Origin of the sequence: Streptomyces sp. NPDC032198 (assembly GCF_040636975.1) — a bacterium.
Classification (GTDB): Bacteria; Actinomycetota; Actinomycetes; order Streptomycetales; family Streptomycetaceae; genus Streptomyces.
In genome coordinates this window covers 127,115-169,238 of record NZ_JBEZVL010000019.1, presented here as the reverse complement: position 1 = coordinate 169,238, position 42,124 = coordinate 127,115, and the positions used below count along the sequence as shown (strand labels likewise).

The 42,124-nt window shown below is 70.0% G+C and carries 35 protein-coding genes and 1 pseudogene (1 of these 36 only partly in view); 22 read left to right on the top strand and 14 right to left on the bottom strand.

The window, feature by feature from the left end; all coding sequences use genetic code 11:
- From AB0E78_RS38265 to AB0E78_RS38250, 4 genes and pseudogenes are all read left to right on the top strand, one after another.
- A pseudogene (locus AB0E78_RS38265) lies at positions 1 to 269 on the top strand (DNA recombination/repair protein RecA); the annotation flags it as partial.
- 3 nt (positions 270 to 272) lie between these two features.
- Positions 273 to 1,022, top strand: a complete 750-nt coding sequence (recX, locus tag AB0E78_RS38260; protein ID WP_361843184.1) for a recombination regulator RecX — start codon at positions 273 to 275, stop codon at positions 1,020 to 1,022.
- Positions 1,023 to 1,368: 346 nt separating this feature from the next.
- Positions 1,369 to 2,043, top strand: a complete 675-nt coding sequence (locus AB0E78_RS38255; RefSeq protein ID WP_361843181.1) for a helix-turn-helix domain-containing protein — start codon at positions 1,369 to 1,371, stop codon at positions 2,041 to 2,043.
- Positions 2,040 to 4,583: an FtsX-like permease family protein gene (locus AB0E78_RS38250; RefSeq protein ID WP_361843179.1), complete on the top strand. Its 2,544-nt coding sequence runs from the start codon at positions 2,040 to 2,042 to the stop codon at positions 4,581 to 4,583. Before AB0E78_RS38255 ends, AB0E78_RS38250 begins: the two co-directional genes overlap by 4 nt.
- A 63-nt stretch (positions 4,584 to 4,646) precedes the next feature.
- Here AB0E78_RS38250 and AB0E78_RS38245 read toward each other — a convergent pair whose 3' ends face one another.
- The 8 genes from AB0E78_RS38245 to AB0E78_RS38210 form a co-directional block, all read right to left on the bottom strand.
- Complete coding sequence (locus AB0E78_RS38245; RefSeq protein WP_361843177.1) at positions 4,647 to 5,099, bottom strand: rhodanese-like domain-containing protein; 453 nt, start codon at positions 5,097 to 5,099, stop codon at positions 4,647 to 4,649.
- Positions 5,096 to 5,632 carry a cysteine dioxygenase gene (locus AB0E78_RS38240; RefSeq protein WP_361843175.1) on the bottom strand — a complete coding sequence of 179 codons (537 nt, stop codon included), beginning with the start codon at positions 5,630 to 5,632 and terminating at the stop codon, positions 5,096 to 5,098. The genes AB0E78_RS38245 and AB0E78_RS38240 overlap by 4 nt, the downstream gene beginning before the upstream one ends.
- 72 nt (positions 5,633 to 5,704) lie before the next feature.
- Complete coding sequence (locus AB0E78_RS38235) at positions 5,705 to 5,899, bottom strand: putative leader peptide (RefSeq protein ID WP_361843172.1); 195 nt, start codon at positions 5,897 to 5,899, stop codon at positions 5,705 to 5,707.
- Positions 5,835 to 7,478, bottom strand: coding sequence for an FAD-dependent monooxygenase (locus tag AB0E78_RS38230; protein ID WP_361843170.1), 1,644 nt, complete (start codon positions 7,476 to 7,478; stop codon positions 5,835 to 5,837). The genes AB0E78_RS38235 and AB0E78_RS38230 overlap by 65 nt, the downstream gene beginning before the upstream one ends.
- Before the next feature lie 223 nt (positions 7,479 to 7,701).
- Positions 7,702 to 8,637 (bottom strand): amino acid ABC transporter permease, encoded by a 936-nt coding sequence (locus tag AB0E78_RS38225; RefSeq protein WP_361843167.1) that lies wholly within the window; start codon positions 8,635 to 8,637, stop codon positions 7,702 to 7,704.
- Positions 8,634 to 9,302 carry an amino acid ABC transporter permease gene (locus AB0E78_RS38220; protein WP_361843164.1) on the bottom strand — a complete coding sequence of 223 codons (669 nt, stop codon included), beginning with the start codon at positions 9,300 to 9,302 and terminating at the stop codon, positions 8,634 to 8,636. The genes AB0E78_RS38225 and AB0E78_RS38220 overlap by 4 nt, the downstream gene beginning before the upstream one ends.
- A gap of 113 nt (positions 9,303 to 9,415) precedes the next feature.
- Positions 9,416 to 10,249: a glutamate ABC transporter substrate-binding protein gene (locus tag AB0E78_RS38215; RefSeq protein ID WP_361843162.1), complete on the bottom strand. Its 834-nt coding sequence runs from the start codon at positions 10,247 to 10,249 to the stop codon at positions 9,416 to 9,418.
- A gap of 56 nt (positions 10,250 to 10,305) precedes the next feature.
- Complete coding sequence (locus tag AB0E78_RS38210; protein ID WP_361843160.1) at positions 10,306 to 11,085, bottom strand: amino acid ABC transporter ATP-binding protein; 780 nt, start codon at positions 11,083 to 11,085, stop codon at positions 10,306 to 10,308.
- A gap of 288 nt (positions 11,086 to 11,373) precedes the next feature.
- Between AB0E78_RS38210 and AB0E78_RS38205 the strand changes: the two genes are divergently transcribed.
- The gene (locus AB0E78_RS38205) at positions 11,374 to 12,063 is read left to right on the top strand and encodes a response regulator transcription factor (RefSeq protein WP_361843158.1); all 690 of its coding nucleotides are present in this window, start codon (positions 11,374 to 11,376) and stop codon (positions 12,061 to 12,063) included.
- A 16-nt stretch (positions 12,064 to 12,079) separates the two neighbouring features.
- A complete protein-coding gene (locus tag AB0E78_RS38200) occupies positions 12,080 to 13,495 on the top strand; it encodes a HAMP domain-containing sensor histidine kinase (RefSeq protein WP_361843155.1) in 1,416 nt (471 codons plus the stop codon).
- 25 nt (positions 13,496 to 13,520) lie between these two features.
- On the opposite strand, the gene AB0E78_RS38195 is transcribed toward AB0E78_RS38200, so the two are convergent.
- Positions 13,521 to 14,516: a TAXI family TRAP transporter solute-binding subunit gene (locus AB0E78_RS38195; RefSeq protein ID WP_361843153.1), complete on the bottom strand. Its 996-nt coding sequence runs from the start codon at positions 14,514 to 14,516 to the stop codon at positions 13,521 to 13,523.
- Between the two features lie 86 nt (positions 14,517 to 14,602).
- Here AB0E78_RS38195 and miaB point away from each other — a divergent pair, with 86 nt between their 5' ends.
- The 3 genes from miaB to AB0E78_RS38180 are packed head-to-tail and all read left to right on the top strand — an operon-like array spanning position 14,603 to position 17,213.
- Complete coding sequence (miaB, locus tag AB0E78_RS38190; RefSeq protein ID WP_361843151.1) at positions 14,603 to 16,123, top strand: tRNA (N6-isopentenyl adenosine(37)-C2)-methylthiotransferase MiaB; 1,521 nt, start codon at positions 14,603 to 14,605, stop codon at positions 16,121 to 16,123.
- A gap of 47 nt (positions 16,124 to 16,170) precedes the next feature.
- Complete coding sequence (locus tag AB0E78_RS38185) at positions 16,171 to 16,455, top strand: hypothetical protein (protein ID WP_361843148.1); 285 nt, start codon at positions 16,171 to 16,173, stop codon at positions 16,453 to 16,455.
- A gap of 20 nt (positions 16,456 to 16,475) precedes the next feature.
- Entirely contained in the window at positions 16,476 to 17,213 is a 738-nt protein-coding gene (locus AB0E78_RS38180) for a class III extradiol dioxygenase subunit B-like domain-containing protein (RefSeq protein ID WP_361843146.1), read from the top strand.
- Positions 17,214 to 17,403: 190 nt separating this feature from the next.
- On the opposite strand, the gene AB0E78_RS38175 is transcribed toward AB0E78_RS38180, so the two are convergent.
- Positions 17,404 to 17,685 carry an antitoxin gene (locus tag AB0E78_RS38175; protein WP_361843143.1) on the bottom strand — a complete coding sequence of 94 codons (282 nt, stop codon included), beginning with the start codon at positions 17,683 to 17,685 and terminating at the stop codon, positions 17,404 to 17,406.
- A 25-nt stretch (positions 17,686 to 17,710) separates the two neighbouring features.
- Positions 17,711 to 18,136, bottom strand: a complete 426-nt coding sequence (locus AB0E78_RS38170; RefSeq protein WP_361843141.1) for a hypothetical protein — start codon at positions 18,134 to 18,136, stop codon at positions 17,711 to 17,713.
- A gap of 182 nt (positions 18,137 to 18,318) precedes the next feature.
- On the opposite strand from AB0E78_RS38170, the gene miaA reads away from it, so the two are divergent.
- The 6 genes from miaA (at position 18,319) to hflX (ending at position 26,345) form a co-directional block, all read left to right on the top strand.
- Positions 18,319 to 19,257, top strand: a complete 939-nt coding sequence (miaA, locus tag AB0E78_RS38165) for a tRNA (adenosine(37)-N6)-dimethylallyltransferase MiaA (RefSeq protein WP_361843139.1) — start codon at positions 18,319 to 18,321, stop codon at positions 19,255 to 19,257.
- Positions 19,258 to 19,358: 101 nt separating this feature from the next.
- A complete protein-coding gene (locus AB0E78_RS38160) occupies positions 19,359 to 19,820 on the top strand; it encodes a hypothetical protein (protein WP_361843137.1) in 462 nt (153 codons plus the stop codon).
- A gap of 75 nt (positions 19,821 to 19,895) precedes the next feature.
- A complete protein-coding gene (gene dapF, locus AB0E78_RS38155) occupies positions 19,896 to 20,774 on the top strand; it encodes a diaminopimelate epimerase (protein ID WP_361843134.1) in 879 nt (292 codons plus the stop codon).
- Between the two features lie 142 nt (positions 20,775 to 20,916).
- Entirely contained in the window at positions 20,917 to 23,076 is a 2,160-nt protein-coding gene (locus AB0E78_RS38150; RefSeq protein ID WP_361843130.1) for an HD domain-containing protein, read from the top strand.
- 111 nt (positions 23,077 to 23,187) lie between these two features.
- A complete protein-coding gene (locus tag AB0E78_RS38145; RefSeq protein ID WP_361843128.1) occupies positions 23,188 to 24,675 on the top strand; it encodes a M1 family metallopeptidase in 1,488 nt (495 codons plus the stop codon).
- 170 nt (positions 24,676 to 24,845) lie between these two features.
- Positions 24,846 to 26,345, top strand: coding sequence for a GTPase HflX (gene hflX / locus AB0E78_RS38140; protein WP_361843125.1), 1,500 nt, complete (start codon positions 24,846 to 24,848; stop codon positions 26,343 to 26,345).
- A gap of 117 nt (positions 26,346 to 26,462) precedes the next feature.
- Here hflX and AB0E78_RS38135 read toward each other — a convergent pair whose 3' ends face one another.
- Complete coding sequence (locus tag AB0E78_RS38135) at positions 26,463 to 27,677, bottom strand: hypothetical protein (RefSeq protein ID WP_361843123.1); 1,215 nt, start codon at positions 27,675 to 27,677, stop codon at positions 26,463 to 26,465.
- A gap of 207 nt (positions 27,678 to 27,884) precedes the next feature.
- Positions 27,885 to 29,120 (bottom strand): hypothetical protein, encoded by a 1,236-nt coding sequence (locus tag AB0E78_RS38130; protein WP_361843120.1) that lies wholly within the window; start codon positions 29,118 to 29,120, stop codon positions 27,885 to 27,887.
- Between the two features lie 327 nt (positions 29,121 to 29,447).
- Between AB0E78_RS38130 and AB0E78_RS38125 the strand changes: the two genes are divergently transcribed.
- From AB0E78_RS38125 to AB0E78_RS38105, 5 genes are all read left to right on the top strand, one after another.
- Positions 29,448 to 30,869, top strand: a complete 1,422-nt coding sequence (locus AB0E78_RS38125) for a diaminobutyrate--2-oxoglutarate transaminase family protein (RefSeq protein ID WP_361843118.1) — start codon at positions 29,448 to 29,450, stop codon at positions 30,867 to 30,869.
- Between the two features lie 178 nt (positions 30,870 to 31,047).
- Positions 31,048 to 32,970, top strand: coding sequence for an IucA/IucC family protein (locus AB0E78_RS38120; protein ID WP_361843196.1), 1,923 nt, complete (start codon positions 31,048 to 31,050; stop codon positions 32,968 to 32,970).
- A 36-nt stretch (positions 32,971 to 33,006) separates the two neighbouring features.
- Positions 33,007 to 33,861: a GNAT family N-acetyltransferase gene (locus AB0E78_RS38115; RefSeq protein WP_361843116.1), complete on the top strand. Its 855-nt coding sequence runs from the start codon at positions 33,007 to 33,009 to the stop codon at positions 33,859 to 33,861.
- Positions 33,862 to 34,030: 169 nt separating this feature from the next.
- Positions 34,031 to 35,854 carry an IucA/IucC family siderophore biosynthesis protein gene (locus tag AB0E78_RS38110; protein ID WP_361843113.1) on the top strand — a complete coding sequence of 608 codons (1,824 nt, stop codon included), beginning with the start codon at positions 34,031 to 34,033 and terminating at the stop codon, positions 35,852 to 35,854.
- Between the two features lie 40 nt (positions 35,855 to 35,894).
- A complete protein-coding gene (locus AB0E78_RS38105; protein ID WP_361843112.1) occupies positions 35,895 to 37,937 on the top strand; it encodes an ATP-dependent DNA helicase in 2,043 nt (680 codons plus the stop codon).
- Positions 37,938 to 38,071: 134 nt separating this feature from the next.
- Here AB0E78_RS38105 and lexA read toward each other — a convergent pair whose 3' ends face one another.
- Positions 38,072 to 38,851, bottom strand: a complete 780-nt coding sequence (gene lexA, locus AB0E78_RS38100; protein ID WP_361843110.1) for a transcriptional repressor LexA — start codon at positions 38,849 to 38,851, stop codon at positions 38,072 to 38,074.
- Positions 38,852 to 39,345: 494 nt separating this feature from the next.
- On the opposite strand from lexA, the gene nrdR reads away from it, so the two are divergent.
- Positions 39,346 to 39,900: a transcriptional regulator NrdR gene (nrdR, locus tag AB0E78_RS38095; RefSeq protein ID WP_361843107.1), complete on the top strand. Its 555-nt coding sequence runs from the start codon at positions 39,346 to 39,348 to the stop codon at positions 39,898 to 39,900.
- A 137-nt stretch (positions 39,901 to 40,037) separates the two neighbouring features.
- Positions 40,038 to 42,124, top strand: the 5' portion of a protein-coding gene (locus AB0E78_RS38090) for a vitamin B12-dependent ribonucleotide reductase (RefSeq protein WP_361843104.1). Its footprint extends 823 nt past the window's final position; only the first 2,087 of its 2,910 coding nucleotides appear in the window; its start codon is at positions 40,038 to 40,040; its stop codon lies off the right edge, out of view.

The following is a 42,124-nucleotide window of genomic DNA, read 5'->3' as shown; positions in this document are numbered from 1 at the left end:
CCTGGTACACGTACGAGGGCGACCAGCTCGGCCAGGGCAAGGAGAACGCCCGCAACTTCCTCAAGGACAACCCCGACCTCGCCAACGAGATCGAGCGGAAGATCAAGGAGAAGCTGGGCGTCGGCGTGAAGCCGAAGACGGAGGAGCCGGCCGCCGAGCCGGGCAAGGACACGGCGGGTGTGACGGGCACGGCCGAGGACGCCGCCAAGACGGTGCCCGCACCGGTGACCAAGGCCACCAAGCCCAAGGCCGCCGCGGCCAAGAGCTGATCCATGACGCGGCGCACGGACTGGGCGGACCAGATCGTTCCCGAGCACCACACCGATCCCGCGGGCAGAGGCCCCGCGGACGGTGCGGATCAGGGTGGCGCCGACCAGGAGGGTGACGGCACCGGCTTCCGCGGGGGCGGCGGCCGGAGGGGTCGCCGACGGCGTGGCGGCTTCGGTGAAGGCCGGGGCGGCGGTTCACAGGACAGCGGCCCCCCTTCCTCGTCGAGGGCCGAGAAGGGGGAGCCGCCGACAGCGGATCCGGGTGAGAAGGCGCGCGCGATCTGTCTGCGGCTGCTCACCGGGACCCCGCGCACGCGCAAACAGCTGGCCGACGCGCTGCGCAAGCGGGACATCCCGGAGGACGTGGCGGATGAGGTGCTGACCCGCTTCGAAGAGGTCGGCCTGATCAACGACGGTGCCTTCGCGGGCGCGTGGGTGGAGTCCCGGCACCACGGCCGGGGTCTGGCCCGACGGGCGCTCGCGCAGGAGCTGCGTACGAAGGGCGTGGACGCCGTGCTGATCGAGGAGGCCGTCGGCCAGCTCGACTCGGAGCAGGAGGAGGCGACGGCACGCGAGCTCGTCGCCCGCAAGCTCCGTGCCACGCGGGGCCTCGACCGCGACAAGCGACTGCGCCGCCTCGCGGGCATGCTCGCCCGCAAGGGCTACTCGGAAGGGCTGGCGCTCCGGATCGTCCGGCAGGCCATCGAGGAAGAGGGCGAGGACGCGGGGGACTTGGGGTACGACGGGGACTGAGCCGACCAGGGCCCTCGCGGGGGTGGGGCCCAGGTCAGGGCCGGGCAGCGCGGTGCGAACCGCGGCCCGGCCCTTTCGCGTTCCATGGGGGCTCACTTCGCAGGTGCGCCTCGCGCGGCAGGGCTTCGTTCCGTAGGGCCGCCGGCCGCCTTTGCTCCGCAGGCTTTCGTTCCGCCGGGCATCACCTCACCGTGGGGCCTCGCCCCGCCGCACGGACTCGCTCCACAGCCCTCCCAACTCGCCTTGTACGCCCCGCCTGTCCGCCTGCGGGGTGGGGATAACCCCCTGCTGAAGACGCCGGTCCACCGCACTGCAAAGGAACCTGTGCACAGGCGACTGTGTACGCATGGCAAAGGAACCCGGTTCGACCGACGGCGCCCCGGAGGAGCTGAGCGACCTTCGCGTCCTCAAGGCGCTCGCACAGCCCCGGCGTCAGCAGATGCTGCAGCACCTCACCGTGCACGGCCCGGCCACCTCCGCGACGCTCGCCAGGGCTCTCGGCCTCAACACCGGCGCCACCAGCTACCACCTGCGCGAGCTCTCCCGCTACGGCTTCGTCGAGGAGACCGCGGGCACCGGCCACGGCCGCGAACGCTGGTGGCGCGCGGTCCCCGGCGACCGGCGCTTCCCGCCACGCAGCAAGCAGAACGCCGAGACGCGGCTCGTGATGGACGAGTTGAACCGCCTCTCGTACGCCGCCGACCTGGAGCTCTTCGAGCAGTTGCAGCGAGAAGCGGGGGACGCCGGCGCCGGACTCGGAGAGTGGGCCGACGCGTTCCCGTACTCGCGCGGCACCATCCGGCTGACGCTCCCCGAACTCCGCGAGTTCTTCGAGGAGTACATCGCCCTGCTCAACCGGTACAAGCGCCCCGACGCCGAGACCCCGGCCGACGCCCGCACCGTACTCACCCGGCTTCTGGCCTTCCCGGCGCCCGCGGCAGCCGATACCCCCGCGCCCATGCCCGCGCCCCACCCTGCCCCTCTCCCCTCCCACTCCTCCGAGCCCGAGGCCACATCATGATGCTGCGCTATGCACTGCAGACCGTCCGAGACCGCAAGGGCGGATTCCTCGGCGCCTTCCTGGCACTGATGTGCGCCGCCGCGCTCATCACGGCCTGCGGCACCCTCCTCGAAACCGGCCTGCGCGGCACCATCCGGACCGAGCGCTATGCCGCCGCCCCCGTGGTCGTCTCCGCCGACCAGAACGTCCACCGGACCACGGTCAAGCACAAGAAGGGCAAGACCAAGGTCAAGCACAAGGCCAAACCGATCGCCGAGCGGGCCTGGCTGTCGGACGACATCGCGCGGAAGCTCAAGGGCGTGCCGGGCGTCGGGAAAGTCGTTCCCGAACTCACGTTCCTGGCCCAGCCATTGACGCCCGCGGCCGGTGACCTCGCCGACAAGCCCGCGTACGGCCACGCCTGGGAGTCGGCCGCGCTGACCCCCTTCCGCCTCGTCGAGGGCAAGGCCCCGCGCGCCACCGGCGACCTCGTCATCGACCGCGGCCTCGCCGAGCGTGCCCACCTCAAGACCGGCGACCACCTCACCGTCCAGTCGACACAGGCCCCGCGCTCCTACCGCATCACCGGAGTAGCCGCCCCCTCCGAAGGCGCCCTCGCCCACCAGACGTCCCTCTTCTTCTCCGCCGGAGAGGCCGAGCGGCTCGCCGCGCACCCCGGCAAGATCACCGCCCTCGGCGTCGTGCCGGCCGAGGGCACCGGGACGGGAGAGCTCAAGAATGCGGTCACCGATGCCCTCGCCGGTACGAAGGCGCAGGTCAGCACAGGCGACGACCGTGGCCCGGTGGAGTTCCTCGACGCGGCGGGCGCCCGCATCAAGCTGGTCAGCATGGGCGGCGCGATGGGCGGCACGTCTCTCCTCGTCGCCATCCTCGTGGTTGTCGGCACCTTCGCCCTCTCCGTGCAGCAGCGCCACCGCGAACTCGCCCTGCTCCGCGCCATCGCCGCCACCCCGAAGCAGATCCGGGGGCTGCTCGGCCGCGAGGCCCTGATCGTCGGAGCGGCCGCGGGCGTCATCGGCTCGCTCGCCGGAATTCCGCTCGGCGGCTGGCTGCACGGCAGGTTCGTGGACATGGGCGCCGTCCCCGCCACCCTGGAGCGGACCGTGAGCGTCTTCCCGTCCCTCGTCGCCGTGGCCGCGACGCTGCTCGGGGCCTGGGCCGCGGCTCGCCTCTCGGCACGCCGCATCGCCCGCATCCGCCCGGCCGAGGCTCTCGCCGAAGCGCGCGTCGAGCGCACCCGACCGCCGTGGAGCCGCGTCATCGCGGGCCTCGTCCTCCTCGCCGGAGGCGCCGTGCTCGTCGCCGTGCTCAGTGTGCTGCGCACCGAGCCCGCGTCGACCCCCGTGACTTTCCTGGCCGTGGTCGTCCTTTCCTCCGCCATCGCGCTCCTCGGTCCGCTCGTGGTCAGGGCGGCGGCTGCCGTGCTGCGCGGCCCGCTGCGGCTCTCCGGCCCCGGTGGCCGCCTCGCGCACGCCAACCTCCGCGGCAACGCGGCCCGGATGGCGGCGGCCGTCACCCCGCTCGCCCTCCTCATCGGCATGACCTGCACCGTCCTGTTCGTCCAGCCCACCCTCGGTGACGCGGCCCGCGCCCAGGCCCGCGAGGGCATCCGGGCCGATTGGGTGCTGGCGGCCCAGGGCCCGGGCGTCCCGGCCGAGGCCGCGCGGAAGCTGCGTACGACCGAAGGTGTCGAGGCCGCCACCGAGGTCGTCCGCACCACCGTGCGCGTAGGGCTCGACAAGTACCCGGCGCAGGGCGTCAGCACGGCAGGGCTCACCCGCACCTGGAACCCGGACGTCACCGCCGGATCCCTGGACGGCTTCGGGAAGGGAAGCGTCGCCGTCAGTGAACTGGCCGCCGACCAGCTCGGCTTGAAGCCCGGCAGCACTCTGAAACTCACGCTCGGCGACGGCACGAAGACCACGCTCGAGGTCAGCGCCGTGTACGCCCGCGGGCTCGGGTTCGGGGACCTGACCATGGCGCACGACCTGGTCGCCCGCCACGTCGACAACCCGCTCGCCGCCACGGTCCTGATCAAGAGCGACCGTACACAGGAACAACTCGCGGCAGGCGTCGCGCAGTTCCCGGGCGTCCGTGTTCTCGCTCCGGCCGCAGTCGACAACCTCCAGGCCGAGCGCCAGCAGGCGAACGCCGAGGTGAACCACCTCGCCATGGGCCTCATCCTGGCCTTCACCGCGATCGCCGTCGTCAACACCCTCGCCATGTCGGTCTCCGAGCGCATCCGCGAGTTCGCGATGCTGCGCCTCGCGGGCGCGAGCCGCCGCCAGGTCCTCGGCATGCTGCGCACCGAGGCACTGTCCGTCCTGCTCATCGGCGCGGCCCTCGGCAGCGGTATCGCGCTCGCCGTCCTGACCGCCTTCAGCATCGGCATGACCGGCGGCGCCGCACCCTCGATCACTCCCTTGGTGTACGTCTCCGTGGTGGCCGTCGCGGCTCTGCTCGCCCTCACCGCGACCGCGCTCCCGGGGCGCGCCGCCCTGAAGCCGCGCCCCGTCACGGTGGCAACGGCCAAGGAGTAAGCGGCAGTACGCAATGGTGGGCGCCCCTTACCGAATCCGGTAGGGGCGCCCACGCGCGCGTGCTCAGTCCGCGATGTCCGCGACATCCGCGACAGGAAGCCCGGCGGCCTTCCACGCCTGGAACCCGCCGATGAGGTCGGTCGCGTGCCGCAGTCCCAACTGCCGCAAAGAGACGGCCGCGAGGCTCGACGCGTAACCCTCGTTGCAGATGACCACGATCCACAGGTCGTGGCTGACGGCCTCCGCCGCACGGTGACTGCCCTGCGGGTCCAGGCGCCACTCCAGTTCATTGCGCTCGACGACGAGGGCGCCAGGGATCAGACCGTCCCGCTCGCGCAGGGCCGCGTAACGGATGTCGACCAGGAGTCCTCCCGCGGCCGCGGTGTCACGCGCCTCCTCCGGAGTGACCCGGGGGAGGTCGAGCCGCACGCGCTCCAGCAACTCGTCGATGCCGACGGGACGTTCGGCCGCGGGGTGCACGCCTATGGGGTGTACGCCTTCGGGGTGCGCACTCACTGCCAGTCCTCCGGGCGCTCCACGGACCCCAGGCGCAGGACCGCGCCCGTACGGCTGTAGCGGCGGATGCGGGGCAGCGGCGGATAGTAGGCGTGCACGGAGATCGCGTGCTCGCTCGTGGACTCGTTCAGAACTTCATGCACGTGGTTCTGGCCGAACGCCCTGCCCTTGCCGGCCGTCAACTCCCGCTCACGGTCCACCCCTTCGGACAGCTCCAAGGTCTTCCATCCGTCGGTGGGCAGCCGGGCGGCGAGCGAGTTCTCCTTGAGCGTGCCCGCAGCGGTGAGGAAGGCACCGACCGACTCCGCGTGGTCATGCCATCCGGTGCCGGTACCCGGCGGCCAGCCGATCAGCCAGGCTTCACTGCCGCCGGGCCCTTCGAGGCGCACCCAGGTGCGGCCCTCGGGGTCGAGCGGCAGTGAGGCGACGAGCTCGGGGTCGGCGGCGCTACGACGCACGAATTCGAGGAGCTCGGCGGCGGTGGGCGCGGACGCTGCCGTGGAAGCAGGCAGGGTGGAGAGAGAAACAGACACGGGGACCGTCCTGGAAGTTCGCGGAAGCGCGCACCGAGGAGCAGGCGGCGCGCTGGGGAAACGAGGGCGAATTCAGCAGGACGGACGACACACGCAGCCCGCATAGCGGACGAGGTCCATATGGACCCTCCGCCACAGGCGCACATCGGTGTCGGTCACATTTCGGAGTAGACCATGACGCTGCGTGCCGGTCAACTCCTTCTCACTGTGTGGTCGGACGGCTCCCGGCGGCGGTGGTCTGCGCCTTCTCCGGGGTGTCCGCGCCATCCGCGCGCCGCTTCGGAGCAGGTCCACCCAGGGCTGCCTCGGCCGCCGTATACAACTCGGCGGGGCGCACTCCGCCGAGCGCGGTGACCAGGTGACCGTCGGGGCGGATGAGCAGCACCGAGTGCGCGGGGGCCCCTGGGTAACTCTCCGCGACGAGCAATTCCGCCGGGTACGGCAGTGCCGTGACGGCGGCGGCGAGCCGGGGCATGACCCCGGCCGACACCCAGTGCCGTCGCTCCCACACCACCGTGCCGGGTGCGACAAGGACGACGAGCAGCCGACCCACGCCGAGCCGGTCGCGCAGCTGTACGAAGGAGCCGTCGGGTGCTGTCACCGGTACATCGGTCACGGGCGCCCCCGGCTCCGTGTCCACGACAACCTCGGACTCGGAGGGCGGGGGTGCCAGCGGTGAGTCCGCGTACGATGCGGGCGCGCCGAGGGGCCCGCGCCCCACGTGTCCGTCGGTGAGGAGGGTGTCATGGCCTCGCGCCGACCCCGGCACGTAGGAGCGCAGGCCCTTGCCGCCCCGCAGTATCGGCAGCGACTGGTCGGCGGCGCGCAGGCGTGCGGCGACGCTGGCCCGCCGCTCGGTCTGATAGCTGTCGAGCAGGGCGTCCCGCGCGCCGTGGTGCCAGGCCAGCGCCAGCTTCCAGGCGAGGTTGTCCGCGTCCCGCAGCCCTTCGTCGAGCCCTTGCGTCCCGAGCGCGCCGAGCAGATGCGCGGCGTCGCCCGCGAGGAAGGCACGGCCGACCCGCCACCGGCGGGCCAGCCGGTGGTGGACGGTGTGCACACCGGTGTCGAGCAGTTCGTACGGCGGTGTGGAGCCGCCGCACCAGCCCGCGAGGGTCTCGCGGATGCGCACCACGAGGGCGTCCGGCGTCACGAGCTCGCCGCGTGGCGGCAGCAGCCAGTCGAGCCGCCACACCCCGTCGGCGAGCGGACGGCCCGTCACCTCCGCGCCTCCGTGGCGCCACGGAGGCATCCGATGCAACAACGCCTCTCCGGGCCCGGGAAGTTCCGTGCGCAGCGCGGCCACGGCGTGTCGCTCGACGGCCGTACGCCCCGGGAAGCGGACGTCGAGGAGCTTGCGCACGGTCGACCGGGGCCCGTCGCAGCCCACCAGATAACTGCCCCGCCACCAGGTGTCCTTGGGGCCGCGAGTATGGGCGGTCAGGCCGCCCGCGTCCTGCTCCAGGGAGTCGAGCTTGCTCTCCACCGCGACCTTGACCAACCGCTCCTCGGCGATGGCCGCGCGCAGGGCTCCCGTCAGCACATGCTGGGGCACGTGCAGCGGGGCCGGCATCTCGTCACTGAACGTGAGCTCCCGCATCAGCTGCTTGCGCCGCAGGGACCGCCAGCCGCCCCACCGCGCTCCCGAGTCCTGATCACCGAACGAGTGACCGGCGAGCCGCTCCATGAGGGCCGCGGTGTCATCCCGCAGGATGACGGTCCGCGCGGGCCGCTGCTCGTCCTTGCCGGGCCCTTCGTCGAGTACCACGGTGGGTACGGAGTGACGCGCGAGAGCCAGGGCGAGCGTGAGCCCCACGGGGCCCGCGCCGACGACGATCACCGGGTCCACGGTGCGCACCCTCCCGCCGCAAGGGCCCGGGAGCGCTGGACGTACGTACAGGAACTGGCAGTTGGAGCCCGGTGCACGATCACAGAACGTATGCAACCCACCGCTGGTGCCCGCGTCAAGTTGCCGACCGGCTGCTGTGGCGCTTGGGCGAACGTGTAACGACGGAGGCAGTGGCGATATGCCACTGCCTCCGTGTTCTCACCGAGCGATCGAGGTGTCGGCGCTAGCCGGTGCCGCCCCCAAAGCCTCCACCAGTGTTCTCACCGTGATCCATGCGGATCGTCTTGGGGCCGATCGTCTCCAGGTTCTCGAGCGCTTCAGGGCCCACCACGGCACCCGTGCTCTTCTTGGAGCGCCGCATGCGGCGCTCCAGCCAGGAGGCCAGGCCGGTGATCAGCAGGTTCAGCACGATGAAGATCACCGCGACGATGATGAAACTGGGGATGACGCTCGCGTAGTACGACGCCGCCGTCTTACGGGAGCTGAGCAGTTCGGCGAAGCTGAGCATCGCGCCGCCGAGCGCGGTGTCCTTGACGATGACGACGAGCTGGCTGACCAACGCCGGCAGCATCGCCGTCACGGACTGCGGCAGCAGCACGCTGGTCATCGTCTGGCCCTTGCGCAGGCCGATCGCCTTGGCGGCTTCCGTCTGGCCCTTGGGCAGCGACAAGATGCCCGCCCGCACGATCTCGGCGAGGACCGAGGCGTTGTAGAGCACCAGGCCCGTGACCACGGCGTACATCGGGCGGTCGTCGACGCTGATGTCGGTGGAGTCCGAGTAGAACTGGTTGGCGAAGACCATCAGGAGCAGCACCGGGATCGCCCGGAAGAACTCGACGACCACAGCGGCGGGAATCCTCACCCACCGGTGATCGGAGAGCCGCGCGATACCGAAGAGTGCTCCCAGCGGAAGGGCGATCACCATGGCGAGGCCCGCGGCCTTCAGCGTGTTCGCGAGGCCCGGCAGCAGATATGTCGTCCAGGACTCGGAATCGGCCAGCCAGGGCTCCCACTTGGCCCAGTCCAGCTGCCCCTTGTCGGACATGGCGGACCAGGCCCACCAGAATCCCAGGAGCAGGAGAGCAAGGAAGAACACGGAGAGAAGGACGTTGCGCCGCTTGGCGCGTGGCCCGGGAGCGTCGTAGAGGACGGAGGTCATCGCTTCACCGCCAGGCGCTTGCCGAGCCACCCGAGTATGAGGCCCGTCGGCAGGGTCAGCACCACGAACCCGAAGGCGAATATCGCGGCGATGAGGAACAACTGTGCCTCATTCTCGAGCATTTCCCTCATCAGTAGAGCCGCTTCCGCCACGCCGATGGCCGCCGCGACCGTGGTGTTCTTGGTCAGGGCGATCAGCACGTTGGTGAGGGGGCCGATCACGGACCGGAAGGCCTGCGGCAGCACGATGAGACCGAGGACCTGGCTGAAGCTCAGCCCGAGGGCGCGTGCGGCTTCCGCCTGGCCCACCGGCACGGTGTTGATGCCGGACCGCACCGCCTCGCAGACGAACGCCGCCGTGTAGGCCCCGAGGCCGAGCACCGAGAGACGGAAGGTCATGGTGTCGACGTCGTCAGCTGCGCCCATGGTCATGCCGAAGACGTCGGCGAGCCCGAGCGAGCTGAACACGATGATGACGGTCAGCGGGATGTTCCGCACGATGTTGACGTAAGCGGTGCCGAACCAACGCATGACCGGAACCGGGCTGACCCGCATGGCGGCCAGCAGAGTGCCCCAGACCAAGGAGCCGATGCCTGCGAAGACGGTGAGCTTCACCGTCATCCAGAAGGCCTCGAGCAAGTCGTAGTCTTCAAGAAAGTCGAACACGATCTCCCGCGCTCTCGCATGTGGTGATGGCGAGGTACGCCGCCGCGCTCGGGCGGCGGCGTACCGGCGTGTGCCTTGTCAGCGGACCGGCTTCAGGAGCCGGTCCCACGAGGTCACTTGACGATGTCGCCGATCTTCGGGGCGGGCTCGTTCTTGTAACCGGCCGGACCGAAGTTCTCCTTGACGGCCTTGTCCCAGGACTTGTCCGAGACCATCTTCTCGAGGGCCTTGTTGATCTTGTCCTTGAGCTTCGTGTCGCCCTTCTTGACGCCGATGCCGTAGTTCTCGTTCGTCAGCTTCAGGCCGGCGAGCTTGAACTTGCCCTTGTACTGCTCCTGCGCCGCGTAGCCCGCGAGGATCGAGTCGTCGGTGGTCAGCGCGTCGATGGTGCCGCTGCCCAGTCCGTCGATGCACTCGGAGTAGGTGCTGTTCTGGCGCAGCTGGGCCTTCGGCGCGATCTCCTTCTTGACGTTCTGCGCCGAGGTGGAGCCGGTGACCGAGCAGAGCTTCTTGCCGTTGAGGTCCGTGCCCTTGGTGATCTTGTCGTCGGACCGGACCAGGAGGTCCTGGTGCGCGAGGAGGTACGGTCCCGCGAAGTCGACCTTCTTCTCGCGCTCGTCGTTGATGGAGTACGACGCCGCGATGAACTTCACGTCACCACGCTCGAGGGCGGTCTCGCGGTCAGCGCTGGGAGTTTCTTTCCACTCGATGTCGTCGGCCTTGTAGCCGAGCTCCTTGGCGACGTAGGTCGCGACATCGACGTCGAAGCCCGTGTAGCCGTCCGGCGTCTTCAGGCCGATGCCCGGCTGGTCGAACTTGATGCCGATGGTGATCTTCTTGCCACCACCGGAACCCTTGTCGTCCTTGTCGTCCGAACCACAGGCGGTGGCGGAGACGGAGAGCGCGAGTACGACGGCGGCTGCCGCGGTGACCTTGCGAGCCTTCATGGTGAACATCCTTTGTTTCGGCAGACGAGGGTTGAGACGCAGGGGAGAACCACGCGTCAGTGGTGAAGGATCTTCGACAGGAAGTCCTTGGCCCGGTCGCTGCGCGGGTTGCTGAAGAACTGGTCCGGCACGGCCTCTTCGACGATCCGACCGTCCGCCATGAAGACGACGCGGTTGGCCGCCGAGCGGGCGAAGCCCATCTCGTGGGTGACCACGACCATGGTCATGCCGTCCCGTGCGAGCTGCTGCATGACCTCCAGGACCTCGTTGATCATCTCCGGGTCGAGCGCCGACGTGGGCTCGTCGAAGAGCATCACCTTGGGGTCCATGGCCAACGCGCGGGCGATCGCGACGCGTTGCTGCTGGCCACCGGAGAGCTGCGCGGGGTACTTGTCGGCCTGCGTGGCGACGCCTACGCGGTCCAGGAGGCCGCGCGCCTTCGTCTCTGCTTCCGCCTTGGACGTCTTGCGCACCTTGATCTGGCCCAGCATCACGTTCTCGAGCACGGTCTTGTGCGCGAAAAGGTTGAAGGACTGGAAGACCATGCCCACGTCCGCACGGAGACGGGCGAGCTCCTTGCCCTCCTGGGGCAGTGGCTTGCCGTCGATCGAGATGTCTCCCGATTCGACCGTCTCCAGGCGGTTGATGGCGCGGCACAGTGTCGACTTGCCCGACCCGGAGGGGCCGATCACGACGACGACCTCACCGCGGGTGATGGTCAGGTCGATGTCCTGGAGGACGTGCAGAGCGCCGAAGTGCTTGTTGACGTTCTTCAGCACGACCAGGTCGTCCGCCCCGGGCGGTATGGCGTCCTTGGTCACCGATACTTCGGTCACGGCTTGTTGCTCCATCCTCCTCGGTTGGGAGGACAGTAGTAACCCGGTGCGACCAGCGTCATTACATCTGAGGGGAAATTGAGCATAACGATCCGGCCGCAACCGGACACTCCGTGTGAAGGGGATGCCCCACGCGCGTACCGGCTACATAACGGAACGTGCCCGTGACCCGAACCCTCTTGACGCGGTCCTTATCTATCGGCGTGGATGCCTTGGTGCCTGTGCACGCGCGCGTACCGGCCGTCGGCGAGCGCGAACGGAACGACCGATGAACCGGAGGGGGCCCGTATGAGACTGCTCCTCGTCGAGGACGACGATCATGTGGCCGTCGCCCTGTCCGCGGTCCTGGCCAGGCACGGCTTCGACGTCGTGCACGCCCGCAGCGGCGAAGAGGCGCTGCAGGCCCTGCTGCCCGGCGCGACGACACCCTTCGGAGTCGTGCTCCTCGATCTGGGGCTGCCGGATCAGGACGGCTACGAAGTGTGCGGAAAGATCCGCAAGCGGGGATCGACGCCCGTGATCATGGTGACGGCGCGTGCCGACGTGCGCTCGCGGATCCATGGTCTGAATCTCGGGGCCGATGACTACGTAGTGAAGCCGTACGACACCGGGGAGCTGATCGCGCGTATCCACGCGGTCATCCGGCGGCCCCCGTCGGGCGCTGCGGCCGGCCCCGCCGACAGCGAACTTCACCTCGGCTCCGTGTGCATCGAACTGTCCACCCGGCAGGTCAGCGTGGACGGTTCGACCGTGCAGCTGACCCGCAAGGAGTTCGACCTGCTCGCACTTCTCGCGCAGCGGCCCGGCGTGGTGTTCCGCCGGGAGCAGATCATCAGCGAGGTGTGGCGCACCAGCTGGGAGGGAACGGGGCGCACGCTCGAGGTGCATGTCGCTTCCCTGCGCTCCAAGTTGCACATGCCGGCCCTGATCGAGACCGTACGGGGCGTGGGCTACCGGCTCGTCGCCCCGGCCGCGTAGCGAGTAGCGAGGTCAGGTGCGCTCTCGCCTCCTCCCGCTGCTCATCGTCCTCATGGCGGGTGTGCTGCTCGCGCTCGGCTTCCCGCTCGCGGTGAGCGTGGCGGCGGCGCAGCAGCAGAAGGTGGTCGTCGACCGGATCGACGACACGGCGCGGTTCGCGGCACTCGCGCAGTTCGTCACGAAACGCCCCACGGGTTCACGCCTGCGGGACAAGGACGAACGACGCGAAACCCTCCAGACCGAACTCGACTACTACCACCAGGTCTACGGGATCAAGGCGGGCGTCTTCTTCCGGGACCGTGAGCCCATGGCTCTCGCCCCCGGGGACTGGTTCCTGCCCCCGAGGGGCGCCGAGGTGCGGGAGGCCTTCGAAGAGGCCCTCAGGTCCCGTGGAAGCCACGATCCGCGGCAGGTCTGGCCCTGGCAGCGCGGCCGGCTCGTCGTCGCGTCGCCGGTCATCAGGGACGGGGACGTCATCGCCGTCGTCGTCACCGACTCGCCCACGGGACACATGCGATCGAAGACACTGCAGGGATGGCTGCTCATCGGCGCCGGTGAGTCGGCGGCGATGCTCCTCGCCGTCGGCGCCGCACTGCGCCTCACCGGCTGGGTGCTGCGCCCGGTGCGGGTCCTGGACGCGACCACGCACGACATCGCGACAGGGCGCCTGAAGTCACGGGTGGCGGCCGCCGGTGGGCCGCCGGAACTGAGGCGCCTGGCCCGGTCGTTCAACGAGATGGCTGACAACGTCGAGGACGTACTGGAGCAGCAGCGGGCCTTCGTCGCCGACGCATCGCACCAACTGCGCAACCCGCTCTCCGCTTTGCTGCTCCGCATCGAGCTGCTCGCCCTCGAACTGCCCGAGGGGAACGAGGAGATCGCCTCCGTGCGCACCGAGGGCAAACGCCTCGCCCAGGTGCTCGACGACCTGCTGGGCCTCGCGCTCGCCGAGCACGCCGCGGCCGACCTGCGGCTCACCGACATCGGTGAGCTCGCGGCCGAACGCGTCGGAGCCTGGCGGCCGCTCGCCGAGGAGCACGGAGTACGGCTGACGGGCCTCTGCCCGGCGACCACTGGCTGGGCCGACCCGGTCGCCCTGTCCAGCGCCCTGGACGCGGTGATCGACAACGCCCTCAAGTTCACGCCCGAGGGCGAGGAGGTGCGGGTGGAGGTCTCCTGGACCGGTGAGCTGACGACCGTAGTGATCACGGACGGCGGACCCGGCCTCACTGAGGACGAACTCGCCCGCATCGGCGACCGCTTCTGGCGCAGCAACCGCCATCAGAACGTGAAGGGATCGGGCCTCGGCCTGTCCATCTCGCGCGCCCTGCTCACCGCGGGCGGCGGTTCCATCGCGTACGAGCAGAACGAGCCGCACGGCCTGCGGGTGACCGTAGGCGTGCCGCGCGGCGAACCCGGGCGCGCGGCCTGACGGCTACGGGCACGCCGCTCAAGGGCTACGGCTTGACCGACTGGTAGTAGCGGCGCGCACCCTCGTGCAGGTCGAGCGGGTCCGTGTAGAGCGCGGTCCGCAGGTCCACCAACTGGGCCGCGTGCACCTCGCCGCCGATGTGATCACGGCTGTCGATGACCGTGCGGGTCAGCCCCTCGGTCAGCTTCGGGTCCGCCCGGTCCGTGGTGACCAGGAGGTTCGCCACGGCCAGGGTCGGTACGGCGTCGTGCTGCTGGACGGCGGGATAGGCATCGGCGGGCATCACCGCCGCCCGGTAGTAGCGGGAGGCCCCGCCCTGCTCGTGCAGCGCGTCCACGAGGTCGCCGAGCGGGACGAGACGGATGTCGAACTCGTCGGACAGCTTGGCCACGGTGCTGGTCGGCAGCCCACCCGACCAGAAGAAGGCGTCGATGTCGCCCTTCTTAAGAAGATCGGGCGCCGTGTCGATACCGGCGTTCACCGACGTGAGGTCCTTCTCGGGGTCGAGGTCGGCGGCCTTGAGTACCCGTTCCGCTATCAGCCGCACGCCAGAGCGCGGCTGCCCCACGGCCACCTTCTTGCCCCGCAGGTCCTTCGCCCTGTCGATGGGAGACGTGCGCCGGACGACGAGCTGGACGTAGTCGTCATAGAGCCGCGCACAGCCCCGCAGCCGCTCCGCGCCCGCCCGCCCCTCCAGGCGGTACTTCTCGACGGCGTCGGCGGCGGCGATGGTGAAATCGGCCTTCCCCGTGGCCACCCGCTCGACGTTCTGCTGCGACCCCTCGCTGTTGAGCAGCTCCACGTCCACCTTGGGCATGTCATGGGAGATCGCGGTCCGCAGCAGCTTGCCGTACCGCTCGTACACCGCGTTCTTCACGCCCGTACTGAACGTCATCCGGCCCCCCGGAGAGTCGTCGCCCACCGGGACGAGCCACCACATCAGGAGCCCGAAGACCACAAGGGCGGCCGCCGCACCCTGGAGTGCGCGGCGCCTGCTGAGGCGGGGGAGTGCCGTGAACATGCGCGCGATCCTGCCAGGCCACTCGCAGTGATGGCCAGGGCCGAGCTCCCGGCAGGGACACTCCCGTGACCGCCTACCCTTGTCCCATGAGCAGCGGCGACCGGGGACAGGCAGTGGGCGTTAAAGGAACGTACGAGGTACGCACTTACGGGTGCCAGATGAACGTCCACGATTCGGAGCGCCTCTCCGGACTCCTGGAGGGCGCCGGCTACGAACGTGCGCCCGAGGGCTCGGACGGCGACGCCGATGTGGTCGTCTTCAACACGTGCGCCGTGCGGGAGAACGCCGACAACCGTCTGTACGGCAATCTCGGCCGCCTGGCGCCGATGAAGACCAAGCGGCCCGGCATGCAGATCGCCGTCGGCGGCTGCCTGGCCCAGAAGGACCGCGACACCATCGTCCAGAAGGCCCCCTGGGTCGACGTCGTCTTCGGCACCCACAACATCGGCAAGCTGCCGGTGCTCCTGGAGAGGGCCCGCGTCCAGGAAGAGGCGCAGGTCGAGATCGCCGAGTCCCTGGAGGCGTTTCCCTCGACGCTGCCCACGCGCCGCGAGAGCGCGTACGCGGCCTGGGTCTCCATCTCCGTGGGCTGCAACAACACCTGCACGTTCTGCATCGTGCCCGCCCTGCGCGGCAAGGAGAAGGACCGCAGGACCGGCGACATCCTCGCCGAGATCGAGGCGCTCGTCGCCGAGGGCGTCTCCGAGATCACCCTGCTCGGCCAGAACGTGAACGCGTACGGCTCGGACATCGGTGACCGTGAGGCCTTCAGCAAGCTTCTGCGGGCCTGCGGGAAGATCGAGGGCCTGGAGCGCGTGCGCTTCACGTCCCCGCACCCGCGCGACTTCACGGACGACGTGATCGCCGCCATGGCCGAGACGCCGAACGTGATGCCGCAGCTCCATATGCCGCTCCAGTCGGGTTCGGACCCGATCCTGAAGGCGATGCGCCGCTCGTACCGCCAGGACCGTTTCCTCGGCATCATCGAGAAGGTCCGCGCCGCGATGCCCGAGGCCGCGATCACCACCGACATCATCGTCGGCTTCCCCGGGGAGACCGAGGAGGACTTCGAGCAGACGATGCACGTGGTGCGTGAGGCCCGCTTCGCCAACGCCTTCACCTTCCAGTACTCCAAGCGCCCCGGTACGCCCGCGGCGACCATGGAGGGGCAGATCCCCAAGGAGGTCGTCCAGGCGCGTTACATGCGGCTGTCCGCCCTCCAGGAGGAGATCGCCTGGGACGAGAACAAGAAGCAGGTCGGCAGGACGCTCGACCTGATGGTGGCCGAGGGCGAGGGCCGCAAGGACGGCGCCACCCACCGCCTCTCGGGACGCGCCCCCGACAACCGTCTGGTCCACTTCACCAAGCCCGAGACCGAGGTCCGCCCTGGTGACGTGGTGACGGTGGAGATCACGTACGCGGCACCGCACCACCTGCTCGCCGAGGGCGCCGTCCTGAACGTGCGCCCCACGCGCGCGGGTGACGCCTGGGAGAAGCGCAACGCCGAGGCGGCCGCCAAGCCCGCGGGCGTGATGCTCGGGCTGCCGAAGGTGGGCGCCCCCGAGCCGCTCCCGGTGGCCTCCGGAAGCGGCTGCGGCTGCGACTGACGGGGCAGGCGGACGACGGGCGCGGTGGAACGACGGGGGATGGGCCGATGGCGCGCTGGGCGCTGATGATGGAGAACCCGCCGGGGCCGGGGGCATGGCATCTGTTCGAGCTGATGGCCACGGTGGACGGCACGCATGACGAAGCGGTGGAGCGGTTCGCGGAGTTCGTCCGCCTGTACCGCCCGAAGCACCCGCGCTATCCCGTACGGATGCGGCGCTACCGCACGGCCGACGGTTGGATGGTGATCGGCGACGGCTCGTCCGGGGGCTCCTTCCCGTACCGCTTCTCGATCTCAGAGCTGGAGTGGGACTCCGGCCCGATCGCCTACTAGCGCGCGTTACGCTGCGGATCATGCTTGTCGCCGCAGCCGTCTGCCCCTGCCCGCCCCTGCTCGTCCCCCAGGTCGCCGCGGGTGCCGCCCCCGAACTGGACGCCGCGCGCGCCGCGTGCACGGACGCCATCGGGGTGCTCGCCGCCGCACGGGCCGACCGGCTCATCGTGGTCGGCCCCGCCGAGCAGAACGGCCGCGGCCCGCATCCGCAGGGCGCACGGGGGTCCTTCCGCGGCTTCGGCGTGGACCTGGACGTACGGCTGGGACGTTCGGACGGCACGGACGGTGTGGCAGGCGGTACGGACCGGGCGGAGCGTGAGCTTCCGCCCTCGCTCGCCGTCGCCGCCTGGCTCCTCGACCGCACGGAGTGGTCGGCGGCACCGCTGGAAGGGCTCGGTGTGGGGGAACCTCTGGCGGCCGAGCGGTGTATCCAAGTCGGAGGGGAGATCGCGGCTCGGGCCGACCGCGTGGCTCTGCTGGTGATGGGCGACGCCAGCGCGTGCCGCACGCTGAAGGCGCCGGGGTATCTCGACGAGCGGGCGGCCGGGTTCGACGCGGAGGTCGCCCGTGCGCTGGGCGCCGCGGACGTCGAGGCGCTCAAGACGCTGGACGAGGAGCTGGCGTACGAACTGAAGGCGGCGGGCCGGGCACCGTGGCAGGTGCTTGCGGGCGCGGCCGGGGGAGCGGGCCTGAGCGGCGAGCTGCTCTACGAGGACGCTCCGTACGGCGTGGGGTACCTGGTCGCGGCCTGGTCGTAGCCCCACCGAGGGGCCGGCGCCGCCCGCGGCCGATGGCGGTCGACGCACGGCGACGGCCGCGGAGCTGGTGGCGCTCCACGGCCGTCCGCCGGAGTCGTTCAGCCGGTGACGGTGGTCCGGCCGACGTACTCAGCCGGCGCTCCGGCGCCGTGACACGGCCGGTGTGCCGACGAGTGAGGCAGCCGGTGGTTCAGGGAGCCGGAGGAGGCGTCGGAGGGGTGGTGCCGCCACTGGGGCCGCCACCCGTGCCCTTGCCCTCGTCGGGCGTCCCGGCGAGGCGGTCCATGGCGTCCTTCGCCTTGCCCGTCCCCGTCCGGATCTTGTCGCTGTACTTGCCCTTGGTCTTGTCGTCGACCACCTTCGCGGCCTTGTCGAGACCTTGGTCGATCTTGTCCCCGTGCTGCTGCGCGAGGCCCGCGACCTTGTCCTTCGCCGGGGCGAGCTTGTCCTTCAGGTTCTGCAGGAAGCCCATCGGTTACCTTCCCTCGCTGGGAGAGTCACTTGCGGGCGCCTTCGTCGGCTTCGTCGTTGTCGGCGGCCTTCTCCGCGGACTGCTGCTTGGGGATGTCCACGTTCTCCGCGGCAGCCGCTTCGTCGTCGTCCGACGTGTCCTCGGACTTGACCTTGACCTTGGCCGTGGTCTTGGCCTTGGACTCCGTCTCGGGCTCAGATCCGGACTCGGTCGTGGTCTCGGTGTCGGCCTTCGCCTCAGCCTTCTTCTCGGAGTTTCCCTCGGCCTCGGTCGCGGCCTTGGGCTCGTCCTCGACGGCGGCTTCGGCCTTGGCCGCTTCCTTGCCGGTCCCGGGCTCGGAGGACTCCTCGGCCGCTTCCGGCTCGGCTGTCAGGGTGCTGCCGGCAGCCTCGGCCGTTGACGCCTCTTCCGTGTCCTTGGACTTCCTGCGAAACCGTGCAAAAACGCCCATATCTACTCCATACGGTACTCGTGTGGGCGAAATCCCGCGCCGCCCGGTGCGCCCTGTTGCGCCGCCCGGGTCGCCGATCCTCGAAACCGGCGGCCGGAACCTCGCAACAGGCAACGACCCCGGACGTGTGGCGTCACGTAGCTCGTTCGGGAAGTCGTCGCGGGATTTGCGAGACTGGGGCGGTGAGTAGAGCAGCTCCCGCACCGCGGGTCATCGCCGTCGTCGGGCCCACCGCGGCAGGAAAGTCCGATCTAGGCGTTTTTCTGGCCCAGCGCCTCGGCGGTGAAGTCGTCAACGCCGACTCCATGCAGCTCTACAGAGGGATGGACATCGGCACCGCCAAGCTGACGCTCGAAGAGCGCGACGGCGTGCCGCACCACCTCCTCGACATCTGGGATGTCACGGAAGCGGCGAGCGTCGCCGAGTACCAGAAGCTGGCGCGGGCCGAGATCGACCGCCTCCTTGCCGACGGACGCTGGCCGGTCCTGGTCGGCGGTTCAGGCCTCTACGTCAGGGGCGCCGTCGACCACCTGGAGTTCCCCGGCACCGATCCCGCGGTCCGGGCCCGCCTGGAGGAAGAGCTCGCGCTCCACGGCTCCGGCGCGCTCCACGCCCGCCTCGCCGCCGCCGACCCCGGAGCGGGCCAGGCCATCCTCCCCAGCAACGGCCGCCGGATCGTCCGCGCCCTTGAGGTCATCGAGATCACCGGCAAGCCCTTCACCGCCAACCTCCCCGGCCACGACTCCGTCTACGACACCATCCAGATCGGCGTCGACGTCGGCCGCCCCGAACTCGACGAACGCATCGCCACGCGCGTGGACCGCATGTGGGACGCGGGCCTCGTCGACGAGGTGCGTGCACTGGAGGATGTGGGCCTGCGTAAGGGGCGTACGGCGTCGCGTGCGCTCGGGTACCAGCAGGTGCTCGCGGCGCTCGCGGGGGAGTGCACCGACGACGAGGCGCGCACGGAGACCGTGCGCGCGACCAAGCGTTTCGCCCGCCGTCAGGACTCGTGGTTCCGCCGCGATCCCCGGGTGCACTGGCTCAGTGGCGCCATGGCCGATCGAGGGGAACTCCCAGGACGGGCAATGGCGTTGGTCGAACGAGCGGTCACAGCCTGATCACGTGATGGCATCGGGACGCTCCGGCGGTCATCCCGGCCCCTGGCGCCGTGCCATCATCGACCATCGATCGACCAGTGGAGTCCGAAGTAGGAGGGCGGATGGCGATGGAGGCCGGCCCTCGAGACACCGCGCATGACGGCGGCGAGCTGACCCCGGACGGACCTGACGTGGTGCCGGACGGCGTGACCGACGACGGTCCCGTCCCGGACGCCATGGTCGCGGCGGAAGTCGAGGTCGAACTGCGCCCGCAGCGCCGTCTGCGCATCTGGCAGCTCGCGCCGATCGTCATCCTCGCCGCCGCCGGATCGCTGATGTTCGCCTTCCCGCTGGCCTTCGAGTTCGGGGACGGCGGCGCCGTCGTCGCCATGCTCGGACTCCTGATCAGCAGCTGTGCCGCGGGCTGGGGCATGATGGCCGCGCGCCGCGTGGGGCACACCTGGCCGGGGCTGCCGGAGCGCGGTTCCGGACGCCGCCCGGACTGGCGGATCGTCTCGGCGTACGCCCTGGCGTTCCTCGCCGTCGCCGTCCTCGCCGTGTGGCGGGTGGCGCGCCTTCGCTGACGGCGTCGTACGAGGTCAGGGCCCTGATGGGCACCTTGACGACGGACTGTCGTCGGCACCCCGTACGATCGAGGAATGAGCACGCGGATCGCCTTCCTCAAGGGGCACGGGACCGAGAACGACTTCGTGATCATCCCTGATCCCGAGAACGCCATCGAGCTGTCCCCGGCCGCTGTCGCCGCCCTGTGCGACCGCCGTGCGGGCATCGGGGGCGACGGTCTGCTGCACGTCGTGCGTACCGCGGCCCACCCCGAGGTGCGCCAGCTGGCCGCCGAGGCCGAATGGTTCATGGACTACCGCAACGGCGACGGCTCGATCGCCGAGATGTGCGGTAACGGCGTGCGCGTCTTCGCCCGCTATCTGCAGCGCGCCGGACTGGTGGGCGAGGGCGATCTGGCCGTCGCCACCCGAGGCGGCGTGAAGACCGTGCACATCGCCAAGGCGGCGGCCGGCGGCGACGTCACCGTCGGCATGGGCAGGGCGTCCTTCCCCGAAGGGGACGTCAGCGTCTCCGTGGCCGACCACCAGTGGCCGGCGCGCAACGTGAACATGGGCAACCCGCACGCGGTCGCCTTCGTGGACGACCTGAGCCACGCGGGCAACCTGTACGACCCGCCGCCATTCAGCCCCGCCTCGGCCTACCCGGACGGCGTGAACGTCGAGTTCGTCGTCGACCGTGGCCCTCGTCACGTCGCCATGCGGGTGCACGAGCGCGGCGCGGGCGAGACCCGCTCGTGCGGCACGGGAGCGTGCGCCGTGGCCGTCGCGGCGGCGCGCAGGGACGGGGCGGACCCCGCGGCGACCGGTTCGCCGGTCACGTACACCGTCGATCTGCCTGGTGGGAGCCTGGTGATCACCGAGCGGCCCGACGGCGAGATCGAGATGACGGGCCCCGCGGTGATCGTCGCCGAAGGCGAGATCGACGCGGAATGGCTCGAAACTGTAAACCCGTGAACTGTCGCTCGAATGGGTGATCCGTTTCACGCTCGGCGAGAGGCGGTCAGCGGCGCGTGATGGGCTCGGTAGCATCAAGCACCGGCCCGGACGGAGTACGCCGTCGTCCGCTCACCGCCGGTCGGAGCAGCCGGAGGTGCCCATGAGTGCGGAGGCCACAAACCCCGCGATGTCTGGCCCCGCGACGCCCGCAGCGCAGCGCAGGCGCGGTCGTCCTCGGCTTGACCTGCGCAGGCTCGGCCGGGCGGCCCTGATGGGGCCCGCCACCCGGGACCGCTTGCCGGACGCGATCGGCCATGTGGCGGAAGCCCATCGCGCCCACTACCCGGACGCGGATCTGGAGCCCTTGCGGCGCGCGTGGGTCCTGGCGGAGTCCTCCCACCGCGGCCAGATGCGCAAGAGCGGTGAGCCGTACATCACACATCCGCTCGCGGTGACCCTGATCCTCGCCCAACTGGGCGCCGAGACCACGACCTTGACCGCGTCCCTGCTCCACGACACCGTCGAGGACACGGACGTGACGCTCGAGCAGGTGCGCACGGAGTTCGGCGACGACGTCTGCTATCTGGTCGACGGCGTCACGAAGCTGGAAAAGGTCGACTACGGAGCGGCCGCCGAGCCCGAGACCTTCCGCAAGATGCTCGTGGCCACCGGCAACGACGTGCGCGTCATGTCGATCAAGCTCGCCGACCGCCTGCACAACATGCGCACGCTCGGCGTCATGCGCCCCGAGAAACAGGCGCGGATCGCCAAGGTGACGCGGGACGTCCTCATCCCGCTCGCCGAACGTCTCGGCGTGCAGGCGCTCAAGACCGAGCTCGAGGACCTCGTCTTCGCGATTCTCCTCCCGGAGGAGTACTCCCGGGTCCAGGAGTTGATCGAGGCCAACGCCGAGCACGGGGGAGACCCGCTGGAAGGGACGGCGGACGACGTCCGCGCGGTGCTGCGCGAGGCGGGCATCGCCGCCGAAGTCCTCATCAGGCCACGGCATTACTTCTCGGTCCACCGGGTGCACCGCAAACGCGGCGAGATGCGCGCGGCCGACTTCGGACGGCTCCTGGTCCTGGTGAACGAGGACGCGGACTGTTACGGCGTGCTCGGCGAGCTGCACACATGCTTCACGCCGGTGGTATCGGAGTTCAAGGACTTCATCGCCGTACCGAAGTTCAACCTCTACCAATCGCTGCACACGGCCGTGGCCCGCCCGGACGGCGAGGTCGCCGAAGTCCTCATCCGTACGCACCAGATGCACAAAGTGGCCGAGGCCGGCGTCGTCGCCCTGCGCAATCCGTACGCTCCTCCTTCGGAGGAGCAGTCCAACGCCGGAACCGACGCCCCCTCCGACGACGCCGTCGAGGGCGAGCGCGCCGACCCGACGCGGCCCGGCTGGCTCTCCCGGCTCCTCGACTGGCAGGAAGCGGCCCCCGACCCGGACACGTTCTGGTCCACGCTCCGCGAAGACCTCGCCCAGGACCACGAGATCGCCGTCTTCCGCCCCGACGGCGGCACCCTGGGGCTGCCCGCGGGCGCGAGCTGTGTCGACGCCGCCTACGCCCAGTACGGCGAGGACGCCCACGCCTGCATCGGAGCACGTGTCAACGGACGCCTGGCGACGCTGAGCACGGTTCTGCGGGACGGCGACACGGTCCAGTTGCTCATGGGGCAGGACGCGGCGTCCGGGCCTTCGCGCGAGTGGCTCGACCACGCGCGCACGCCCGCCGCGAGGATCGCCATCCGGCGCTGGCTCACGACCCACCCCACGCCCGCGTCCGCGCCCGCGGCGTCAGCTCCGGAGAAGACAGCGCCCGCGCCCCCGCCGCAGGCCTCGGACTTCCCGCGCCCCGCCGCGGCGAACGCCGTGGTGGACAGGGAAGGCGCGAGCGTACGGCTCGCGGGCTGCTGTACGCCCGTCCCGCCCGACGAGGTGACCGCCTTCGCCGTGCGCGGCGGCGTCGTCACCGTGCACCGCGTCGAGTGTCCCGCCGTCGCGCGCATGAAGGAGGTGGGGCGTGCCGAGGTCGGCGTGCGCTGGGGAGACAGCGCGGAGTGCCGGGTGACACTGATCGCCGAATCGTTCGGGCGTGCGCACCTCCTGGCGGACCTCACCGAAGCCATCGCCCTGGAGGGCGTCGAGGTCATGTCGGCGACCGTCGAGCCGCCGACTCAGCAGCGCGTGCGTCACACGTACACGCTGCAACTGCCGGACGCGGCGCACCTTCCGGGGCTGATGCGCGCCATGCGGGCGGTGCCCGGGGTGTACGACGTCAGCCGTGCCCAGCACCCCACGGCGGCGACTTCGTAGGTGTCGGCCACGGCGGGTCGCCGTCGCCCCAGCCGCCTACTGGCAACTCGTTCGAGTGGCACGTCGCGCGCCGATACCGGTCCGGAAGGTGCGCGCTGATAGCGGTAGTTCATGCTGCTCACCCCCCGGGTCAAGGCCTCGCGGCCGAGGACTCTCCGCATCGCGACCGCGCTCCTGGCCGCGGCCACCTCCGCCACCCTTCTCGCCGCGGGCGCGCCGTCACCGGCCAAGCCGCTCGGCATCGGCGACCGGCTCTTCCCGCACCTGGGCAATCCCGGGTACGACGTCATGTCGTACGACATCGCCTTCACGTACGGCGGCGACAACAAGAAGCCGCTCGATGCCGTGACGGTGATCGACGCCCGTGCGAGTGCCCCGCTGGAGCGGGTCAACCTCGACTTCGCCCACGGCAAGGTCCGCTCCGTCGACGTCAACGGCGAACCAGCCCGCTTCGAGACCACCGGTGAAGACCTGGTCGTCACTCCGGCGCAGCCGCTGAGCCAGGGCGAGCAGATGCGGATCACCGTCCGGCACACCAGCGATCCCGCTCCCACCAAGGACCAGGACGGCGGCTGGGTGCCGACCGCCGACGGGCTCGCCATGGCCAACCAGGCAGACGCCGGGCACCGTGTGTTCCCGTGCAACGACCACCCCGCCGACAAGGCACAGTTCACGTTCCGCGTGACCACCCCGAAGGCGCTCACCGCCGTCGCCAACGGCCTGCCGGTCGCCACGGCGCACACCGGGCCCACCACGACCCGGGTCTTCCGCACCCGTCACCCCATGGCGACGGAACTGGCGCAGGTGTCCATCGGCCGCTCCACCGTGGTGCACCGCTCCGGGCCGCACGGCCTCCCCGTACGCGATGTGGTGCCCACCAAGGACCGCAAGGTGATGGAGCGCTGGCTGAAGAAGACGCCGGACCAGATCAGCTGGATGGAGGGGAAGGTCGGCCGCTACCCCTTCGAGGCGTACGGCGTGCTGATGGCGCAGGCACAGACCGGCTTCGAACTCGAGACGCAGACCCTGTCCCTCTTCGAGCGCGACCTGTTCAAGCGGCCCGAGTTCCCCGAGTGGTACGTGGACTCGATCATGGTGCATGAGCTGGCGCACCAGTGGTTCGGCGACAGCGTGAGCCCGAGGTCCTGGTCCGATCTCTGGCTCAACGAAGGGCACGCCACCTGGTACGAGGCCCTCTTCGCCGAGGAGAAGTCGAAGAAGCCCCTCCAGAAGCGGATGCGTGAGGCCTATCGGCAGTCGGACGGCTGGCGTGCCGCGGGCGGACCGCCGGCCGCACCGAAGGGCCCCGCGCCGGGCCAGAAGATCAGCATCTTCCGCCCGGTGGTGTACGACGGCAGCGCACTGGTGCTCTACGCGCTGCGGCAGGAGATCGGGCAGGACAATTTCGACCAGCTGGAGCGCGACTTCGTGCGCACCTACCGGGACGGCAACGCGACGACCGCGGACTTCGTGCGGCTCGCCTCGGCGATCTCGGGCCGCGATCTGAGCGGCTTCTTCGACGCTTGGCTGTACGGCGCGAAGACGCCGCCGATGCCGGGCCATCCGGACTGGCGTAAGGCAGCCACAGCCGGGAAATAATCTGAGTGACGAGACGGGCCGTTCCGTGCAACCATCTTCAGGTCGGCGTCGCTGCGGGCCCGGGAAAACCCTTCGGGGTGATCTCAGGGTCGGCATCGGCCGGCCCGGGGAATCCTGGGGCGGCCCCGAGCGTTGTCGCCTATGAAGAATCCCATCGACGTAAGGATCCAATGACCTCCTCTTCTTCCCCTTCCCAGGACGCGCAGAGCCTCGCGCAGAACTACCCCGAAGGTCTTCGGGCCGATGCCCTGATGGAAGAGGACGTCGCCTGGAGCCACGAGATCGACGGAGAGCGGGACGGCGAGCAGTTCGACCGCTCCGAGCGAGCGGCCCTGCGCCGTGTCGCCGGCCTCTCCACCGAGCTCGAGGACGTCACCGAAGTCGAGTACCGACAGCTCCGTCTGGAGCGCGTGGTGCTCGTCGGTGTGTGGACCTCGGGCACGGTGCATGACGCGGAGAACTCCGTCGCCGAGCTGGCCGCCCTGGCCGAGACGGCAGGTGCGCTCGTGCTCGACGGCGTCATCCAGCGCCGCGACAAGCCCGACCCGGCGACGTACATCGGATCCGGCAAGGCCCAGGAGCTGCATGACATCGTCCTCGAGACCGGGGCCGACACCGTCGTCTGTGACGGTGAGCTGAGCCCTGGCCAGCTGATTCACCTCGAAGACGTCGTCAAGGTCAAGGTGGTCGACAGGACCGCCCTGATCCTCGACATCTTCGCCCAGCACGCCAAGTCCCGAGAGGGCAAGGCGCAGGTCGCACTTGCCCAGATGCAGTACATGCTCCCGCGCCTTCGCGGCTGGGGTCAGTCGCTCTCCCGTCAGATGGGCGGCGGCGGATCCAGCGGTGGCGGCGGCATGGCGACACGTGGTCCCGGTGAGACCAAGATCGAGACGGACCGCCGTCGGATCCGCGAGAAGATGGCGAAGATGCGCCGGGAGATCGCGGAGATGAAGACGGGCCGCGACATCAAGCGCCAGGAGCGCAAGCGCAACAAGGTGCCTTCGGTCGCGATCGCCGGTTACACGAACGCGGGCAAGTCCTCCCTGCTCAACCGCCTCACGGGCGCGGGCGTCCTGGTGGAGAACTCGCTGTTCGCCACCCTCGACCCGACCGTGCGCCGGGCCGAGACGCCGAGCGGCCGGATCTACACCCTGGCCGACACCGTCGGGTTCGTGCGGCACCTGCCGCACCACCTCGTCGAGGCGTTCCGTTCCACGATGGAGGAGGTCGGCGAGTCCGACCTGATCCTGCACGTGGTGGACGGTTCGCACCCGGTGCCGGAGGAGCAGCTCGCCGCCGTGCGCGAGGTGATCCGCGATGTGGGCGCGACCGACGTGCCCGAGATCGTGATCGTCAACAAGGCGGACGCGGCCGATCCACTGGTCCTCCAGCGGCTGCTGCGCAACGAGAAGCACGCGATCGCGGTCTCCGCGCGCACGGGTGCCGGTATCGACGAGCTGCTCGCGCTCATCGACACCGAACTCCCGCGGCCCGAGGTCGAGATCGAGGCCCTCGTGCCGTACACGCAGGGTCAGCTCATCTCCCGGGCGCATGCCGAGGGGGAGGTGCTCTCCGAGGAGCACACCGCCGAGGGCACGCTGCTCAAGGCGAAGGTGCACGCGGAGCTGGCGGCGGATCTCACGCCGTACGTTCCCGTCGCCGGCTGACCGCAGGCCCGGACAGGCGTGGTTCACGCGGTTCACATGACGAAGGCCCGCCCCCTCTCGTAGGGGGCGGGCCTTCGCCGTGTCATGTGTGAGGTGCGGGGGTCGCCCGCCGTACGGCTACTGGGAGCCGTACTTCTTGCTCATCATGTCGTAGACCTGCTCGGCGCCCCTGCCCAGCTGCGGTCCGGCCAGCCAGGTGTTCTCGGCCGGGCCGATCGAGGTGTTCGAGACGAGCCGAGTCTTGTCACCCACCATGCGGAACCAGCCGCCGCCGGACGAACCGCCGGTCATGGTGCAGCCGATGCGGTACATCGTCGGCTGGGCGGAGGTCAGCGAGAGACGGCCCGGCTTGTCGATGCACTTGTGCATGATCTGGCCGTCGTACGGCGGGGCGGCGGGGTAGCCCCAGGCGCCCATCGAGCTCACGCTCTGCGCGGACGGCGTCGAGAAGTCCACGTCCAGCGCGTTGCCGACCGTCTCCTCCAGCGACTTGGCGCCCTGCTTCGGCTTCACGTGCATCACGGCGTAGTCGTACGGCGCACCGGCACCGCCCGAAGCGGCGCCCTGGTCGATCCACTCGGCGGAGGTCGAGACCCAGTCGGCCCAGTACTGGCCGTAGGGGGAGACCTCCTGCGGGGCGGCGTTGCTCAGCTCGGCCTCGGACTTGCCGAGGTCGTTGTACGCCGGCACGAAGGTGATGTTGCGGTACCAGCCACCGGCGGCACCGGCGTGCACGCAGTGTCCCGCGGTCCACACGAGGTTGGACTTGCCCGGGTTGCGCGGGTCCGTCACGACCGTGCCGGAGCAGACCATCGAGCCCTCGGGGGAGTCGAAGAAGATCTTCCCGACCGGGGCGGCGTTCTCGTGGTACGGCGTCTTCTCGCGCTTGGCCTGGACCGGCGACGGCTCGGGGTCGGTCGCGCCCTGGTCGGCTGGGGTGTCCTTCGCGGCGATCGTCTTGTTCGGGTCCTTGGCCTTCTTCATCCGCTCGGGCTTCCAGAGGCCCTCGATGACCGGGTTGACGAAGTCCTTGGACTCGCGGAGCCAGTCGTCCTTGTCCCAGTTCTTCCAGGCCCCGTCCTTCCACTTGTCGGGGTCGATGCCGTGGTCCTTCAGCTTGTCGGCGATGTCGCCGGGCAGCTTGGCATCGGAACCGGTGTCGGACCCCTTGTCGGCGCCCTGCGCGGTGCCGGAATCAGCCTTGTCACTTGCCTTGTCGTCGCTGGGGCCGCAGGCCGTGGCGGTGAGTGCCAGAGTTGCGGCGAGCCCGGTGGCGGCGAGTGCGAGACGTTGCCCGCGACTGCGCGCGAAGGGCGCACGAGTGGAACGCATGGTGCTGTAACCCCCGAATTGAACGTGTAATTGCTGCAATTGCCATGTACTTGTCATGTGTCGGCGTGGCAGCTCCGGGAGCGCCCCGCCGATGCAACACCCCACTATGCCCATGTGATGGGGGACGAATGACGGCGGGGTCGTGAAGGTTTCCGGCGACCCCGCCGTCGTACTTCGAGCAGCCTTTGCTGGTCAGCTGCTTGTCGGCTACTTGTCGGCGAACTTCTTGCTCACCGCGCCGTAGATGCCCTTGGCTTCCTTGCCGAGCCGCGGACCGGCCAGCCAGCCGGCCGACACCGGGCCGATGGAGGTGTTGGAGACCAGGGCGGGCTTGCCGTCCGAGCCCTCGGCGACCCAGCCGCCGCCGGACGAACCGCCGGTCATCGTGCAGCCGATGCGGTACATCGTCGGGTCGGGCTTGCTGATCGAGAGCCGGCCCGGCTTGTCGGCGCACTGGAACGCCTTCTGGCCGTCGAACGGCGGAGCCGCCGGGTAGCCGGTCGCCGTCATGCCGGCGATCTGGGGCACGGCCGGGGCGTTGAAGTCCACCGGGAGGGCCGAACCGACCTGCTCCTCGAGCGACTGGCCCTCGCTGCCCTTCTCGGGCGTCACGTGGATGACCGCGAAGTCGTACGGCGCGCCCGTGCCGCCCGTCGGGCCGCCGTTCTCGATCCACTGATCGGAGGTCTGTGCCCAGTCACCCCACCAGACGCCGTGCGGAGCCACCTCTTCCTTGGGGGCGTTCTCCAGCTCGGCGGCCGACTTGCCGCTGTTGTTGTACGAGGGCACGAAAGCGATGTTGCGGTACCAGCCGCCCTTGGCGCCCGCGTGCACGCAGTGACCCGCGGTCCACACCATGTTGGACTTGCCCGGGTGTGCCGGGTCCTCGACGACGGTGGCCGAGCAGACCATCGAGCCCTCGGGAGCGTCGAAGAACAGCTTGCCCGAGGCGGGAGCGCTGGCGTCGTACGGCGTCTTCAGGGCCGCCGCCTCCACCGGCTCGGGCGTCGGGTCGGTCACGCCCTGGTCACCGGAGATGTCGTTGTCGTCGACACCGCGGTCGGGGTTCTTGTCCGCGTCCCGCATGCGGTCCGAGTCCCACAGACCGTCGATGATCGGGTTGACGTAGTCACCGGCCTCGCGGAGCCAGTCGTCCTTGTCCCAGTTCTTCCAGGCCCCGTCCTTCCACTTGTCCAGGTCGATGCCGTGCTCCTTGAGCCGATCCTGGAGGTCCTGCGGAATCGTGACCTTGTCGTTGCCGTTGCCGTCGTCGGCGGGCTGGGAGGCGGACGGATCGTCGCCCGCGTTGTCCTCGCTCGGGCCGCAGGCGGTCGCGGTCAGAACGAGCGCCGCGCCGATGGCGACAGCGGCCGCCACGGGGGAGGTTCTGCTGCGCGCGCTCCTCCCACGACGAGCGGTCTTGAGCGGGCGTATGGGTCGCATAGAGAGAATCCCCCTGGGCTTCGACAACGTGCACATGCCGGACATCGTGCGCCGCACGGTGCGTTGAGCACCGGCTTTGGTGGCGCTGCACACCCTGTTGCGGATGAACGGCACCCCACACTATGCCGGTGCCGTAGGGGACTACCGACGGAACGGCAACGGTTCCGTCACGGCAAGGATCTTCCGATTACCCGTGTTCCCCCGCAGCCCCCGTCGTTGGTACGTACGGGGGAGTGGCGGCCTGCGTTCATCTCCCCTGCCAACTCGTCGGCGCACCAGCCCAGATCGAGTGGGAAGCGCCCATTCCCAGCGGGAGGACCAACAGTCGTGGCCGTGACCGAGCCGGCGCCCGCGGCGGTTACCGCGGGGCACTCCGCAGCGCATGAGGGAATCCTGCGACGCCAGTCGGCGCGCGAGTCGGCGGCGCGCACCTATGCGCGCGCCCTGCCGATCGTGCCGGTACGGGCGCGCGGCCTGACGATCGAGGGCGCTGACGGGCAGCGCTATCTCGACTGCCTGTCGGGTGCGGGGACCCTGGCCCTCGGGCACAACCATCCGGTCGTGCTCGAGGCGATCAGGAAGGTCCTCGACTCGGGGGCTCCGCTGCACGTCCTCGACCTGGCCACGCCGGTCAAGGACGCCTTCACCACCGAGCTGTTCCACACGCTGCCCCGTGGACTCGCCGACCGCGCGCGGATCCAGTTCTGCGGTCCCGCCGGCACGGACGCGGTGGAGGCCGCGCTCAAACTCGTGCGGACGGCGACCGGGCGCGAGGGGATGCTCGCGTTCACCGGCGCCTACCACGGGATGACGGCAGGGGCGCTCGAAGCATCCGGCGGCGCACCGGACGTACGCGTCGCGCGCCTGCCCTACCCGCAGGACTACCGCTGCCCGTTCGGCATCGGCGGCGCGGACGGCGCCGAACTCGCGGCCCGCTGGACCGAGAACCTCCTCGACGACACCAAGTCGGGCGTGCCCCAGCCGGCCGGGATGATCCTCGAACCGGTGCAGGGCGAGGGCGGTGTGATCCCCGCCCCCGACGACTGGCTGCGCAGGATGCGCGAGATCACCGCCGCACGCTCGATCCCGCTCATCGCGGACGAGGTCCAGACCGGCGTCGGTCGCACCGGCGCCTTCTGGGCCGTCGAGCACAGCGGCGTGGTCCCGGACGTGATGGTCCTCTCCAAGGCCATCGGCGGCAGCCTGCCCCTGGCCGTCGTGATCTACCGCGACGACCTCGATGTCTGGCAGCCCGGCGCCCACGCGGGCACCTTCCGCGGCAATCAGCTCGCCATGGCCGCGGGCGCGGCCACCCTCGCGTACGTCCGCGAGAACGGCCTCGCGGAACGCGCGGGAGTCCTGGGCACCCGCATGCTCGCCCAACTGCGGTCCCTGGCCTCCGAACACCCCTGCATCGGCGATGTACGAGGCAGAGGCCTGATGATCGGCGTCGAAATCGTGGACCCGGCCGCTCCGGACGGCACGGGCGCTTCGGGCGGCACCGGCACCCCGAGTGCCACAGCCGGACTCCTGTCCCGTTCCCCGCGGCCGCCGTCCCCGGCGCCCGAAATCGCCGCAGCGGTGCAACGCGAATGCCTGCGCCGCGGCCTCATCATCGAGCTGGGCGGACGCCACTCCAGCGTCGTACGACTCCTTCCTCCTCTCACCATCACGGACGAGCAGGCGGCCGCAATCCTCGACCGCCTCTCCGACGCGATCTCCGCGGCGGTGCGTCCGCACCACGGATAGCCACACCGGACCCGGGCCGTCCCGCCTCACGGACGGCCACGAGACATCAGCACAGCTCCAGCCCGTCGCCCCGGAGCCCGAACGACTTCACAAGGAAGCCCTCTTGAACGCCACCCCCGCATCCGACGGTCCACCCCACCCCCACGTCCCAGGCGCGTGCGGCAAGCAATCCTCGCTGGTGGCGGAGCCCGGTACGGTCCCCCGGCAGAAGGGAGGCCGGCAGTCCGAGCAACTGCGAGGCGCGACCGCCGATCTCCTGGAGCACCCGGATCCGCACACCGCCGCGCAGGTGGCCGCCATCGAGAACCTCCTGCGCTGCTGGGTACGCGAGAACGACTTCCCCGCCCCCGAACAGGGCGCCCTCCGTATCCCGCTTGAAGCCAGCGGCACCGCCCTCCTCGTCCCCGTGTACTACTGGTCGGCCACCGGCTGGCACCGCTTCGGCCTCCCGTACCTGGAAGACGGCCCCCAGAGCGCGCCCCCGGCCGACGCCGTCACCGTCGCCGCCCTTCTGGGCCGCGAGACCGGCCAGCGGAGCGGAGCCACCGACCCGGACGGGCAGGCAGAGGCGTGGACCGGCACGAGCACGGGCGCCAGCCCCAGCACCGGCCGTAGCCCCGACAGCGACGGCGACGGCGATCGAGTCGAGGGAGGGGACCTCGTCGGCCGCGTCGCCGACTCGGTGCGGCGCACCGCCACCTTCATCGCCGACCGCCGGAACAACCCCGGCGACGAGCCCGACCTCTTCCTCGCCGCCGAACAGTCCCTGCTCCTGGGCCACCCCCTGCACCCCACGCCGAAGAGCCGCGAGGGCCTCTCGGACACCGAATCCCGGCTCTACTCACCGGAGTTGCGCGGGGCCTTCGCCCTGCACTGGCTCGCCGTCCACCCGTCCGTGCTCGCCGCGGACTCGGCCTGGACCGAGCGCGGACGAACCCTCCCGGCCGAGCAGCTCACCGCCCGCCTCGCCGGTCCGGACCTGCCGCTGCCGCAAGGCCACGCCGCCCTGCCCCTGCACCCGTGGCAGATGCGTGAGCTCAGGCACCGCCCCGCTACGGCCGCTCTCCTGGAAGCCGGACTCCTCCAGGACCTCGGCCCCCACGGCGCACCGTGGTACCCGACCTCCTCCGTACGCACCCTCTACCGCTCGGGTGCCCCGGCCATGCTGAAGCTGTCGCTCGGTCTGCGCATCACCAACTCCCGTCGTGAGAATCTCCGCAAGGAACTCCACCGCGGCGTCGAGGTCCACCGGTTGCTGCGCAGCGGCCTCGCCGAGCAGTGGCAGGCGGTCCACCCGCGCTTCGACGTGATCCGCGACCCCGCCTGGCTCGCCGTGACCGGCCCCGACGGCGCCCCCGTGACCGGGCTCGACGTCATGATCCGGCACAACCCCTTCGGCCCCGGAGACGACGCCACCTGCATCGCGGGACTCGTCTCGCCCAGGCCGTCACCGCACTCCACAGGGCACGACTGCCCTCCGATGCGCTCCCGGCTCGGCGAGATCGTCACCCGCCTCGCCGGACGGACGGGCCGCCCCCGGGGAGCCGTCGCCACGGAGTGGTTCCTGCGCTACCTGGAGAACGTCGTACGCCCCGTGCTCTGGCTGGACAGCGAGGCAGGTGTCGCCCTGGAAGCCCACCAGCAGAACACGCTCCTGCTGCTCGACGCCGACGGCTGGCCCGTGGGCGGCCGCTACCGCGACAACCAGGGCTACTACTTCCGCGAGTCCCGACGCGCCGAACTCGGCCGAAGGCTTCCCGGCATCGGCGAGCACAGCGACACCTTCGTGTCCGACGAGGTGGCGGACGAGCGCTTCGCCTACTACCTCGGCATCAACAACGTCCTCGGTCTCATCGGAGCCCTGGGCGCCCAACGCCTGGCCGACGAGCAGCTTTTGCTCGCTGCGTTCCGCCGCTTCCTCGGCGACACCGTCTCCGGCCCGGCCGCGCTGCGCACGCCGCTGCCCGCGCTGCTTCTCGACTCACCCGTGCTGCGGTGCAAGGCCAATCTGCTGACCCGTCTCCGCGGTCTCGACGAACTCGTGGGCCCGGTCGACACCCAGTCCGTCTACGTCTCCATCGCCAACCCCCTTCATCCCTGAGGAACATGACCCACTCTTCTTGAGAGGAGCGACGCCGTGCCTCCGCCTCCCCCCGATGCGAGCACCGACGCCGGAACCGAGCCCGCCACTGAGCCCGCCACCGAGTCCTCCGTCGCCGAATCCGTGCCCGAGTCCTCCGCCACCGACAGGGCAGACATCCAGGACACCCTGGACCTGCGGCTCCCGGACGAACTCATCGCGCTGTTCGGCGCGAATGACACGGCCGTGGCGCAGGGCGCGTACGCCGGACGCATCGGAGTCGACGCACGCACGGCAGACCCTGCCCACACCCCGGCACGTAGGGCCGCATCGTCTGCCGACGATCTGCTCGACAACGTCGCCGACTGGGGCCCTGCGACCACCACGGCCGGTGTCTTCCAACTCGTCCCCGTACGTACCGAACGCGATCTCCCCCTCGTCAGCCGGTGGATGAACGACCCCGCCGTGGCGGCATTCTGGGAGCTGGCCGGCCCCGAGGCCGTCACGGAGGCACATCTGCGTGCCCAGATCGACGGTGACGGACGCAGCGTCCCCTGCCTGGGTGTCCTGGACGGCACGCCGATGAGTTACTGGGAGGTCTATCGCGCGGACCTCGACGCGCTGGCCCGGCACTATCCGGCCCGCCCGCACGACACCGGTCTTCACCTCCTCATCGGCGGTGTCGCCGACCGCGGCCGAGGTCTCGGCACCTCTCTGCTGAGAGCCGTCGCCGACCTTGTACTCGACCATCGCGCCTCATGCGCACGCGTCATCGCAGAACCCGACCTTCGCAACACCCCCTCCGTCTCCGCATTCCTGAGCGCCGGCTTCCGCTTCGCCGCCGAGGTGGATCTCCCCGACAAACGCGCGGCGCTCATGGTCCGTGACCGGGCCCTGCGCGCAGTGCTCTGACCCGCTCACTCTTAGTACACCGCTCGACCTGATCCGGTTCCCTCCCGGAGGAGTGCCCGTGCCGAACCCGTCCGTCCCCCCGACATCCCGAGAGTCGTCCGCTCTCTACGATCCGCCCGAGCTGACCGCGGACAGGTGGGCGAGATGCGGGCGCCGCCTCCTCGCCAAAATGATCGGCGAGTTCGCCTACGAGGAGATCATCAAGCCCGTCCCCGCCGGACCGACGACGGGCGACGGGGCCGGAGACACTTACAGCCTCAGCCTCGATGCCGATACCCATACCGATCCCGATGCCCAAGCCGACGGCGATGACCTGGGCATAGGCGTAGGCGACGGCGAGCGCGGCGACGGCCCGGGACCCACGGCGCCCCGCCTCCTCTTCCGCGCCAGCCGCGGCTCCTACGGCAGTTGGCATGTCGACCCGGCCAGCCTCGCCCTGGCCGAAGGCGAGGGACCGCCGCTCCCCTTCGGCGACCCCCTCCACTTCCTCACCCGGGCCCGCCGCACCCTGGGAATCGACGGCGCCACCCTCGGCCACCTCATCCGCGAGCTGACCGTCACGCTCTCCGCCGACGCCCGGCTCGACCAGACCGCGCGTACCGCGGCGCAGCTCGCCGACCTCGGCTACGCCGAACTCGAAGGGCACCAGACCGGCCACCCCTGGCTCGTCCTCAACAAGGGCCGCATCGGTTTCTCCGCCAGCGACACCGCCCAGTGGGCGCCCGAGGCCCGCCGCACCGCGCAGCTCCCGTGGATCGCGGTGCACACCGACATCGCCGCCTACCGAGGCGTCGCAGGCCTGGACACGGCACAGAAGCTCTACACACGTGAACTCACCCCCGCCACAAGGGAGTCCTTCGCGGGCATACTCAGGGCACGCGGCCTCGAACCGCACGCCTATCTGTACTTGCCGGTGCATCCGTGGCAGTGGGACGACATCATCCTGCCCCTCTTCGCCCCTTCCGTCGCCGCAGGCGCGATCGTGCCCCTGCCCACCGACGGCGATCTGCGGCTGCCCCAGCAGTCCATTCGTACGTTCCTGAATCTGTCCCGTCCCGACCGGCACACGGTCAAGCTGCCGCTGTCGGTCCTCAACACCCTCGTGTGGCGTGGACTCCCGACCGAACGCACCCTGGCGGCCCCCGCCGTCACCGCATGGATGCACGCCTTGCGCGACGCCGACCCCTTCTTGCGTGACGAATGCCGGGTGATCCTGCTCGGCGAGGTCGCGTCGGTGACCGTCGAGCACCCGCTGTACGACGGCCTTCCCGAGGCCCCTTATCAGTACAAAGAGCTCCTCGGCGCGATCTGGCGCGAACCGATCACCCGGTATCTCGCTCCCGACGAGCGCGCCCGCACGCTTGCTTCCTTGTTGCACACCGACCCGCACGGCAGGGCCTTCGTGGCCGAGCTGGTCGACCGCTCGGGCCTGGCTCCCGAGGCCTGGCTGCGGCGCCTCTTCGGCGCCCTGCTGCCGCCGCTCCTGCAGTTCCTGTACCGGTACGGCACCGTGTTCTCCCCGCACGGGGAGAACGCCATCGTCGTCTTCGACGACAAGGACGTACCCGTCCGGCTCGCGGTGAAGGACTTCGTCGACGACATCAACGTCAGCGCCGAGGCCCTCCCCGAGCACGCGTCGATGCCGGACGATGTCCGTGACGTACTGCTCACCGAACGCCCGGACTTCCTCACGCAGTTCATCCATGCCGGGCTCTTCGTGGGTGTCTTCCGCTATCTCGCCCCGCTCTGCGAGAAGCAGCTGGGCATCCCGGAGAGCACCTTCTGGTCCCTTGTCCGCGCCGAGATCCTCCGCCATCAGGCGCGCGCCCCGCAGCTCAAGGAGCGGTACGAGATGTTCGACCTGCTCACCGAGCGCATCGAGCGGCTGTGCCTCAACCGGAACCGGCTTCACCTGGACGGGTACCGGGACCGCCCCGAGCGCCCGCATGCCGCCGTGCACGGGAGCGTGCCGAATCCTCTGCACCAGCCGTGATCGAGGGATTGTCAGTGGAGACCCGTAGGGTGGTCGCGCTATGACAAAGCCCTCCCTTCCCGAGCTCCTGCACGCCGCCGTCATCGCCGTCGGCGGCACAGAGCGCCCTGGCCAGGTGACGATGGCCGAGACCGTCGCCGAGGCGATCGACGACGGTTCCCATCTGCTGATCCAGGCCGGCACCGGCACGGGCAAGTCCCTCGGCTATCTGGTGCCCGCGCTCGCGCACGGCGAGCGCGTGGTGGTGGCGACGGCCACGCTCGCGCTGCAGCGTCAGCTCGTGGAGCGCGATCTGCCGCGGACGGTGGATGCCCTGCATCCGCTGCTGCGCCGCCGCCCCCAGTTCGCCATGCTCAAGGGCCGGTCGAACTATCTGTGCCTGCACCGCCTCCACGAAGGGGTGCCGCAGGAAGAGGAGGAGGGTCCGGGCCTCTTCGATCAGTTCGAGGCCGCCGCCCCCACCAGCAGGCTCGGCCAGGACCTGCTGCGGATGCGCGACTGGGCGGACGAGACCGAGACCGGCGACCGGGACGACCTCACACCCGGGGTCTCCGACCGCGCCTGGTCCCAGGTGTCCGTCTCCTCCAGGGAGTGCCTGGGCGCGTCGAAGTGTGCGTACGGGGCGGACTGCTTCGCCGAGGCGGCGCGGGAGCGGGCCAAGCTCTCCGAGGTCGTCGTCACCAACCACGCGCTCCTCGCGATCGACGCCATCGAGGGTGCCCCCATCCTTCCTCAGCACGAAGTGCTGATCGTGGACGAGGCCCACGAGCTGGTCTCCCGGGTGACCGGCGTCGCCACCGGCGAGCTCACCCCGGGCCAGGTCAACCGCGCCGTGCGCCGAGCCGCCAAGCTCGTCAACGAAAAGGCGGCAGACCAGCTCCAGACCGCGTCCGAAGGCTTCGAGCGAGTGATGGAGCTGGCGCTTCCCGGCCGCATCGAGGAGGTCCCGGAGGACCTGGGGTACGCGCTGATGGCTCTGCGTGATGCCGCCCGCACGGTCATCTCGGCCCTCGGCTCCACCCGCGACAAGTCGGTCCAGGACGAGGACGCCGTACGCAAACAGGCCCTCGCCTCCGTCGAGACGATCCACGACGTGGCGGAGCGCATCACGAACGGCTCCGAGTGGGACGTCGTCTGGTACGAGCGGCACGACCGCTTCGGAGCCTCGCTGCGGGTGGCGCCCATGTCCGTGTCGGGCCTGCTCCGCGAGAAGCTCTTCAGTGAACGCTCCGTGGTCCTCACCTCCGCCACCCTCAAGCTCGGCGGCGACTTCAACGGGGTGGGGGCCTCCCTGGGGCTCGCCCCCGAGGGCACCGTGTCGGAGGATGCCCCGGCCTGGAGGGGCCTCGACGTCGGCTCGCCCTTCGACTACCGCAAGCAGGGGATCCTGTACGTCGCCCAGCACCTGGCCCGGCCGGGGCGCGAAGGCACACGCAGCGACATGGTCGAGGAGCTGGCCGAGCTGATCGAGGCGGCGGGCGGTCGTACGCTCGGTCTGTTCTCCTCCATGCGCGCCGCTCAGAACGCCGCCGAGGAGCTCCGTGGCCGCCTCGACGTGCCCATCCTGTTGCAGGGCGAGGAGACGCTGGGCGAGCTGATCAAGAACTTCGCGGCGGACTCGCGGACCTGCCTGTTCGGGACGCTTTCGTTGTGGCAGGGCGTCGATGTGCCCGGCGCCAGCTGCCAGTTGGTCGTCATGGACAAGATCCCCTTCCCGCGGCCCGACGACCCCCTGATGAGCGCGCGCCAGAAGGCGGTGGACGACGCCGGTGGCAACGGCTTCATGGCGATCGCCGCGACGCACGCGGCGCTCCTGATGGCGCAGGGCGCGGGGCGGCTGGTGCGGGCCTCGGCGGACCGTGGCGTGGTCGCCATCCTGGATCCCCGGCTCGCGACCGCGCGCTACGGCAGCTATCTGCGGGCTTCGCTTCCCGACTTCTGGTACACGACGGACCGTAATCAGGCGCGCCGCTCCCTGGCCGCGATCGACGCGGCGGCCAAGGCGGACCCCACGCCCAACCCCACGCCCGATCCCAAGGCCAACCCTCAGGTGGACGGCGAGGACGAGGCGGCAGAGGAGTAGGACGAGGCGGCAGAGGAGTAGATGGACGGCCGGCTCCAGACGCCCCTAGGGGGTTTCTGGAGCCGATGCCTGGAGACGCAGCAGGGCCCCGGAACCGGCGCAGTTGGTTCCGGGGCCCGGTCAGGGGCGGAGGCTCACACGCGCCGCAGCACCGCCACCACCTTGCCGAGGATCGTCGCCTCGTCACCGGGGATGGGCTGGTACGCGGAGTTGTGAGGCAGCAGCCACACGTGTCCGTCCTCGCGCTTGAACCGCTTCACCGTCGCTTCGCCGTCGAGCATGGCGGCGACGATGTCGCCGTTCTCGGCGACCGGCTGGCGGCGTACTGTCACCCAGTCGCCGTCGCAAATCGCGGCCTCGATCATCGAGTCGCCGACGACCTTGAGGACGAACAGCTCACCGTCGCCGACGAGCTGCCGGGGGAGCGGGAAGACGTCCTCGACCGACTCCTCGGCGAGGATCGGGCCACCGGCCGCGATGCGGCCGACCAGCGGGACGTACGAAGCGGCGGGCTTGCCCGCGGTGTCCGTGGGCTGGCTGCTGGGCTGGTCCGAGCCCCGCACCTCGTACGCACGCGGGCGGTGCGGGTCGCGGCGCAGGAAGCCCTTGCGCTCCAGGGCCATCAGCTGGTGAGCGACCGATGAGGTGCTGGAGAGGCCTACCGCCTGCCCGATCTCCCGCATGGACGGCGGGTACCCCCGCCGCTGCACCGAGTCCCTGATGACCTCGATGACACGGCGCTGTCGGTCGGTGAGGCCCGAACTGTCGGCGCGAATGCCCGGAGGTCGGCCCGGCAGGGAGCGTGTGGGCTTGGGGCCCTCCGGGCTCGTGGCGTCATTCATGGCATGCACCGGCTCGAGTCGGCTCTGGCGGTCCTGGGCAGTGATGGTGGCACTGTCTGCGGTGGTGGTCACGTCGGTCGGCCCCTCTCGAGATTGTCTCCCTAGTTAGCCAACGGTAGTTGCTTTCGAAAGGTTGCGCCAAACACACGTTCGAGTGAAAAATCGCAGAATGCCTGCCGCGATCATGCGTCTGGGTGTATGGCTAACGTTCGAGCCGACTGGCATTTCGGTTCATTACGGTACGCTTCACCGCCAGGGTCGTGGCCCCCTCGGTGGGGCTCCCATACTGCCACTCGTCGCCCGGTCAACCGGGCACCGCCCCCTTCTCGTGCGGCGCGCGAGGCGAGCTCGTACCGTTCCCGGCGGACCGTGGGTACGCGACACGCGATGGGGCCGGATTTACGGCCAAACCCCAGATCTAGTGGTTGGATTGCAGCCGCGGCCCAGAAGTTGTGGTCCCGGGTCTTTTCAGGCCTCGGGCATCGCCTATGCTTGGGGCTGCTTCGAGGGCCCCAAGGGCCTGTTGAGGCCTATGAGTCGTGTCGTGAAGGAGGGTTGGGAGTTTCATGCACTGCCCCTTCTGCAGGCACCCCGACAGTCGCGTGGTCGACAGCCGCACCACCGACGACGGCACCTCGATCCGCAGGCGCCGTCAGTGTCCCGATTGCTCCCGTCGTTTCACGACCGTGGAGACGTGTTCGCTGATGGTGGTCAAGCGCAGCGGCGTGACCGAACCGTTCAGTCGTACGAAGGTGATCAACGGCGTACGGAAGGCGTGCCAGGGGCGGCCGGTCACCGAGGACGCCCTCGCCCAGCTCGGCCAGCGGGTCGAAGAGGCGGTGCGGGCCACCGGGAGTGCCGAACTGACTACGCACGACGTGGGTCTGGCCATACTCGGTCCGCTGCAGCAGCTGGACCTCGTGGCCTACCTGCGCTTCGCGTCCGTGTACCGGGCGTTCGATTCACTTGAGGACTTCGAGGCTGCCATCGGGGAGCTGAGGGACCAGCGGGAAAAGCGGCTCGACGACGAGTCGCGGGGCGCCGGTGGCGAGACCGGCGCGAAGGACTGCGGGCCCGGAGGGACTGTCGAAGTCCCGGTGCCCGCCACTGCCGCCGACTGACCGGCCCGAGCGGCCGACGGCGACACACACAGACCTGCTTGCGGGGCGCCTTCGTGGGCTTCGCGGCACCAGACAACACCGTGTCACGGGAACATCGTGGCACTTCAGGGCGTTTTAGCCTGATACAGGGAGGCGGCATGACCGAGACGACGAGCGGCCCGGCACGAGGTTCCCGCGCCAAGGGATCCAAGGCCAGCAAGGGTCTGCGTATCGAGCGCATCCATACGACGCCCGGCGTGCATCCGTACGACGAGGTGGTCTGGGAGCGCCGAGACGTCGTCATGACCAACTGGCGCGACGGCTCGGTCAACTTCGAGCAGCGTGGCGTCGAGTTCCCCGACTTCTGGTCGGTGAACGCGGTCAACATCGTCACCAGCAAGTACTTCCGCGGGGCCGTTGGCACCCCGCAGCGCGAGACCGGCCTGAAGCAGCTGATCGACCGCATCGTGAAGACGTACCGGAAGGCCGGCGAGGACTACAGCTACTTCGCTTCGCCCGCCGACGCCGAGATCTTCGAGCACGAGCTGGCGTACGCCCTCCTGCACCAGATCTTCAGCTTCAACTCGCCGGTCTGGTTCAACGTGGGCACGCCCCAGCCGCAGCAGGTCTCCGCCTGCTTCATCCTGGCTGTCGACGACTCCATGGACTCGATCCTCGACTGGTACAAGGAAGAGGGGATGATCTTCAAGGGCGGCTCCGGCGCCGGCCTGAACCTCTCCCGCATCCGGTCTTCGAAGGAACTCCTTTCCTCCGGCGGCAACGCCTCGGGACCGGTCTCCTTCATGCGAGGTGCCGACGCGTCCGCAGGAACGATCAAGTCGGGTGGCGCCACGCGCCGCGCGGCCAAGATGGTCATCCTCGACGTCGATCACCCCGACATCGAGGGCTTCATCGAGACCAAGGTGAAGGAAGAGGAGAAGATCCGCGCCCTGCGTGACGCGGGCTTCGACATGGACCTGGGCGGCGACGACATCACGTCCGTCCAGTACCAGAACGCCAACAACTCGGTCCGCGTGAACGACACGTTCATGAAGGCGGTGGAGGAGGGCGGCAAGTTCGGCCTGACGTCCCGCATGACGGGCGACGTCATCGAGGAGGTCGACGCCAAGTCGCTCTTCCGCAAGATGGCCGAGGCCGCGTGGGCCTGCGCCGACCCCGGCATCCAGTACGACGACACCATCAACGCCTGGCACACCTGCCCGGAGTCCGGCCGGATCAACGGCTCGAACCCGTGCAGCGAGTACATGCACCTGGACAACACGTCCTGCAACCTCGCCTCGCTGAACCTGATGAAGTTCCTCAAGGACGACGGCCTGGGCACCCAGTCCTTCGACGCCGAGCGCTTCTCGAAGGTCGTCGAGCTGGTCATCACCGCGATGGACATCTCGATCTGCTTCGCGGACTTCCCGACGCAGAAGATCGGCGAGAACACCCGCGCCTTCCGCCAGCTGGGCATCGGTTACGCCAACCTCGGGGCCCTGCTGATGGCCACCGGTCACGCGTACGACTCCGACGGCGGCCGCTCCCTGGCCGGCGCCATCACCTCGCTGATGACGGGTACGTCGTACAAGCGCTCGGCCGAGCTCGCCGCGGTCGTCGGTCCCTACGACGGCTACGCCAAGAACGCCACGCCGCACAAGCGCGTCATGAAGCAGCACTCCGACGCCAACGCCACGGCGCCCCGCGTCGACGACCTGGACACCCCGATCTGGGCCGCCGCCACGGAGGCCTGGCAGGACGTGCTCCGCCTCGGCGAGAAGAACGGTTTCCGTAACTCCCAGGCGTCCGTCATCGCCCCGACCGGCACCATCGGTCTCGCGATGTCCTGCGACACCACGGGCCTGGAGCCCGACCTCGCCCTGGTCAAGTTCAAGAAGCTCGTCGGCGGCGGCTCGATGCAGATCGTCAACGGCACCGTGCCGCAGGCCCTGCGTCGCCTGGGCTACCAGGAGGAGCAGATCGAGGCGATCGTCGCCCACATCGCCGACCACGGCAATGTGATCGACGCCCCCGGTCTGAAGCCCGAGCACTACGAGGTCTTCGACTGCGCGATGGGCGAGCGTTCCATCTCCGCGATGGGCCACGTCCGGATGATGGCGGCCATCCAGCCGTGGATCTCCGGAGCGCTCTCCAAGACGGTGAACCTCCCCGAGACGGCCACCGTCGAGGACGTCGAAGAGGTCTACTACGAGGCGTGGAAGATGGGCGTCAAGGCGCTCGCCAT

Coding starts and splice junctions, on each gene's coding strand:
- recX (WP_361843184.1), top strand. CDS start 273: ATGACGCGGCGCACGGACTGGGCGGACCAGATCGTTCCCGAGCACCAC.
- AB0E78_RS38255 (WP_361843181.1), top strand. CDS start 1,369: ATGGCAAAGGAACCCGGTTCGACCGACGGCGCCCCGGAGGAGCTGAGC.
- AB0E78_RS38250 (WP_361843179.1), top strand. CDS start 2,040: ATGATGCTGCGCTATGCACTGCAGACCGTCCGAGACCGCAAGGGCGGA.
- AB0E78_RS38235 (WP_361843172.1), bottom strand. CDS start 5,899: ATGGCGCGGACACCCCGGAGAAGGCGCAGACCACCGCCGCCGGGAGCC.
- AB0E78_RS38225 (WP_361843167.1), bottom strand. CDS start 8,637: ATGACCTCCGTCCTCTACGACGCTCCCGGGCCACGCGCCAAGCGGCGC.
- AB0E78_RS38215 (WP_361843162.1), bottom strand. CDS start 10,249: ATGAAGGCTCGCAAGGTCACCGCGGCAGCCGCCGTCGTACTCGCGCTC.
- AB0E78_RS38205 (WP_361843158.1), top strand. CDS start 11,374: ATGAGACTGCTCCTCGTCGAGGACGACGATCATGTGGCCGTCGCCCTG.
- AB0E78_RS38195 (WP_361843153.1), bottom strand. CDS start 14,516: ATGTTCACGGCACTCCCCCGCCTCAGCAGGCGCCGCGCACTCCAGGGT.
- miaB (WP_361843151.1), top strand. CDS start 14,603: ATGAGCAGCGGCGACCGGGGACAGGCAGTGGGCGTTAAAGGAACGTAC.
- AB0E78_RS38185 (WP_361843148.1), top strand. CDS start 16,171: ATGGCGCGCTGGGCGCTGATGATGGAGAACCCGCCGGGGCCGGGGGCA.
- AB0E78_RS38180 (WP_361843146.1), top strand. CDS start 16,476: ATGCTTGTCGCCGCAGCCGTCTGCCCCTGCCCGCCCCTGCTCGTCCCC.
- AB0E78_RS38175 (WP_361843143.1), bottom strand. CDS start 17,685: ATGGGCTTCCTGCAGAACCTGAAGGACAAGCTCGCCCCGGCGAAGGAC.
- AB0E78_RS38170 (WP_361843141.1), bottom strand. CDS start 18,136: ATGGGCGTTTTTGCACGGTTTCGCAGGAAGTCCAAGGACACGGAAGAG.
- AB0E78_RS38160 (WP_361843137.1), top strand. CDS start 19,359: ATGGCGATGGAGGCCGGCCCTCGAGACACCGCGCATGACGGCGGCGAG.
- dapF (WP_361843134.1), top strand. CDS start 19,896: ATGAGCACGCGGATCGCCTTCCTCAAGGGGCACGGGACCGAGAACGAC.
- AB0E78_RS38150 (WP_361843130.1), top strand. CDS start 20,917: ATGAGTGCGGAGGCCACAAACCCCGCGATGTCTGGCCCCGCGACGCCC.
- AB0E78_RS38145 (WP_361843128.1), top strand. CDS start 23,188: ATGCTGCTCACCCCCCGGGTCAAGGCCTCGCGGCCGAGGACTCTCCGC.
- hflX (WP_361843125.1), top strand. CDS start 24,846: ATGACCTCCTCTTCTTCCCCTTCCCAGGACGCGCAGAGCCTCGCGCAG.
- AB0E78_RS38135 (WP_361843123.1), bottom strand. CDS start 27,677: ATGCGTTCCACTCGTGCGCCCTTCGCGCGCAGTCGCGGGCAACGTCTC.
- AB0E78_RS38130 (WP_361843120.1), bottom strand. CDS start 29,120: ATGCGACCCATACGCCCGCTCAAGACCGCTCGTCGTGGGAGGAGCGCG.
- AB0E78_RS38110 (WP_361843113.1), top strand. CDS start 34,031: ATGATCGGCGAGTTCGCCTACGAGGAGATCATCAAGCCCGTCCCCGCC.
- AB0E78_RS38105 (WP_361843112.1), top strand. CDS start 35,895: ATGACAAAGCCCTCCCTTCCCGAGCTCCTGCACGCCGCCGTCATCGCC.
- nrdR (WP_361843107.1), top strand. CDS start 39,346: ATGCACTGCCCCTTCTGCAGGCACCCCGACAGTCGCGTGGTCGACAGC.